Here is a 54,188-nt window from a genome sequence, read left to right on the forward strand (position 1 = left end):
ATGATCAACCGTCGCAACAGCAACCGGCTCCGTCGCGTTCCCCGTTCGGCATCGAGCTTCTGTTCATCATCCGCGTCCGCGGAGGGCCGGGCTCGCCCTGTTGACAGAGTTAAGCCATATCAACGTTTAATAGGTAACCCGCAGCGTATCCGAGCACGCGGCCCAAATCCATCCCCTCCTCAGAGGGAAACCGCCTCCAGCCTTGCTTGCAGCCCTGCTCCCTCATTCGCCCGGCTGCGTTAGGCCACCTAAACTTTCCGGAACGGCCATCCCTGTTTTGCCCCGGCAGCGACCGGACACGCGGGGCTGCCGCGCCCTTTACCGTCTTGGGCTGGAAGCACTACATTGCGGTCTCCCCCGCTCCCTACCCTGGAGGCCCTATGCTTCGAATCGCCCGTCGGCTGGTCGCCGGCGCTGTCTGCCTCGCCGCGTTTGCGCTCACTTCTACCGCCTGGGCTCAGGCGCCGTCGATCCGCATCCTGGTCGGGTTTCCGGCCGGCGGCGGGTCGGACGCGATCGCGCGCACGCTGGCCGACAAGCTGAAAGACGAGCTGGGCCGGCCGGTCATCGTCGAGAACAAGCCAGGTGCCGGCGGGCAACTGGCCGCGCACGAACTGAAGGCGGCCGCGCCGGACGGGCGCACGTTTTTCATCTCGCACGACCACACCATCTCGATCCTGCCGCTGGTGTCGAAGAACCCGGGCTTCGACCCGGCCAAGGACTTCACGCCGGTGGCCGGCTTCGCGAGCTTCGTCAATGCGTTCGCCGTCTCGGGCGGCACGCCGGCCAAAAGCCTGAACGAATACGTCGACTGGGTGCGCACGCAGAAAGCCGGCAAGGGCACGGTCGGCGTGCCGGCCCCGGCGTCGACGCCCGAGTTCCTGGTCGGTGTGCTGGCGCAAACCTTCAAGCTCGATCTGGTGCCCGTACCCTACCGCGGCAGCGCGCCGATGATGGGCGACATGCTGGGCAACCAGATCGCCGCCGGTGTCGGCTCGGTGCCCGACTTCATCGACAACCACAAGAACGGGCGCATCCGCGTGGTGGCTGTGCTGGGCGGCAAGCGCCAGCCGACGCTGCCCGACGTCCCCACGCTCGCGGAGCTGGGCATCGGCGGGCTTGAAGACCTGCCCTACTACGGCTTCTTCGCACCGGCCGGCACGCCCAAGGCCGCGATCGACGAGTTTTCGCAGGCGCTGGCCAAGACGATCGCCGTGCCCGAGGTGCGCGAACGCCTCATGGCGCTGGGCCTCGCGGTGGAATTCATGAACTCGCAGCAGCTCGCTACGCGCGAGCGCGCCTATGCGAAGACCTGGGCCGAGATCATTCGCAAGAGCGGCTTCCAGCCGCAGTGACCGGTGATACACGACGCACGACAGCCCTCTTTCAGAAAATCGAGCGCCCCGTCAGCGTCGTGAGCATCTCCAGCGCAAGCGACCCCGCATGCGAGTTGCCCGACTCGTCCAGCCCGGGCGACCAGACGCAGATGCCGCAGGTGTCCGGGATGACCGCGACGATGCCGCCGCCGACCCCGCTCTTCGCGGGCAGGCCCACGCGGAAGGCGAAGTCCCCGGCTGCGTCGTAGGTGCCGCAGGTCAGCATCAGCGCACTCAGGCGCTTGGACAGGCTGGCGCTCAGCACGCGCTCGCCGTTGCGGGGGTTGACGCCGCGATTGGCCAGGAACAGCACCGCGCGCGCCAGGTCCTCGCAGTTCATCGTGATGGCGCAGTGGCGGCAGTAGGCGTCGAGCACCGCGTCGACCGGGTTGCGCAGGTTGCCGAAACTCTTGGCGAAATGCGCCATCGCGGCGTTGCGGTCGGAGTGCGCCCGCTCGGAGCGGGCCACCCGCGCGTCGTAGTGGAGCGTCGGGTTCCCCGACAGCTTCTGCAATGACTCGGAGACCACGTTTTCCGGCACCGCATAGCGCGAGCACAGGATGTCGGTGACCACCAAGGCCCCCGCGTTGATGAACGGGTTGCGCGGCTTGCCGGCCTCGCTCTCCAGCTGCACCAGCGAGTTGAACGGCGTGCCCGACGGCTCGCGACCGACCCGCTGCCACAGCGCGTCGCCCTCGGCCTGCAGCGCCAGCACCAGGGCGAACAGCTTGGAGATGCTCTGGATCGAGAACGCGACCTGGGCGTCGCCGACCGAATGAACCCGGCCGTCGAGTGTGACGATGGCCATGCCGAACTGCCGCAGCGGCACGGCGGCGAGTTCGGGGATGTAGCTGGCGACCCGCCCCTGGTCGAGGAGCGGCTGTACGGTGGCGTGGATCTGTTCGAGGACCGGTCGGTAGTCCATGGGTGGCTGGCATCGTTGAAACCTGGGTGCGGGCGATTGTGCGTCGATCACGACCGACAAATCCGCGCGCTGGCCAACGATATCCAGCAGAACCCGCGCCGGGGCGGGTGGCAACGCGAGCCGGCGTCACCGGCTTCGCGCTTGCGGCTCAGCCGCGCTGCGGCCGTTCCCCGCTGCGGGTCGGCTCACCGGGCAGCGGCTCGTTGCCCACCTGGGGCGAGGGCTGGGAACGGCTGGACAAGTTGCCGGTGCGCTTGACCCGCCCGTCGGACGTGCCGAGCGTCTCGTCGATCTGTTCGCCGTGCTTCGCGGCGTCGCGGCCTTCGAGGCGCGGCCTGCCCGGGCCGGCCGGGCTTCCTGCATGGGGCATGAGGGACTCCTTCCTACTTCGGCAAGGGCGGCTCACCACGAACCGCCCTGCCCCAGGTGCGGCAAGCCGCGTGCCCTGCTCAGGCGCCCTGCACCACCTCGGCCCAGCGGAGGCAGCGCACCTCGTGCTGAGGGGCCGCGGGTGCCGCCGGCGGCACCCGCGTGTCGCATGCTGCGACGTGCCAGCCGCAGCGCCCGGCGAACGGGCAGCCCGCCGGCAGGTCGGCCAGCTCGGGCACGCGGCCGGCGATGGTCTGCAGCCGCTCGGCACGCGGTGCCCCGAGCCGGGGGCGTGCCGCCAGCAGCCCGCGCGTGTAAGGGTGCGCCGGGCGACGCAGCACGTCGTGCACCGGCCCGGCCTCGGCGGCCACGCCACCGTACATCACCATCACGCGCTGCACGTTCTGCGCGATCACGGCCAGGTCGTGCGAGATCAGCATCAGCGCCATGCCGCGCGAGCGCACCAGCTCGGCCATCAGCTGCAGGATCTCGCGCTGCAGCGTCACGTCGAGCGCGGTGGTGGGCTCGTCGGCGATCAGCAGCGCCGGGTCGCAGGCCAGCGCCATCGCGATCACGACACGCTGGCGCTGGCCGCCGCTGAGCTCGTGCGGGTAGGCGTCGAGCCGGCGGCTGGCCTGCGGCAGACGCACCTGCTCCAGCAGGCGCCCCGCCTCGGCCCGCGCGCTGGCGGCCCCCAGCCCACGGTGCAGCCGCAGCGGCTCGGCGATCTGCCGCCCGATGGTGTGCAGCGGGTTGAGCGCGGTCATGGGTTCCTGGAACACCATGGCGAGGCGGTCGCCGCGCACGCGGCACATGGCGGCTTCGTCGAGGCCCGTCAACACCTGTCCGTCGAGCACGACCCTGCCGTCGAGGCGGGCGCCTTCGGGCAGCAGGCCCATCAGCGCGAGTGCCAGCATCGATTTGCCGCAGCCGGATTCACCGACCACGCCGAGCGTGTCGCCGCGCTCCAACGTGAAGGAGATGCCGCGCAAGGCCTCGGCCGGCCCGCGCGCGGTGGGCAGCGTCACGCGCAAGTCGTGCACGTCGAGCAGCGGCGCGCTCGTCACCGGGACCTCGACAGCCTGGGGTCGAGCAGGTCGCGCAGCCCGTCGCCCATCAGGTTCAGGCCGAGCACCGACAGCGCGATGGCCACCCCGGGAAAGATCGCCAGCCGCGGCGCCTGGAACAACTGGGTCTGTGCTTCGTTCAGCATGCGGCCCCACGATGGCTGCGGCGGTTGGGTGCCGAGCCCCAGGTACGACAGCGCCGCCTCGGCCAGGATCGCGGTGGCGAACTGGATGGTCGCCTGCACGATCAGCACCGCCGCGATGTTGGGCAGCACATGCTCGACCGTGATGCGCCAGGCACCCTTGCCGCAGGCGCGCGCAGCGAGGATGAAGTCGCGCGTCCACACGGCATTGGCCGAGGCGCGCGTGACACGTGCGAACACCGGGATGTTGAAGATGCCGATCGCGACGATGGAGGTCAGCAGCCCCGGCCCGTAGATGGCCGACAGCATCAGCGCCGTCAGCAGCGCCGGGAAGGCGAAGGTGAAGTCCGACAGACGCATCACCATCTCCTCGACCCAGCCGCGCCGCGCCGCCGCCAGCGCGCCCAGCGACACGCCGAACAGCAGCCCGATGCCGACCGCGACGATGCCGACGAGGATGGAGTTCTGCGCGCCCACCAGCAGCAGCGTGCCGACGTCGCGCCCGAGGCTATCGGTGCCCAGCCAGTGCTGCCCCGATGGCAGTTGCAGCTTGTTCGGGATGTCGATCTCGTGCGGCGGATAGGGCGTCCACACGAGCGAGAGCGCCGCCGCACCCAGCAGCAGCACCACCAGCACCGCCCCGGTGATGAAGGCTGGATGCCGGCGTGCACGCACGGCAAGCCCGGTCGCGCCTGTCGCGGTGGTGGTGCTCATGCGGCCCGCCTGCGCAGTCGCGGGTCGATCAGTGCGTAGAGCACATCGACGGCGAAGTTGATCAGCACGACCGCGGCCGCGAGCAGCATGATGACGTCGCGCACGACAACGACGTCGCGGTTGGCGATGGCCTGGAACACCAGCCGCCCGAGGCCCGGCAGGTAGAACACGTTCTCGACGACGATGGTGCCGGTGAGCAGGTTGCCGAACTGCAGCCCCATGATCGTGACGACCGGGATCATCGCGTTGCGCAGCACATGCTTCCACAGCACGGCGCGACGGCTCAGGCCCTTGGCGCGGGCCGTGCGCACGAAGTCCTCGCGCATCACGTCCAGCACCGCCGAGCGCGTGACGCGCGCGAGGATGGCCGCCTGCACCACCGCCAGCGCGACGGCCGGCAGCAGCAGCGCCTTCAGCCCCGGCCACGGGCCGCCGCCGTCCTCTTCGCTCCACCCCGGGAAGCCGCCGGCCGAGAACCATTGCAGCTGCACCGAGAACAGCAGGATCAGCAGGATCGCAAACCAGAAGTTCGGAATCGCGATGCCCACCTGGCTGGCGGCCATCACGCCGACGTCGCCGAGCCGGTTGTGGTGCGACGCGGCATACAGGCCGAGCGCGAGCGCCAGCACGGTGGTGAGCGCCATCGCGAGCACCGCCAGCGGCAGCGTGACGACCAGGCGTTCGGCGATGAGCTGCGCAATCGGCGTGTCGTAGGCGTAGCTGGTGCCGAGGTCGCCGGTGGCGAGTGCGGCGACCCACTCGAGATAGCGCGGGACGGGTGGCTGGTCGAGGCCGAGCTTTTGGGCGAGCGCGTCCACCGCTTCGGGAGTGGCCGTGGCGCCCAGCATCACCTGCGCGGCGTTGCCGGGGAGGATTTCCATCACCGCGAAGATCGCGATGGACGCGAACAGCAGGGTGGCGAGCAGGCTGGCCGTGCGGTGAAGCAGGAAGAGAGGCATTGGGGGTGAGGCTACCCGGGCCGGATGGGGATTGGCAAGGGGGGTTCGAGGTGGTCCCTCTGCACGCGCTGAGGAGATCGCTCCGGCCTGTCATTGCGCTGCTGCGTCTTGCTTGGCTTGCTTGGCTTGCTTGGCTTGCTCCCCGTGGCGCTGTGCTCCATTGCACTGCCGTGCCGGGAGTCCGCCCCGGCGGGCGGGTAACTTTCATTTGTTGGCCCAAATGAAAGTCACCAAAGCAAAGGGCCTGAAGAAGAACACCATGCACTCTGCCCGTTGTGCTTCTTGCACTCGGTCCGGCGGGCGGCCTGTGAATGCCGTGCTGGCTAGAGAAGCCGCACACCTGTTGTTTCGGTCCGAAGCGGACCGAAGACCAGGACCGAAGACCAGTCTGCGTGCTCAGGTGACCTGAGCGTCCGCTTTCAGCATTGCGGGCTCGCTACGCATCGCCATGGCTGTTCCTGATTTTTTCCAGGGTCTCGCGCAGCGGACCCGTAATGTTGGACGAGCAGGTGGTTCTAGCCCATACGGCAGGGATCGACCGCCCGCTGGGCCGAGCGGAGGAAGCACAACGGTCAGAGTGCATGGTGTTGCATTCAGGCTCTCTTCTTTGGTGACTTTCTTCTGAGCCAGCAGATGTTCCGAAGGGGGGGCCACTTACTTTGCGCAGCAAAGTTAGTGGGCACCAAAGTTACCCGCCCGCCGGGGCGGACTCCCGGCGCGGCAGCGCAATGGAGCACAGCGCCACAGGCAGCAAAAACAACAGCCAGCAAGCAACAAACCAGGCAAGCTCGGCCGCGTCATGAGCCCCAGCCACACCCGGCAAGCAGGCGGTGCCTCCCGCCCGGCGCGGCTAGGCCAGCACCGCCGCCATCGCCACCGCCACGGCCTCCACGTTGCCCGCGTTGAGCCCCGCCACGCACATGCGCCCGGAGCGCACCAGATACACCCCATGCTCCTCACGCAGCCGGTCCACCTGCTCGGGCGACAGCCCGGTATAGCTGAACATGCCCCGCTGCGTCAGGAAGTAGTCGAAGTTCCGCCCCGGCAGCTTCGCCGTCAACACGGCATGCAGCTTGGAGCGCATTGCCTTGATGCGCTCACGCATGCCGCCCAGCTCGGCCGCCCAGCGCTCGTACAGCGCCGGCGTCGTCAGCACCTTGGCCACCACCTGCCCGCCGTGTGTCGGGGGGCTGGAATAGTTGCGCCGTACCGCGGCCTTCAGCTGGCCCAGCACCAGCGCCGCCTGCGCGGCATCGGGGCAGACGACGCTCAGGCCGCCGCAGCGCTCGCCATAGATCGAGAAACTCTTCGAGAACGAGCTGGCGACGAAGAAGCTGACGCCGGCATCGGCCAGCGCACGGATGGCGAATGCGTCTTCCTCGATGCCGTCGCCGAAGCCCTGGTAGGCGATGTCGACGTACGGCAGCAGCTCGCGCTCGCGGATCACGGGGATCAGCTCGGCCCACTGCTGCTGCGACAGGTCGACGCCGGTCGGGTTGTGGCAGCACGCGTGCAGCAGCACGATGCTCTTGGCGGGCAGCCCCTTCAGTGCCGCGAGCATCTCGTCGAACTTCACGCCGCCGGTCTCGGGGTCGTAGTACGGGTAGGTGTGCACCTGGAAACCGGCGCCCTCGAACATCGCCCGGTGGTTGTCCCAGGTCGGGTCGCTGACCCAGACTTGCGAGTCGCCGAAGTAACGGTGCAGGAAGTCGCCGCCGACCTTCAGGCCGCCGGATCCGCCGATCGTCTGCAGCGTGGCGATGCGGCCGCTCTCGACGGCCTCGTGCCCGGCGCCGAACAACAGGTGCTGCACGGCCAGACGGTAGTTGGCGGCGCCCTCCATCGGCTGGTAGGGGCGCGGGCCGATGTGCTCCAGCAGCGAGGCTTCCGCCTCGCGCACCGCGTTCATCACCGGCAGGCGACCGGCATCGTCGAAGTAGATCCCGATGCTCAGATTGATCTTGTTCGGGCGCGGGTCCTTCTGGAAGTTCTCGTTCAGGGTCAGGATCGGGTCGCCGGCGTACGGATCGACGTGCTGGAACATGGGATCTCCTCGGGTGTGAACCCGCGATTATCCGGCGCAGGCGCTGACGATGCTGCCGTTCGCGCACGGCGCCACGGATAGAGCCACCAGCCCTTGAGGTCGCCGAGCGACGGATACTCGGCCGGCTGCGACAGGCCCACCAGCCGCGGCTCACCGGTGCGTCGAAACCGGAAGGTGCCGAACAACTGGTCCCACAGCGGCACCGCGGTGCCGAAGTTGAGCGCCTCGGCCACCACCGCGCTGTGATGGCGCCGGTGCAGCTCCGCGGTGCCGATCACATAGTTGAGCCAGCCCATCGTCCCCGGCGTGTTGGCGTGCGTCGCGAACGACTGGGCCTGCGCATACACGCCCGCATAGACGACCGCCTCCGCGGAGAATCCGAGCAGCAGCAAAGGCAGCACGCGCACCACGTCGACGATCAGCACGTTGACCGGGTGGATGGTCACGTTGTTGGTGAGGTTCACGGCCGCCGGTGCATGGTGCAGGGCATGCACCCGCCACAACCAGCCACCGGCATGCTCCCCGCGGTGCAGCCAGTACGCCCCGAACTCGCCCACCACCAGCGCCAGCGGCACGGCCAGCCACAACGGCCAGTCCTGCACGAAGACAGGCGCCGCCAGCCAGGGGCCGAGCCACAACGCGGCGCCGCGCACAAGCCACTTGGCGCCACTGTCGGCCACGGCCGCCGCCAGGAACCATGCGCCGTCACGGCGCAGGTCGGCTCGGGAAGGCACCCACTCGTCGCGGTGAGGCCACAGCCACTCGGCCCCTGCCAGCCAGGCCAGCGTGCCGGCGGTGGCGATGAGCGCGGCGAGGCCGAGCGGCCAGCCGGCCAGATGTGCCGTGACCAGCCAGGCCGACAGACCCGCCAGCAGGCCGAGATGCGCCCCGTTCCAGCGAGGGCGCGTATGCTGCGCGTTCATTGATCCTCCTCCATGCGATGCATCAAGCGATGCCGCGTATGGTGAGCAGGGCCGCCCCTTGGCGCATTAACCCCGGTTAACTCCATGGCCCGATCGGACCGCAACCGCAGCTGCCTGGCCTGCCAGCCGGAATTCGACGCCCTGATCGCGGCATCGCCCGAAGCCGCGCGCCGCTGGGCGCTGCTGCCGCGGCGCCGGCTGGCGGCCGGCGCCGCACTGCTGCGCCAGGGCGAGACCGCCGAACACGTCTGGATGGTGCGGCAAGGGCTGTTGCGCTGCTATTACCTCGGCGACGACGGCACCGAGCGCAACCGCTCCTTTCAGGCCGAAGGCGCCTGGGTGGGCTGCGGCGCACCGCCCCGCCCCAGCACGAGCCCGTTCACCATCGAGGCGCTGGAAGCCACCGAGGTGGTGGAGATGCCTTATGCCGACCTGAGCGCCTGCCTCGCCGACCTGCCGGACGCGCGCGCCGTGCTGGACGACGGCCTCGGCAGCCTGCTGTCGCGCCAGGCGACGCGCGAGGCGGAATTGCTGCTGCTCGACGCCACGCAGCGCTACCAGGCCTTTCTGCAGGAATACGGCGACCTGGTGCCGCGCATCGCACTGCACCACGTGGCGAGCTATCTGGGCATCACTAACGTGGCGCTGTCGCGCATACGCGCGCGGCTGGGCATGGTGGCGATGAAATGACCCAGACCGCTCAGGACGCGAGCGCCCGCTCGATGTCCGCCTGCATCGACTCCGGCTTGTCGGTCGGCGCATAGCGCTTCAGCACGCGCCCGTCGCGACCGACCAGAAACTTCGTGAAGTTCCACTTGATGGCCTTGGTGCCGAGCAGGCCGGGCGCTTCCTCGGTCAGCCAGCGGTACAGCGGGTGCGCCTGCGGGCCGTTGACCTCGATCTTGCTCATCATCGGGAAGCTGACGCCGTAGTTCAGCGAGCAGAACGACGAGATCTCGGCCTCGCTGCCAGGGTCCTGGTGGCCGAACTGGTTGCACGGGAAGCCGAGCACGACCAGGCCGCGCTCGCGATACCCCTCCCACAGCTGCTCGAGCCCGGTGAACTGCGGGGTGAAGCCACATTGGCTGGCCGTGTTGACGATCAGCAGCACCTTGCCGCGATGGTCGGCCAGGGCCACCGGCTTGCCGTCGATGCCGGTGGCTTCGAAATCGTAGACGCTGGGCATGGATAGCTCCTCCGTGGGTCTCGGTGCCGGCGATGTTAAGGCGCTTCCCGAGTCCCCGGACACGCCCGCGTCGAGTGCCGAGAGCCGCTCACCGCACGCCACCCCCGAGGTGTGGGCTTGACGTTGCCCTCGCCATGCCCTGAACATGCTGTTACGTTTTTCCCGACGCGGCGCGCCTCGTCTCTCGCCGCAGGAGCAAGCTTCATGAGCATCCGTTACCGGGTGGCCGTCCAGGGTTTCAGCGCTTTCGAGAAGGCGACCTTCGAGTCGTTCTTCCGGCTGGCCGCACGTCGTGCGCCCGCGTACGAATACGTCACCGAGCTGCAGCAGGCCGACTTCGTGGTGACCGACTCCGACCAGCTCGAAGCGCTCGAAGCGGTGCAAGGTGTCGGCCGGCTGCAACAGTCGGTCTGCATCGGCTCGCGCCCGGCGCAGGGGGCCGCAGCGCAAATGCCACGGCCGATCAACCTGATGCTGCTGCTGCGCCAGCTCGACCAGCTGGCCGGCCAAGGCGGCGGCGAGCAGATCCGCGTGCCGGCGCCGGAAGTGCCGGTGACCGCAGCGTCGCCCGTCGTGCGCGCGCCGGCGCCCCGCCCGTCGGGCGTGACCGACTTCCGCGACAGCAGCACCTTCAGCAATTCGGTGCTGATCGAAGGCGACCAGAAGTTCGACCACATCCTGGTCGTCGACGACAGCGACGTCGCGCTGCGCTTCATGCAGACGCGCCTGCGCCGCTTCGGCTTCAAGGTCCACCTCGCGCGCAGCGGCGAAGAAGCCCTGGAACGGCTGCTCGAGCGGCAATTCGAGTTCGTGTTCCTCGACGTGATGATGCAGGGCATGGACGGCTACCAGGCCTGCAAGAGCATCAAGCGCGCGCCTTGTCCGCCCGGGCGGCGCACGCCGGTCGTCGTGATGCTGACCAGCCGCGCCAGCGCGGTCGACAAGATCCGCGGCACGCTGGCCGGCTGCGACGCCTACCTGACCAAGCCGCTGGTCGAGGACGAACTGGTGCGCGTGATCGGCGAGCACGACGCGGTGTTCCAGCGCGGCTTCGAAAGCACGGTCGCCGGCGTCGCGACGACCACGCAGCACAGCGCCGACCGCTGAACGCGGCACCGGCGCACGGCGGGAGCGCATTGCAAGGCGGTTGACCCTACACTGCGTACCACCCAAAACGCCGGACCGACGCAGTGGACCCCGCCGCCCAGCCGACCGCCCCTTCCAGCCTTTCCGCCGACGAGCGATCGGCCGACTCCGGCCCGCTGGCCCAGGCCGTGCAATGCGGCCCCTGGGCGCTGGCCTTTCCGTTCAGCTGGGCGCGCAGCATCGTCGAGGAATTCGAACTGTCCGAGGTGCCGCACGCACCGCCGTGGCTGCTCGGCGCCGCCAACGTCGACGGCAAGGTGGTGCCGGTGCTCGATCTGGCGCTGTACCTCGACCCGGCGGCCCAGGCCGTCCCCGGCGCCGCCCGCTTGCTGCTGGTGGGCGGCGAAGGTGAGGACGCGGCGGGCATCGTCTTCAGCGGGCTGCCGGCGATGGCCCGCCCCCAGGCCGACCTGCCGGCGCCGGCCACGCCGCCGGCCCTGGCCGAGTTCATCACCGGCGCGGCCTCCGACGGCGGCAGCCGGCGCTGGGCGCTGGTCGATGCCCCGGCGCTGCTGGAGGCGCTGTCGGCCGAGCTTGCACTGGCCTGACCCCAGAACAACAACGAGGGAATCACCGATGAACATGCGCCAGAAACTGCTGCTGGCCGGCGGGGGGCTGGGCCTGCTGGGGGCGGTGGTCGCGGCCGTCGTGCTGGGGCTTGGCGCTCGCGACGTGGCCGGCGCCCGCGCCGACGAGCGCCTGCTGCAACAGCTCGTCGCACAGCGTGACCTGCAGGCCCAGGCCGTGCGGCAGGAAGTCGCCTACCGGCTCGCCGCGCTGCGCACGCTGGCCGCGCAGCCGGGCACGGTCGAGGCCTTGAAGCAGTTCAAGGCCGCGACCACGGCGATGCGCGACAGCGCACCGCCGGGCGCCGGCACGCCGGCCCTGCGCGAGGAAATGCTGGGCTGGCTGCCTCAGCAGTTCGAGCCCGAATGGGCCCGGCACAACGTCGACAAGCTGCCCGACCTGACCAAGCTGATCAACGCCCGCTCGCTGCTCAGTGCGCAATTGCAGCAGGCCTTCATCGTGCGCAACCCGCAACCGCCCGGACGCAAGCAGCAGATGCTGGTCGCCGAAACGCCGTCGCCCTACTCCCAGGCGCACTTGCAGCACCACCGGGCCTTCGACCTCGCGCAGGACCAGTTCGACCTGCAGGACCTGCTGCTCGTCGACGGCGAGACCGACCTGATTGTCTACAGCGTCGCGAAGGACCTCGACTTCGCCACCAGCCTCAGCGAAGGCATCGCGGTCGGCACCCCGCTGGCCGAGGCCTATGCGCGGGTGCGCCGCGCCAAGACGGCAGGCGATGTGGCGCTGTCGGACGCCGCGCCCTACCTGCCGGCCGCCAATCGCGTGGTGGTGTTTGCGGCAGCGCCGGTGTTCGACGGCGAGATGCAGATCGGCGTGATCGCGTGGCGCGCCGGCATCGAACGGCTGACGGCTCCGTTGCTGGCGCCGGTCGCCCCCTCCGCCGGCCCTCCCGCGCCGGCGCCCGACATCTATCTCGTCGGCGCCGACAAGCGCCTGCGCAGCGACCCGCGCACCCTGCGGGCGAACCCGGCCGCCTACCTCGACGCCCACCCTGGCCTGGCGACCGAAACCAAAGCCCTGGCGCAGCACCGCAGCAGCGGCGTCACGCTGCTGTCGGCCGACTCGCCGGCCGTCGACGCGGCACTCGCCGGGCAGACCGGCGCTGCGCTCTACCAGGGCGGCGACGAGCAGGCCGTGCTGGCCGCCTATGCACCGTTGGGCATCGACGGCTTGCGTTGGGTCGTGGTGTCGACGCAGGCGCGTCAGCAGGACGCCGTGCAGGCGCTGATGCAGGGGCTGGCCGGACGGGCGCTGCTGGCGGCGGTGGCCGCGATGCTGCTCGGCGCCGCACTGATGGCCGTGCTCGCGCGCCGCTGGCTGCAGCCGCTGGGGCTGCTGCAAACCACGCTGGCACGGCTGGCGCGCGGCGACATGCAGGCCCGCACGCAGTTGCCCCCACGTGACGAACTGGGCGAGGCGGGCCATGCGCTCGACCAGCTGCTCGACGGCCGCCTGGCACAACTGCACCACGTGGCGCGCGAGAACGAGTCGCTGAACCAGTCGGTCGTCAACCTGTTGCAGACGGTGTTCCAGATGTCCAACAAGGACCTCGCCGCACGCGCCGAGGTGACCGAGGACATCATCGGCACGCTGTCGTCGTCGATCAACCAGCTCGGCGACGAGATGAGCACCACGCTGGCCGAAGTGCAGCAGATCGCCGAGCAGGTGCGCGTGGCCTGCGAGTTCGTCGGCGAGCAGGCGGTGCGCGTCGACGACACGGCCCAACAGGAACGCGCCGCGCTGGAGGCCATGGCCTCGAACCTGAACCAGGCGACCTACCAGCTGGCGCAGGTGGCCGCGCTGTCGCAGAACAGCAGCGAGGCCGCCGAACACGCGTCGGGCGCCACCGAGGCCGCGCTCGGCGCGGTGCAGGACACGGTGCACGGCATGGACCTGCTGCGCGAGTCGATCGCCGAGATGGAAAAGCGCTTCAAGCGGCTGGGCGAGCGCAGCCAGGAGATCTCCACCGTCGTCAACCTGATCACCGCGATTTCCGAGCGCACCCATGTGCTCGCGCTCAACGCGTCGATGCAGGCCGCCGCCGCGGGCGAGGCCGGGCGCGGCTTCGCGATGGTGGCGGAAGAAGTACAGCGGCTGTCGGAGTCGGCGCGTCAGGCCACGGCACAGATCGCGCAGCTGGTGCAAAGCATCCAGGTCGAAACCGGCGACACGCTGCTGACGGTGAACCGGCTGATTTCGCAGGTGGTGCGGCAGTCCGAGCAGGCCCGGCACGCTGGCGCGCAGATGGCCGCGACGCGCGAGGCCACGGTGCAGCTGATCAACCTGGTACGCCAGATCGCCGCATTCTCGGAACAGCAGGCCACGCTGGCGCGCGACCTGCGCCTGGGCGTCGAGCAGCTCAACCGCGGCTCGACGCAGACCATCCTCGCGATCGAGCAGCAGACCGAGTCGACGGCCACGTTGGTGGAGTTCGCGCAGCGGCTGTCGGAATCGGTCGGCCAGTTCAAGCTGCCGCAGCCCACTCACGAAACGGCGCACGCGCCAAAGGACGAGACCCCGTGATGCCCCGCCCCCGACACGGCAACGCTGCAGGGAGCGGCCAATGACCCAGCTCGACCAGTTGCTGCAGGTGCTGCAAGAGGAATTCAGCCTCGCCGCCCCCGAGATCGATGCGGCGCTGATGCAATGGCTCAGCGAGCCGGGCAGCGGGCCGCGCCAGGCCGAGACCGCCGGCACGCTGTTCGGCCGGCTGGCGCAGGCAAGCCGGCTGGTCGGGCTGGAAGGTGCAGCGATCGTGTTCGATCTGCTGCGCGACACCGCGCAGCTCGGTGCCGAGCTCGAGGGCGACGAGTCGAGCATCGTGCTCGGCTGGCTTGCCGGCTGGCAGCCGCCGATGGGTGGCTACCTCGACCGCCCGGCCGAAGACGGCGCCGTGAAGGACCTGGCGCTCTACCTCGGGGCCAGCCCCGCCGCGCTGACCGGCGAACAGCTCGACCAGCTGCTCGAACTGCTGCGCCAGCCGCCGGTGCTACCGCCCGAACTGCAGACCACGACCGCGCCGGCGACCAGCCTGGTGCCCTTGTCGGACGAGGACATCTCGCTGGACGTGCCCGACGACGTCGACCCGGCCTTGTTCGACGCCTTCCTGAACGACGCGCCCGGCCAGCTCGAAACCTTGGGCAACGCGGTGCGGGCGCTGGCCGAAGGCCGTGCCGAACTCGCCGCGCTGCAGGAAGCGCGGCGCGCGGCACACACCTTCAAGGGCAGCGGCAACATCGTCGGCATCCGCGGCATCGGCCGGCTGGCACACCGCATCGAGGACGTACTGGACCACGCCGTGGCCCGGCGCGGCGAGATTCCGCTGGCGCTCGCCCGCGACCTCGAACAGGCGGTCGCCTGCCTCGACCAGATGGTCTATGCGCTGCGCGGCGAAGAGGTCGCGCCGGAAGACGGCCTCGCGTGGCTGGAACGCCTGGGCGACTGGGTGCGCGCGATCGAGCAGGGCACGGTCGACACGCTGACCTTGCAGACCCTGCCGGCCGCACTGGGCGCGCCCGAGACGCCGGCCGAACGGCCTGCAACGCCCGAACCCCGGCCCGCGTCCGACCGCGCCACCGCCCCGGCGAACGCCGCCATGCCGACCCTGCGCATCGGCGTCGACCGTCTCGACCGGCTGGTGCGCCGGGCCAACCAGGGCTTGGTGCACCACGGCCGGCTCGAAGAGCACATGCGTCGCATCGAGGAACGGCTGGGCCAGCTCGAATCGAGCAACCGCCAGTTGCGCGACCGCCTGCGCGACCTGGAGATCGCGATCGACCGCCAGGGCGTCACGCTGCAGGCCCAGGCGCAGACGCAGGGCTCGCGCTTCGATCCGCTCGAGATGGACCGCTACAGCGAACTGCAATCGCTGTCGCGGTTTGCCAGCGAAACCGTCGCCGACGAGATCGAGCACGCCAGGGCCGCGCGCACTGAAGCGCAGCTCGCCGCGCAAGCCCTGCGCAAGCAGGGGCAGGAACTGGTCGAGCAGCACCGCGAGCTGCTCGGTGCGCGGCTGGTGTCGGTGCGGCAGGTGGTGGCCCGGCTGCGTCGCAACGTGACCCAGACCGCCGCCGCAACGGCCAAGGACGTGCGCCTGGAAATCGAAGGCGAGCACGTGCAGATCGACACCGACGTGCTGGACCGCCTGACCGAGCCGCTGCTGCACCTGCTGCGCAACGCGGTCGACCACGGCATCGAGCCGCCGGAAGAACGTGCCGCCTTCGGCAAGCCGCGCACCGGCGTCGTGCAACTGCGCTTCACGCGCGAGAGCCAGTTGATCCGCGTCGAGTGCCGCGACGATGGCCGCGGCCTCGACCTGAGCGCGATCCACGAGCGCGCGGTCGAGCTGGGGCTGCTGGAACGCAGCACCGAGATCGGCGCTGCCGAGCTGGCGCGGCTGATCCTGCTGCCCGGGTTCTCGACCAAGCCCGAAGTGACCGAAATCTCCGGTCGCGGCGTCGGCATGGACGTGGTCGCCGACCGTCTTCGCGGCATGAAAGGCCGCATCGACATCGCCACCGAAGCCCTCGCCGGCACCACCTTCACGCTGCAGGTGCCCGCGACCACCGGGCTGCAGCACGCGCTGCTGGTGCAGGTCGAGGAACAGCTCTACGCGCTGCCGAGCGATGCGGTCGTGCTGGCGCTGGCGGCGGGCCAGGGCACCGTGGCCGTCACGCCGGGCGGCACCGTGTTCCGCTACGCCGGGCGCGAGCTGCCCTACCAGAAGCTGGCGGCGTGGCTGGGCCTGCCGTCGGGCGACACCGGCGGCAGCGTGCGTCCCGTCGTGATCGCCCGCGGCGCGCATGGCGAAGTGGCGCTGGAAGTGGACCGCATCGTCGATTCGCGCGACCTGATCCTGCAAGACATCGGCCGGCTGCTGCGTCGCGTGCGCGGTGTCGCCGGGGGCGCCTTCCGGCCCGACGGCCGGCTGCTGCTGCTGCTCGACATCGAAGCGCTGGAGCACGCCTCCAGCTCGCCGATGCGGCGTGAGGCGTCCGCCCAGCTGCGCCGCCGCATGAAAATCGAGCGCAAGCACGCGCTGGTGGTCGACGACGCCATCTCGGTGCGCCAGACGCTGTCGCAGTTGCTGCAGGACGCCGGCTACGAGGTCAGCACCGCCCGCGACGGCTTCGACGCGCTCGACGCGCTGATCCGCCGCAAGGCCGACGTCGTGCTGACCGACCTGGAGATGCCCAACCTCAACGGCCTGGAGCTGACCCGCCGGCTGCGCGAGTCGCGCCTGTGGAAGGACATGCCGGTGGTGATGATCACCTCGCGCGCGACGAACAAGCACCTCAAGAGCGCCGAGGAAGCCGGCGTCGACGTGTTCCTGACCAAACCCTATGCCGACGACGAGTTGCTGGCCGAGGTGCGGCGGCTGGTCTCGGCTTGACCCCAGCGCGCCGGGCCGAGCGCGGCTAGCAACGCGGCGGCCACGATCAGCCCGCCGCCGGCCAGCGTCTGCGCCGTCAGCATCTCACCCCCCCAGGCCACCGACGACACCGACGCGAACACCACCTCGGTCAGCATCACGACAGCCGTGACGTTCGCCGGCAGCCGTGCCGCCCCGAACTGGTAGGCCATGTTCGAACACATGAACGCCAGCGCCAGCCCGATGGCCAAGGCCACCCAGGCCGCCTGCGGCGCCGGCGGCCACGCGATGCCGCGCTCGGGGCCGAGCCCCACCGCCAGGCTGCCGGCAATCACCACGCAGCCGAACAGCATCGCCACCGCCCGCCCTTCCTCGCGGGTGCGGGACCCGAGCCGCCGCAGCATCACGCTGTTGAGCGCGAACGCAAAGCCGCCGAGCAGCGCCAGCCAGTCGGCCCGGCCGCTGGGCAGCGGGAACGGCACGCCCTCGGGCTTGAGCACCACCGCCGCGCCGGCCAGCGCCAGACCGATGCGGAACACCCCGCTCGCCGTGAAGCGCTCGTGCAGCAGCACGCGCGCCAGCAGCACCGACCACAGGGGCATCAGGTAGAACAGCAGCACCACGCGCACCACCTCGCCGATGCTGACGGCCCAGTTGAAGGCGGCGTTGGTGGTCCCCGAGGCGACGGCCAGGATCCACAGCTGCGGTTGCGCGAGCAACTGCCGCAAACCCTGCGGCCGCCAGGCCAGCAACGCCAGCACGGCAAGCAGGTAGACGATCACCGTGGTCCACAGCGGGTGCAGCCCGTGACCCTGCAAAGCCCGCAATGGCCACCACGACAGCCCCCAGACGAAGGCGTTGAGCAGCAGCGCGGGAACGGGCCAGGGCGAGCGTGCGAAGGACATCGCGCGATTGTGCGCGAGCCGGGCGTTCAGTGATGGTCGCTGCGCGCGAGCACGAGCAGTTGCTCGACCTCGTCGGCATGCCGACGCAGGTTGTTCTCGTGCCAGCGCTTGATCAGCCACATGGTGGCGGCGACCACCAGTCCGAAGATCGTGATGGCGCCGAAGGCCGACATGCCGAACTTCGTCATCGCGGTATAGAACGCGCCGAGTCCCAGGATGCAGGCCTGCTCGTTGAAGTTCTGCACGGCGATCGAGCGGCCGGCGCCCATCAGGTTGTGCCCGCGGTGCTGCAGCAGCGCATTCATCGGCACCACCAGGTAGCCGCCCAGCCCGCCGAGCAGGATCAGGAAAGGTGCGGCCACCCAGGCGTTCGAGATGAAGTTGAGCGCAATGACCAGCACGCCCATCGCGATGCCGAGCGGGATCACCCGTGTGGCGACGTCCAGCCGCATGTGCACCGACGCCACCACCGCACCGACCGCCGTGCCCACGGCCACCACCCCGACCAGTGCCGAGGCCTGCGTGGTGCCGTAGCCGAGCGCCGCGGCCGCCCAGGCCAGCACGATGTAGCGCAGGTTGCCGGACACGCCCCAGAACAGCGTGGTGGTCGCCAGCGAGATCTGGCCCAGCTTGTCGCGCCAGAGCCGGCGGTTGCAGGTGCGGAAGTCCCGCACCATCTCGATCAGCGTGCCGGGCAGCGGCTGCAGCGGCGCTTCGGTGCGCGGAATGTAGAGGTTGAAGACGGCCGCCGCGATGTACAGCAGGATGATGGATGCGATGGCGGCTTCGGGGGCCGAGGCGATGCCGAGATCGACGCCCGGCAGGTCGATCGCCAGCAGGTGCGGCGCGATCATCGGCCCGACCAGTTGCCCGCCGAGCAGCACGCCGAGAATGATCGAAGCGATCGTCAGCCCTTCGATCCAGCCATTGGCCTTGACCAGTTGCGACGGCGGCAACAGCTCGGTCAGGATGCCGTATTTCGCCGGCGAATAGGCCGCCGCGCCGAGCCCGACGATCGCGTAGGACATCAGCGGGTGGGTGCCGAACAGCATCATCAGGCAGCCGACCACCTTGATCGTGTTCGAGATGAACATGACCTTGCCCTTGGGGATGAAGTCGGCGAACGCCCCGACGAAGGGGGCCAGCACCACGTAGAACAGCGCGAACATCGGCACCAGCGCGGCACGCTGCCATTCAGCCGTGCCGGAGGTCCGAAGCAACTCCACCGCCGCGACGAACAGCGCGTTGTCAGCCAGCGAGCTGAAGAACTGCGCCGACATGATGGTGTAGAAGCCTTTTTTCATTCAGTCACTGCAGCAAGCGGCTTCTCTCGGCGTTCGTGGGGCCCTGGACGTCTCTCGGGTGCGCCGGTGGCGGCACGTGGCCCGTGCGGCGCGCCCGGGTTTATAGCACGCTGACCCCACCGTTCCGGGCCGCGCCGGCCCCCGCGTGCACCCGGGAGCCGGCTGGCAGAATCGCTCCATGCCCCGCCCGATCCAAGCCGTCGTCCACACCGAAGCCCTGGCGCACAACCTGCGCCGCGCACGTGCTGCCGCGCCCGATGCCAAGGTCTGGGCGGTGGTCAAGGCCAATGCCTACGGCCACGGCATAGAGCGTGCCTACCCCGGGCTGCAGGGGGCCGACGGCTTTGCGCTGCTGGACCTGGCCGAGGCCGAACGGGTGCGCTCGCTCGGCTGGCGCGGCCCCGTCCTGTTGCTCGAAGGCTGCTTCGAGGCACGCGACCTCGAGCTCTGTTCGCGGCTCAACCTCTGGCACGTGGTGCATTGCGACGAGCAGATCGACTGGCTTGCCACCCACAAGACGACCTGGCCGCACCGCGTGTTCCTGAAGCTCAATTCGGGCATGAACCGGCTCGGCTTCACGCCGGCCGCCTTTCGCGCGGCGTGGATGCGCCTGTCGGGACTGACGCAGGTCGACGAGATCTCGCTGATGACGCACTTCTCCGACGCCGACGGCGACCGCGGCATCGAGCAGCAAGTGGCCGTCTTCGAGGCCGCGTGCGAAGGGCTGCCCGGCGAACGCTCGCTGGCCAACAGCGCCGCGACGCTGCGTTTCGCGCCCACCCGCCCCGAGGTCCGCGGCGATTGGGTGCGCCCCGGCATCCTGAGCTACGGCTCGGCGCCGGACTTCCCCGCCCGCAGCATCGCCGACTGGGACCTGCAGCCGACGCTGACCTTGCGCTCCCGGCTGATCGGCGTGCAGTTGCTGCAGCCGGGCGACACGGTGGGCTACGGCAGCACCTTCCGGGCCGACGCGCCGCTGCGCATCGGCATCGTCGCCTGCGGTTATGCCGACGGCTACCCGCGCCACTGCAGCACCGGCACGCCGGTGCTGGTCGACGGCGTGCGCACGCGCATGGTCGGGCGGGTCTCGATGGACATGATCACCGTCGACCTGACGCCGCTGCCTCACGCCGGCATCGGCACCGAGGTGACGTTGTGGGGCCACGGCCCGCACGGCAGCGTGCTGCCGATCGACGAGATCGCCCAGTCGGCGGGCACGGTCGGCTACGAACTGATGTGTGCGCTGGCGCCGCGGGTGCCGGTGGCACACGACCATTGAGCCGGCCGGCTGCGGCCGCCCCCCACCCGGCATGAACCACCACCTGCTGACGCTGCTGCTGCTGTCGCCCGCGATCGCGGGCTTCATCTACCTGCCCTGGCGCGAACAGCGCGAGTACGGCGTGTCGATCGGCCGCAGCGGTTGGGTCGCCATGGCGGCGGTCGTGGTGCTGTACGGGATGATGTGGCGGCTGGACTGGGCCGACCCGCTGGTCGCCTGGCTGGACACGCCGGCCAGCCCGGCCCGCCATCGCATGCTGCCGGCCGCCTGGGCGGTGTACTCGCTGCCGCTGTGGGCGGCTTGCATCATCGTATGCGCCCGGACCGCCCGGGACCTGGGCAGCGTATCGTCTGCCATTGCGTCACTGCCGCTGCGCGGCGTGCGGGCGTTCGGCTGGATGCTGCTGGGCGTTTGCTGGTCGGTGTTCCTGGTGCTTGCCGCTCTGCGCTGAGCAGCGCTGCATCCGCTCGAACACCAGCGTCTCGCCGTCCGCCGGAACGCTCACCCGTGCGGCCAAGCCCCGCCGTTGCGCTTCAGCCAGCAACTCGGCACGCGACGTGGGGCAATGGTCGAGTGCTTCCAGATGGTTCGCGACGAAGTGCCCCGACCCCAGAGCGGCGAGTTGCAGCGCCTGGTCGGCATCCATGATCAGCTCGCTGCCCAGGTCCATGGCCGCGCCGCCGGCCGGCACGATGGACACGTCGGGCCGGCGCTCGGTGACGCAGCGGGCCACCTCGTCGGTCAGCACGGTGTCGCCGGCGATGTAGAGGCTGGGTTCGCCCGCCTGTTCGATGAAGTAGCCGTGGCCGTGCGCCATGAAGCGGCCGATCCAGCCTTCGCCGTGCAGGCACTCGACGGGGGTGATGCTGCCGCGGGCAAACGGGGTGGGACCGTCCGGCCGCAGGGGTTGCACGAGCAGGCCGCGCTGCGCCAGGTAGTCGGCGTCGCCCGGCATGCACAGCACCGGGATCTGCCGCTCGCGCAGCCAGCGCTTGCCGGCCCGGTCGAGATGGTCGAAGTGCCCGCGCTGGCAATGCGTGATCAAGGCATGAGTGACGGTTTCGAGCACCGGCGAGGCCTGGACGGGCAGGTCGACCAGCGGATTGCGGCGCCGCTGCCCGGTGAGCCACTTCAGCGACGGCAGTGCGCCTTGCGGGGCCAGCATCGGGTCGACCAGGACGCGGTGTTCTCCGTAGGAGATGACAACGGTGGCATTGCGCAGTTGGGTGATCTTCATCGTGACCTTGTTGAAGCGAGCGATGGGTGCTCGCCTGCAGGCATTGTTCAACTCGCCGGGCCCGACGAGAATGGCACGATCTGACTTGTTTGGTGCAATACATGCCAATCCTTCGTGTCGGCCTGCTCCTGTACCCGGGCTGCATGCCGGCGGGCCTTTTCAGTGCGGCCGACCTGCTGCAAGCCGCCAACCTGCGCAGCGGCAAGCGCGCCTTCGAAACGCAGTGGGTCGGGCTGCAGGAAGGCCGCGTGGAATGTGCCCATGGTGTGTGGCTGGAAGCGCGCCAGTCCATCGCGGACACGCCCTGCTCGGCGCTGCTGGTGCCCGGCTTCTGGGCCGCCTCCATCGACCATCTGCGGGTGCAGCTGAAGCAGCAGCGCGCACTGATCGACGCCCTGGCGTCGCTGGACCGCTCGGTCGCGCTATGGAGCTACTGCACCGGTGTGGCGCTGACGGCGCAGGCCGGTCGCCTGAAGGACCAGCCCGCCACGGCCACGTGGTGGATGGCCCGCTGGCTGGAAGAGGCGCACCCGAACGTCGACTGGCAATGGCAGCACGCCTGCGTGGCGCAGCGACGCAACGTCACGGCCTCGGGCGTGCACGGCTACCTGCCCATCGTTTGCGACCGCGTCGAGCACCGCGTCAACGCCGAGGTGTGGCGAGACCTGAACCGCTTGCTGGTGCTGCCGCGGCCGCAGCGCGGCGCGCCGGTCTTCCAGCCGCTGGCATCGATGACCACCACCGACCCGCTGTTGCAACGGCTGCGCCTGCTGGTGGAGCAGTTGCCCGCCTCGCAACTGACCATCGAGCATCTCGCCGCGGCGTTGGCGCTGTCGCCCCGCACGCTGGCGCGCAAGGTGCAACAGGGCAGTGGCGGCCATTCGGTCGGTACCCACGTGCGGTTGATCAAGCTGCACCAGGCCGGCGAGCGGCTGCTGCACACCCCGCAGTCGGTCGGCCAGGTCTGTTCGGCGCTCGGTTTCGCCGACGAGTCCAGCTTCCGTCGGATGTTCAAGCGGGTGACCGGCAACACGCCGGCCGAGTATCGGCAGATGTACCGGTCCTGACACGACGCTCGTCCGCCCCCGGGAGTCGCGCGGCGCTCACGTTCATTCCCGTCAAGCCGAGGGTCACACGCGGAGCGAGCCGCGAAAGCCCCTCGCCGCGTAGTACGACTGCGCCCCGTTGTGATACACGAAAACCTGGTCATACCGCCGGTCGCAGAAGAGGGCCCCGCCGAGCGAGCGCACGTCCGGCGGCGTCTTGACCCAGCTCGACGTCTTCGTATCGAACTCACCCAGCTTCTGCAGCGCCCGGTACTGTTCTTCCGTCAGCAGATCGATGCCCATGGTCGCGGCCATCTCGACAGCGCTGCCCTGCGGCTTGTGCTCCTTGCGCGAGTCCAGCGCCTCACGGTCATAGCAAACGCTTCGGCGGCCAGCCGGGCTCTCCGCCGAGCAATCGCAGAACGTGAACCGCCCGGCCTCCGGACCCTGAGCGATGACGTCCGGCTCGCCGCCGGTGGCCTCCATCGCCTGAAGCGCCTTCAATGCGGCCGGGCTGCTTTCCAGCCTGGCTTGAACGTCGGCCCATGCGATGCCCTGGTGGCGATGCATGTTCTGCTCGAAGCGAGCCTTCAAGGCTTGAAGCAGTCTGTCGCGTTCTTGTGCCTTCATGGTTCTTCTCAAGTGCTGGTCATGGAGGGCTCGTCGCTGATCTTGCCGGCGCAGCCGCTTGCTCTCTCTGCGCCCTGTCAGGCACGCTCGTACATCCCGCCGTGGTGTTGACAGGCCCTAGGTCGCCGCTTCACTTCGTGGCTCTATGCCCTCGGCCCTGAGGGCAGCCAGAATGGCTCGACCGAGTTTCACGCCGATTTCTGGCCGGGCCGCGCCCTTGAGGCGCTGCTTCAACGAGAGCTGCGGTTTGACGAAGATGTGCCACGCGATGGGCTTGCCCTCGTAGCCTTCCCCTTCCTCGGCCTGCGAGCCGCAGCCGATCATGAACTCGGCGTCACCTTCGATGTACTCGATGAACCATCCCCAGTCCTCGCCGAGTGGATAGCTGGTTACAACGCCCTGCCGCATGAGGGTTTGAGACAGCCAAAGGGACAACTCGAACCCATAGGCCCCAGGATTGACCTGGCAGTCCTCAGGCAGATACGGAAGGAACTTTGCGGACTCGAACTCGATGCGTTGCATGAGCGGCCTAGCGATCAAGCCCAGCGGCCGCCACGGATGGCTTGGTGGGGCGACGGGCTAGAGTGTGTCTGGGATGGCATGGCTCAACCTCGGTTTGTCCACTCATCGCCGGCATAGCAGGCTGTCGGCAGCTCGGCGATGGCCTCTGCCGGCGCTTCGACTTCCCAGATGTCCACGCAGCAGCCACAGCCGTGGTTCTCGGAGTGGTGCGTGAGCTTGTCCGCCCAACGAGCGAACCATGACTCCATGGACCGAACCTCGGCGGCATCGTCGACCGACACGATGATGGTTGCGCGTGGCATTCTTGTAGCGAGTCGACCGTGATCATGAGCGGCCGCCAGCTCGCCGAATATACGGCCTCCCGGACGCGGGCGCCGCACACTAGGCGCGCACCACTTCCAACGCCGCTGGCTGGCGAATCTCCGGGTCGACCTCGGCCAGCTTCGCGACGATCTGCCCCAGCTTGCGGATCGACTCCTCGATGCGTGCCGACCACGGCTCGCCGTACTGGATGCGGATGAAATGGTCGAAGCGCCGCGTCACGCTGAAGGCCGCCCCGGGCGCCACGCCGATGTGTTCAAGCCGCGCCAGCGCGAACACCTCGCGCGAATCGACGTGCCGCGGCAATTCGATCCACAGCATCAACCCGCCCTGCGGCAGGCTGAGCCGGCAGCCGGGCGGGAAATACCTTGCCACCGCGTCGACCATCTGGTGCGCCTGGGTCTTCAGCGCGGCGCGCAGCCGGCGCAAATGGTGGTCGTAGCCGCCGTCGCGGATGAACTGTGCGATGACTTCCTGCTGCAGCATCGGGCAGGCCACCGAGGTGCGGAACTTCAACGCCTGCGTCTTGAGGAAGTGACGCCCGGGGGCCACCCAGCCGACACGATAGCCTGGCGCCACGGTCTTGGTGAACGCCGAGCACAGGATCACGTCGCCGGTGGCGTCGAAGCTCTTGAGCACCGGCGGGCGCTGGTCGCCGAAATAGATGTCGCCGTAGATGTCGCTTTCGATCAGCGTGATCTTGCGCTCGCCCATCATCTGCACCAGCCGGCGCTTGTTCTCGACCGGCATCAGGCTGCCCATCGGGTTGGGGAAGTTGGGCAGCAGCACGCAGGCCTTGACGGCGCCGGGCACCTGCGTCGCGAAGTCGAGCGCCTCGAGCGAGAGGCCGTCACGCGGGTGGCTGGGAATCTCGATCACCTTCATGCCGAGGCTCTCGATGGTCTGCAGCACATGGAAGTAGGTGGGCGACTCCAGCACGATGGTGTCGCCGGCCTGCGCGACCGAGCGCAGCGCGAGGTAGATGGCTTCCATGCCGCCGTTGGTGACGACGATCTCGTCCGGGCGCAGGTGCACGCCCGAGCTGACGGCGCGGCGCGCGATCTCCTGCCGCAGCGCCATGCTGCCGGACATGTGATAGCGCGACGCATATTCGGGATGGCGGCGGTTCACGCTGGCCAGCAGATGCTGCAGCTTGGCCTCCGGCAGCAGCGACGGCGCCGGCGCGGCATGGAAGGACGGCGCCGCGAGCGGGTCGTCGACGATCAGCAGGAACTCGTGCAGCACCTGGTCGACGCTGACGAAGGACGCGCCTTCCATGCGCAGGTCGAACTGCGGCTCCGGCAGCGCTGGCCCGCGGGGCGCGACGAAATAGCCCGACTTGGGCCGCGCCTGGACGATGCCGCGGTTTTCCAGGCTGCGGTAGGCCTGCATCGCGGTCGTCATGCTGACGCCGTGCTGCTGGCTGAGCTGGCGCACCGACGGCAGCCGGTCGCCCGGGCGCAACGCACCGCTCTCGATGGCCAGTTCGACCTGGCAGGCGACTCGGTGGTACAGCGTGGAGGCTTCGTCGGCGGGCGCGTCCATGGCGGCCATTGTGCGGCCATGAGCGGCGCAGGGGATAGGTACAGATGTCCGCATCTGCCGGCAATACAGATGCACGCCCGGCCATCTGTGCTGCAGCACTTTGGCGCGTGCTGCGTCTGGCGGGCGCAGCCGGCGGTGGGAATACTGACTTCCCAGTTCCTGCCGGAGAAACGCCATGCTCAAATTCAAACCTCCCGTCGTGCTGCAACTGCAGAAGGGGCAGCTGATCCGCTGCGACCAGGCCGCCCGTGCAACGCTGATCCGGGTCGTCTGCGGCAGGGTGTGGGTGACACAGGCCGGCGACCGGCAAGACCATTTCCTGTCGCCCGGCGCCTCGCTGCGGGTGCCCGCGCGCACGCTGGCGCTGCTGGGCGCCGAAACCGATGCCCAGGTGGCATTCTCCGCGCCGGCAAGCCGCGTCGCGGCCCTGCTGGGCCGCCTGACGACGCCGATGACTCGCCTGTGGCACCGCGTCGGCCGGCGGCCGGCGACAGCCGGTGGTGCGACACATCCGGCCACCGGCTGACGCGCGGCGTGAAGTCACAATCGGCCGCATGAGCCGATACCCGCCCACCGACCCTGCCCGACCCACATCGCTCGGTCTACGAAACTTCGGAAACGGCTGGCGCGGCCAGGGGGGGCAGGCATGAATCTGCTGCTGTTCCTGCTTGGCCTCGCAGCCCTGGTGGCCGGGGCCGAACTGCTGGTGCGCGGCGCGGCCCGGCTGGCGCTGTCGTTCGGCGTCTCGCCGCTGGTGGTCGGGCTGACCATCGTCGCCTTCGGCACCAGTGCACCGGAGGTGGCGGTGTCGATCGGCGCGGTGGCCAGCGGCACCACCGACCTGGCGGTCGGCAACGTGGTTGGCAGCAACATCTTCAATGTGCTGCTGATCCTCGGGCTCGCGGCCTTGATCTCGCCGCTGTGCGTGCACGTGCAGATCATCCGGCAGGAGGTGCCGATGATGACCGCCGCCACCCTGGTGCTGGCGGTGCTGGTGCTCGACGGCCAGCTGTCGCGCGCAGAAGCGGGGTTGCTGCTGGCGGTGCTGATCGCCTACTCGGTGTTCCTCGTGCGGCAGTCTCGCGCGGCGCCGCCCGAGGAGCAGGCGGAGTACGAGAAGAGCGCGTCTCACAGCCGCTGGGACCGCCACTGGGCGGTGCAATGGCTGCTCGTGGCCGGCGGGCTGGTCTTGCTGGTGCTCGGCTCCGACTGGCTGGTCGAAGCGGCGGTCGCGTTCGCACAGGCACTGGGCGTCAGCGACGTCGTGATCGGCCTGACCGTCGTCGCGGCCGGCACCTCGATGCCGGAAGTCGCCACCTCGGTGATGGCCACGCTGCGCGGCGAGCGCGACATCGCGGTCGGCAACGTGATCGGCAGCAACCTGTTCAACATCCTCGGCTGCCTGGGCGTGTCGGGCCTGGTGGCCTCGGGCGGGCTGGCAGTGCCCCCCGCCGTGCTGCACTTCGATCTGTGGGTGATGACCGCGGCCATGCTCGCCTGCCTGCCGGTGTTCATGACGGGGCGCGAGATCGCACGCTGGGAAGGGGCCGTCTTCCTCGGCTACTACCTGGCCTACACCGCCTACCTGATTCTGGCAGCTCAGCAGCACGCCGCGCTCGGGGCCTATTCGCAGGTGATGATGAGCTTCGTGATCCCGCTGACGATCGTGACGCTTGTCGCGGTGATGATCCGGCCGCGCCCGGGCTGAAAGCCGTTTGCCGGGCAGCACTGGCATCATCGGGGCTCGTTTCGACAGCCCACGCCCCATGGACCTGCCTTCGCACCAGCTTTCGATGACCGTTCTGATGACGCCCGACATGGCCAACTTCTCCGGCAATGTCCACGGCGGCACCATCCTCAAGCTGCTCGACCAGGCGGCCTACGCCTGCGCCAGCCGCTATGCCGGCCGCTACGTGGTGACGCTGTCGGTCGACCAGGTCATGTTCCGCCAGCCCATCCACGTCGGCGAGCTGGTGACCTTCCTGGCCAGCGTCAACCACACCGGCACCTCGTCGATGGAGATCGGCATCAAGGTGGTGGCAGAGAACATCCGCACGCAGGTGGTGCGCCATGCCAACAGCTGCTTCTTCACGATGGTGGCGGTCGACGACGACGGCAAGCCGGCCCCGGTGCCGGCGTTGCGCCCTTTCAGCGCCGACGAGAAGCGCCGCTTCGAAGCCGCCAAGGTGCGCAAGCAGCTGCGGCAGGAACTGGAGCAGCGCTTTCGCGACATCCGCCGGCCCGAGGGCGAGCCAACGGCGGCCTGAACTTTAAGCCGCCTCGTCGACGTAGCGCGCGAAGATGTTGCTGCAGGCGGTGAGCACACCGGTATAGCGCACCGGCTGCGTGCGCCGCTCGGCGTCGGGGAAGAAGTCGCTCGACACCAGGAAGGCGCCGAACACGCGGCGCTCCATGTCCTCGGCCAGCTTGCGGGCGCCGTCGAAACGCCAGGCCTCGGACGGCATCGCATGGAAGGACGCGATCAGCTTCTGGCGGTGCTTGGTGCCGATCAGCTCGCGGTCGAGCGACACGTCATGCGCGAAGCGCTCCAGCCCCTGTTCGTCGATCGGCACGCCGGGCAGGTGGCGGCGCACGACATCAGCCGCCCAGTGGCGCACCGTCAGCGGCAGGGCGCCGTAGTAAAGGCCGGCGCCGGCTGCAGCAGCGGTGGCCGCGGCGGCGCCACCGGCGATGAGCAGCCGCCGGCGGGTGAAGGCGAGTGTCGGTTTGCGGGTCATGCGGGAATCTCCCTGGCTCGTCGATCGGTGGTCACAGCACGCGTTCGGCACTGCGCAGCGACAGCGCGGCCACCGTCAAGCTGGGGTTCGCGCTCGGCCCGGTCGGAAACACCGCCGAGCCCACCACCACCAGGTTGCGTGCATCGTGATGCAGCTGCTGCGCGTCGATCACCGAGTCGCTGCGGTCGCGGCCCATGCGCAGGCTGCCCTGCAGGTGCGATTCGGTCGGCCGCATGCCGCGGAACTCGATACGCTCGACCGGCAGCGGCGCCAGCACGCGCTCCAGTTGCGCCATCGAGCGCTTGACGCCGAGCGTGGCGTAGTCGGAATGGTGGGCGTGGTGCACCACCGGCGGTCCGTCGGCGTCTTCGCCGAGCGCGACCCGGTTGTCGTCCTGCGGCAGGTCCTCGACCACCACGGTCAACGGCGCGATCTGCCGCCAGCGCCCGAAGTCGGTGCGCAGGCCGTGCGGCCAGCGGTTCTCGAAGTAGATCAGCGCATTCGCATGCTCGCGCCTGAAGTCGCCGTCGTACAGCGAGTAGTTCAGCGACGTCGTGATCGTGCTGCCGTCGAAGTTGTCGACGCCGTCGAGGAAGGCCTCGACGGTGTAGCCGAGCTGCTCGTGGATGCCGCGCCCGGTGAGCGGGTGGTCGATGCCTGAACGCAGCAGGATGGCCGGGCTGTGGATGGCGTTGGCGCCCAGCACGAACAGCTCGCCGCGCGCCCGGTGCTCCTTGCCGCCGGAACGGTAGACCGCCGCCTGTACCGTGCCGCCGCTGTGCTCGAGTCGCAGCACCTCGGCGTCGGTGCGCCACTCGATGCGCGGGTCGTCAAGCAGCGCGGCAAAACCGTTGTCGAAGTTGAATTTCGCGTTCACCGGGCACAGCCGGCAGCGCGCCGTGGCGCAGCACCGGCCGCGCTGCTCGGTGGCAATGCTGGCGCGCGCGGTGGCGATGGGCAGGTGGTGCTGGGGCTGCGCACGGCGCATGATCTCGTCGACGCTGGACATCCGGTGCCCCGGCAGCGGAAACGGCGCCGACCGAGGCAGCAGCTGCGCCATCGCCGGGTCGCCCGCCACCGCCATCTTGCGCTCGGCGGCCAGGTAGTAGGGTTCGAGCTCGTCGTAGTCGACCGGCCAGTCGCGGCCGACGCCGTACAGCGTGTGCAGCCGGAAATCGCTCGGATGGAAGCGCGGTGTCTGCGCGTACCAGCAGTTGGTGCCGCCGCCGACCGCCACCGTGAAGTTCCACTCCTCCTTGTGCCCGGCCGGCGTGCGATACGTCGAGCGCGGGTCGATGTCGGAATTGCGGCCCTGCTCCACCTGCCACGAGGCCGGCCGGTGCTGGCCGCGTTCGAGCACCAGGATGCGCAGTTGCGGACGCTTCCTGAGCGCCCCCTCGATGAAGAAGAGCGAGCCGAAGCCCGAGCCGATCACGACCAGGTCGTGGCCGGCGTCTGAAGTATTTCCCTGAGTGGTCATGGTGTGGCCGTGCCCGTTTATGGTGTGGGAGCAGCGGCGTGGAGTCGCGTCTCGCGCCAGTCTGCGCGATGCCCCGGCACGCCAGGTGCAACAAGTGCTATGGGCTGTTTCAAGCTCGGTGAGGTGCACACCCGCCCTTACAAGGTGTACCGTACGGCGCTGGAAACCAGGAGGTGCAGGCGTGCCGATCAGCTGGATCACCGCTTTCAAAGTCATACCGTGGGCCGACGTCATCGAGGCCACGCCCGCGATCGTGCGCGGCGCCAAACAACTGTGGGGCAAGGTGCAACGCAACGAGCCGCCGCCCGCCAGCGGTGGCGCCATCGACTCCGCCAGCACGCCCGAGCAGCGGCTGGCTGCGTTGGAAGCGCGGGTGCAACAGCTCGGCGACGAAGCGCGGGCGTCATCCGAGCTGATCGATCAACTGGCGCAACACAACGCGCGCCTCGTCGAAGCGGTGCAGACGCTGCGCGTTCGCACGCGCGTGCTGATGGTCGTGGTGGTCGTGCTCGGCGGGGTGCTGGCGACCGCGCTGCTCGGCCCGGGCCTGCGGTGACAATGCCGCATGGCCAAAGAGAAGACCGTCTATACCTGCACCGAATGCGGCGGCACCAGCCCCAAGTGGCTGGGCAAGTGCCCGCATTGCAATGCCTGGAACACGCTGGAGGAAACCGTTGCCGAAAGCGCGGGCAGGCACCGCTTCCAGGCGCTCGCGAAATCCGCCCCGGTGACCACGCTGGCGGAAATCGACGCGGTCGACATCGCCCGCACGCCGACCGGCATCGATGAACTCGACCGCGTGCTCGGCGGCGGCCTGGTGCCCGGCGGCGTGGTGCTGATCGGCGGCGACCCCGGCATCGGCAAGTCAACGCTGCTGCTGCAGGCGCTCGACGCACTGAGCCAGCAGATGAAGGCACTGTACGTGACCGGCGAGGAATCCGGCGCGCAGGTCGCGCTGCGCGCACGGCGCCTCGGACTGGACGGCTCCAGGGTGCGGGTGCAGGCCGAGATCCAGCTGGAGAAGATCCTGGCGACCGTCGAGGCCGAGCAGCCCGCCATCGCGGTGATCGACTCGATCCAGACCGTCTACTCCGAACAGCTCACTTCCGCGCCGGGCTCGGTGGCGCAGGTGCGCGAATGCTCCGCCCAGCTGACGCGCACGGCCAAGGCCACCGGCACGTCGATGGTGCTGGTCGGGCACGTGACGAAGGAAGGTGCGCTGGCCGGCCCGCGCGTGCTGGAGCACATCGTCGACACGGTGCTGTATTTCGAGGGCGACACCCACAGCGCCTTCCGGCTGGTGCGCGCGTTCAAGAACCGCTTCGGCGCGGTCAACGAGATCGGCGTGTTCGCGATGACGGAGCGCGGCCTCAAGGGGGTGGCCAACCCGAGCGCGATCTTCCTGTCGACGCACGGCGAGCCGGTGCCGGGCTCTTGCGTGCTGGTCACGCTCGAAGGCACGCGGCCGATGCTGGTGGAGGTGCAGGCGCTGGTCGACAGCTCGCCGATCCCCAGCCCCCGGCGACTGTCGGTCGGGCTGGAGCAGAACCGCCTGGCGATGCTGCTGGCAGTGATGCACCGCCACGCAGGCATCGCCTGCTACGACCAGGACGTGTTCGTCAACGCGGTCGGTGGCGTGCGCATCAGCGAACCGGCGGCCGACCTGGCCGTGATGCTGGCCATCCAGAGCAGCCTGCGCGGCAGGCCGCTGCCGCGCGGCTTCCTGACCTTCGGCGAAGTCGGCCTGGCCGGTGAGATCCGGCCTGCGCCGCGCGGGCAGGAACGGCTGAAGGAAGCGGCCAAGCTGGGCTTCAGCGTCGCCGTGGTGCCGAAGGCGAACGCACCGAAAAAGCCCGTCGAAGGACTGACGATCCACGCGGTCGAGCGCGTCGAGCAGGCCATCGACCTGGTGCGTGGACTCTGATGCGACTGCTGTTCATCTGCGGCCGCAACCGCATGCGCAGCCCGACGGCAGAAGCGCTGTTCGACGGGCACGAACAGGTCCAGACGCTGTCGGCCGGCGTCAATCCGGATGCCGACGTGCCGGTCAGCGTCGAGCTGATCGACTGGGCCGACCGCATCTACGTGATGGAGCGCACGCATCGCGACGCGCTCAACGCGCGCTTCGGCAAAGCGTTGAGCGGCAAGCGGGTCACCTGCCTGGGCATCCCGGACCGCTACGAGTACATGCAGCCGCAGCTCATCGAGGTGCTGCGGCACAAGCTGGCCCACCTGCTCGGGTGAAGCGGCTCAAGCGCCGGCCCATTTGCGCAGGCCGTCCGGCATCGAACGCGTGATGCCGGGTTCGGGCACCGGCGGCAACGCGTGAACCGCCAGCGGCAACACGCCGGCCCACACGTCGAGCGAGAGGTCTGCCTCATCGTCCTGCGGCCCGCCGGTCCGCAGTTTGGCGGAGGCCTCGTCCAGCGCGATGCGCAGCACGGTGGTGCTGCGCAACTCGTTCGCATCACCGGGCCTCGCCTCGTGCTTGCGGCCCGGTGCCAGATGGTCCATCAGGCGGTCGAGCGACGCCGCCTTCCGGTCGTCCGGCACGGCCTCGAAAGCGCCGAGTACCACCACCGAACGGTAGTTCATCGAATGGTTGAACGCGGCCCGCGCCAGCACCAACCCGTCCAGGTGCGTGACCGTCACGCAGGCCTGCTGCCCGCCGAGCAGCGCCCGCAGCATGCGGCTGCCGTTGGAGCCATGGATGTAGAGGTGGCCGTCCTCTCGCCAGCAGACGGTGGGAATGCAGAACACGCTGTCGCCATCGCGGAACGCCACGTGGCACAGCAGCGCGGCATCGATGATGCCGTGCACGGTCTCGCGGTCATAGCGGCCGCGGGCCGGTTCGCGGCGGACGCGGGTGCGGTCGGTGACGGGGACGTCGGTCTGCATGGTGGGCTCCTGGACTGAATCGGGGTCGGATGCTAGGCTTGGTTGGCCCCATCCTTGGTGCCACGATTGGCAGGAATGATGGAGCCACGATCCTCACGACCTCGCCATGACCGACCTCACCCTGCTGTTGCGCCACGCGTTGAAGCCCGGCAAGGCTGCCCGCAGCCCGATGCAGCGGCGGCTTTCCGAAGCGCTGCGCAACGCCGTGCTCGAAGGCAGGCTGCCGGCGGGCAGCCGGCTGCCCGGTTCGCGCGGGTTGGCACAGGACCTCGGCATCGCTCGCAACACGGTGCTCCACGCCTACGAGCAGTTGAGCGTCGAGGGCTACGTGCGCGCGGACCGCCAAGGCACGGTCGTGTGCCGCCTGCCTTCCGGCCATGCCGCCGGGCGCAGCGCCTCCCGCCTGCCACCCGGGCCCGACACGCTCGGGCCCGCCACGCTCTCGCATCGGGGGGCGGCCATCGTGCCGCCCGCCGCCTGGGACCTCGACCAGCGCGCGCTCGCGCCGGGCGTTCCGGCGCTGGACCGCTTTCCTCTCGCCGCCTGGCAGCGACGCGTGTCCCAAGTGTCGAAGTCGCTTCGCCACACCGCACTGGGCTACCGCGATCCGTTGGGCGAGCCGGTCTTGCGAGCGGCCATCGCCACCTACGTGGCCGCTGCCCGCGGCGTTCGATGCGGGCCGGCGCAGGTGGTGGTCACGAGCGGCACACAGGAGAGCCTGGCTCTGTGTGCGCATCTGTTTGCCGACGCAGGCGACACCGCCTGGATCGAGCACCCCGGCTACGCCGGGGCTCGATCAGCACTGGAACGCGGCGGCCTGTCGCTGGCGGGTGTGCCGGTCGACAGCGACGGCATGGCCTGCGACGCAACGCTGTGGCAACGCCGCCCGCCGCGCATCGTCTACACGACGCCGTCGCACCAGTACCCGCTCGGCGTGGTGCTGTCGCTGTCGCGCCGGCTCGCGCTGATCGAGCACGCCCGGCGGGCCGGCGCATGGATCATCGAAGACGACTACGACGGCGAGTTCCGCTTGCGCGGCGATCCGCTGCCGGCCATGCAGGGCCTGGTGCCCGATGCTCCGGTGATCTACCTGGGCACCTTCAGCAAGACGCTCTACCCGAGTCTGCGGCTGGGTTTCATGGTGCTGCCTGCCTCCATTGCGCAGGCCGCTCGCCATGCGCTGGGCGCCCTGCTGTGCCAGGGCCAGGTGGCCGAGCAAGAGGTGCTCGCGGCCTTCCTGCAGGAAGGCGATTTCACGATGCACGTGCGGCGGATGCGACGGCTCTACGCGGAACGGCAGCAGGCGCTGCGCGACGCGATCGGGCGGCATTGGCCGCTGCCGCATGCGCTGTCCGGCGGAGACTGCGGGCTGCACCTCGCGCTGTCCCTGCCCGGCGAGGCCGACGATCGCACGGTCGAGCGGCACGCCCACGCAGCCGGGCTGGGCGTGCGCGCGCTGTCCGGGTATTCGATGCCCGCCGCCCCGTCGCGCAACGGTCTCGTGATTGGCTACGGCAACACCTCGCCGCGCCAGATCGGCCTCGCGATCGTGAAGCTGGCGGCCTGCGTGAAAGCGGTTCCTCGGTGATACTGCGTTGCCTCTCACGACCCCTTGAGCATGAGCCCCGCTTCTCCCGCCCAGACCCCCGAGCCGCCGTACTACGCGGTGATCTTCACCAGCCTGCGCACCCCCGGCGACAACGGCTACGGCGACATGGCCGACCGCATGGTGGCGCTCGCGGCCGGGCAACCCGGCTTCCTCGGCGTGGAAAGCGCTCGCGGTGCCGACGGTCTCGGCATCACCGTGTCGTACTGGCGCTCGCCCGAGGACATCGCGGCCTGGAAGGCGCATGCCGAGCACCGCGAGGCGCAGCGCCTGGGCCACCAGCAGTGGTACACGCAGTTCGAGTTGCGCGTGGCCAAGGTCGAAAGCGCCCGCAGCAAGCCCCCGCGTTGATCCGGGTCGGGTGCCGGGCGTAAAGTGGTTGCCTCGCCATTTCCCTGCTGGCTCCGATGCGCCTGGCACTGATCTCCGACATTCACGGCAACCTGCCGGCGCTGGAAGCGGTGCTGCACGACATTGCCGGGGCCCGCGTCGACGCGACGATCAACCTCGGCGACATCCTGTCGGGCCCGCTGTGGCCGGTCGAGACCGCCGAACGGCTGATGGCGCTCGGCCTGCCGACGATCCGGGGCAACCATGAGCGCCAGGTGCTGCGCCCGCTGGACGGCATGGGCGCGTCCGATCGCTACGCCGCCGAACGCATCGGGCCGGCGCACCGCGACTGGCTGGCGTCGCTGCCCGCCACCTTGCGCTGGGCCGACGACGATCTGCTGTGCTGCCACGGCACACCGATCAGCGATTTGCAGTACTTCCTCGAGACCGTCACCTCGGACTACGGCACGCACGGATCGCGCGGCGTGCGCGCGGCCTTGCATGCCGAGGTCGGCGAGCGCTCGGGCGGCGTCGCCGCCGCCGTGATCGCCTGCGGGCACACGCACCAGCCGCGCACGATGCAGCTCGATGACGGCCGCCTGGTCGTCAACCCCGGCAGCGTCGGCCTGCCGGCCTACGACGACTCCCACCCCCACTTTCACGTCGCCGAGACCGGCACGCCGCACGCACGCTATGCGGTGATCGAAAAAGCGCCGCAGGGCTGGTCGGTGCAGTTGCGCGCCGTGGCTTACGACTGGGAGGCCGCTGCGCGTCAGGCCGAGGCCAACGGCCGCGGCGACTGGGCCGATGCGCTGCGCACCGGGCGGGTCGGCCGCACCGAACGCGAGCGGTAAGCGCTACTTGCGCGCGATGTGAAAGTTGAATTCGTGCGTGCCCAGCGCGCTCCACAGCCGCATCCACGCCAGCATCATCGACTCGGTCCCGCGCGCGCTGCTCAAGTCCCCCAGGTCGATCGGCGCCTTCCAGCCGAAGCTGCGCAGCAGCTCGATCACGTGTGCCTTGGCCGCCGCGTCGTTGCCGCTGACGAAGACGTCGTGATCCCCTGGCACCGCTGACGGGTCGGTCATCAGGGCCGCGCTCATCGTGTTGAGTGTCTTGACGACCTTCGTACGAGGTGCCAGGGCCTGTACGGCTTCAGCCAGCGAACTGTCGTTGCTGACGAAAAGCGTGGGCGGCATGCCCTTCGAGAAATCGAACGGGTTGGCGACGTCGATCAGGACCTTGTCGGCCAGGGGCTGAATCACCGCCTCCACGACGGACAAGGTCGCAGCGCCCTGGACCGCGTTGATGACGATGTCCCCGAAAGCCGCTGCGTCGGCAAAGCTGCCTTGCGACGCACGCGAGCTGTCGGTCTTGTCGACCCAGGCCCGTGCCTTTTCGTTGCCTGCGCTGCGCGCGCCCATCTTCACCTCGTGTCCCAGCGCGACCAGCTTGCTGGCCAGCGCCTCACCGACCATGCCGGTGCCCAGAATGCCGAATTTCATGTTCATCTCCATCAGTTGCGGGTTGCGATGGAGTGAAGTCTCGGCGCCGTCGAATTATTCGTCCAATCGAATGTTCAGATTCACAATATCTGCATGGCAGATATCAGAACCCTCGACGTGCCGCTGCTGCGAGCCTTCGATGCCTTGATGCGCGAGCGCAGCGTGTCGCGTGCCGCGACGCGGCTGCACCTCAGCCAGCCGGCCGCCAGCGCGCTGCTGGCCCGCCTGCGCGAGGCCTTCGGCGACCCGCTGTTCCTGCGCGCCGCCGGCGGGGTGGTGCCGACGCCGCGCGCCGAAGCGCTGGCCGAGCCGGTGCGGCGGGTGCTGGCCGAGCTGCACGCGCTGCTCGAACCGATGGACGTCTTCGATCCCGCCAGCAGCGAGCGGACCTTCCATCTCGCCGCCAACGACTACGTCACGGCCACGCTGCTCGGCCCCCTGGCCACCAGGCTCGCGGCGCAGGCGCCGCGGGTGCGTCTGGCGCTGGTGCTGCCGGATCTCGACCAGCTGGCGCCGCGTCTGGCCGCAGGCGAGCTGGACGCGGCCGTGCTGCGGCGCGGCGGCGCGGCTCGCGGCCTGCGGCGCGAACTCCTGTGCGACGAGGACTTCGTGCTGGTGATCGGGCGCGCGCACCCGCTCGCGCGCAAGCGCCGGCTGACGGCACGCGACATCGCCGGCATGCCGCACGTCTTCGTGAGCCCCCGGGACACCAGCTTTTCCGGGGCGGCCGACACGGCGCTGCAGGAGCTGGGCGTTGAACGTTTCGTGCAGCTTTCGGTGGCGCAGTTCGGCGCCGCCGTGGACGTCATCGAACGCAGCGGCTTTGCCGCCGTGCTGCCGCGCAGGGTGGCCCATGCCCACGCCCACCGCGTGGTCGCACGCGCGCTGCCGTTCGAGATGCCGGGCTTCTCGATGGAATGGATCACCCACCCGCGCAGCGCACAGGACGCCGGTTTGCGCTGGCTGCACCAGCAGGTGACGGAGGTTGCCGAGCTGCTGCGGGCCCCGGTACCCCGCTGAACTTGCGGTCACCCACATCCCGTCCGGTCCCGACCGGCCCTACCATCACGGCATGAATCCATGGACGGGCTGGGCGCTGGCCATCGCAGCGCTGGGAGTGGGGTGGTTCGGCTACGGCTGGCAGGGCCTGGTGTTCTCGATCACGCTGGTCGTGTTCTGGCTGCTGCTGCAGTTCAACAAGGCGGTGCGCGTGATGCGCAACGCCGGCAGCGCACCGATCGGCCACATCGACAGTGCCGTGATGCTGAACGCCAAGCTCAAGCCCGGCATGGCGATGATGGAGATCGTCATGCTGACCCGCAGCCTGGGCCAGAAGGTCAGCGACGCGCCCGAGCAGTACCGCTGGACCGACACGGGCGGCTCGCGGGTGACGGTCGAGATGCGCGGCGGCAAGCTGGTGGAGTGGACGCTGTGGCGGCCGCAGGCGGAAACGGCGTAGTCGCTACACCGCCCACCCCCCTGACAAGGCTGCCACGGCGAGCGCCAGTGCCCCCAGGCCGATCAGCTCGACAACCAGGGCCACGCCGCCGGGGGCCTCGTCCTGCTGCGACCAGCGCTGCCGCGGCCAGCGGCCCGCACTGAGCAGGCGGCACAGCAGCCAGCCGACGGTCCAGCCAATGGTCTCGAACATCAGCTCCCAGCCGAGCCACAGCAGCCCTCGCAACAGCGCGAGCAGCAGCTTCGCGATCGGCCGGAGCAACATTTCCAGCACGTCGTCCATCATGTCCCCCTCAGGGCTGTGCCGCTTTCTCAGGCGAACCTGGCTCCCCGGTCCGCCAGCAGCGCCCGCAGAATCGAGCGGTGGCAGTGCGATTCGTCTTCGCAATAGCAGCCGACCGAGAAGTTCGCGTGATGCGACAGTGCCGCCAGCAGGTCGAGCGTGCGACTGTGGTCGGGCTCGGCCATCTCGGCGCGGAAGCGCTTCTCGAAGGCCTGCCACGCCTTCGGCGTGGTCGCCTGCTGCGCCGCCTTCATGGTCTCGACGCTGGGCGCCAGGTTGGGATACCAGACGTCGTACCAGTTCTGCGAGGCGAACTCGGTCTTCGGCACGCCCCGCGGCGGGCGACGTACCGTGCCGAGCCTCAGTCCTTCATCCGGCGCCCGCGCTGTGCCGAGCCGAACCACCCTCACTGCCATCGACCTCTCCTCGGCTGTCGTGGAGACGCGAGCATACGGCAGCTGCCGCGCCGGCGGGCACCATCGTCACGCCAGCGCAGGCACCGGGCCCTGGAGCACCGGCAACGCCGCGAAGGCGCCGACGAAACGCTCGATGAGCTGGCGCACGCGCAGCGGCTGGCTGCGCCGGGAGCAATACGCGAGATGCACGCCCGTCGGCGTGGGTCCCCATGAGCTGAGCACGTGCTGCAACTCGCCCTGCCTCAGTGCGTGCTCGGCCAGGGCCGCCGGCAGCAACGCCAGCCCCGCGCCATGCCGTGCGGCGGCGAGCAAGGCATGGGTGTCGCTCGCATGCAATGCCGCGGGCACGTTCATCTCGATCGTCTGCTGTGTCACTGGATGGCGGAAACACCACGCCCGCCCGCGTCCGCGAACGCCATGCGCCAGGCAGGCGTGCTGCAGAAGCTCCGACGGGTGCTTGGGGGTGCCGCGGCTGCGCAGGTAGGTCGGCGCCGCATACACGCCGAGCCGTATCTCGCCGACCCGGCGGGCAATCAACCCTCCGGGCATCTCGTCGGCCACACGCACCGCCAGATCGACCGACTGGGCCACCAGGTCGAGTGGCTCGTCGGTCAACAGCAGCTCGACCCGGACCCTGGGGTGCGTGGCCATGAAGTCCGAGAGCACCGGCGCCAGCGGCAGCACGCCGAAGTAGCTCGGCGCGGTGAGCCGGATCTCGCCTGACATGTCCGAGGCGCTCATGCTGCTGGTGGCCGCGAGTTCGGCATAGGCGTCGAGCAGGAGGCGCGCGCGATCGAGCACGTCCTGGCCCTCGACGGTGAGCGCGACGCGGCGTGTCGTGCGCTGCATCAGCCTCACACCGAGCATCGTTTCCAGGTCACGCACCGAGCGCGACACGGCAGGGTTGGAAAGGTTCAGGGCTTCGGCCGCCTTGGCGAAGCTGCGATGGTCGGCAACGGTCTTGAAGATTTCGAGCGCTTTGAGTCGGTCCATGGAAAGCAGTGTCGCGCGCGACGCGTGCGCAGCGGTAGCGCATTCCTGCGCGCTTCATGCGCGATCCTGCAAGCTTCGCGCTCAGGCGCGAGCGTGAGGGTTCGGCTGGCGCAGGCCGCGGATATCGCGAGCCGGCGGCAGCCCGAACAGGCGTGCATATTCGCGACTGAACTGCGACGGGCTTTCGTAGCCCACGCGATGCCCCGCCGTCGCTGCGTCGACGCCCTCGGCCAGCATCAGCCGGCGTGCCTCCTGCAGGCGCAACTGCTTCTGGTATTGCAACGGGCTCATTGCCGTGACGGCCTTGAACTGATGGTGCAAGGACGACACGCTCATGTGCACGCTGCGGGCCATGTCCTCGACACGCAGCGGTTCCCGGTAGTGCTGCTGCAGCCATGCGATGGCGCGCGAGATCCGCTGGCCGCGACTGTCCGGCGTCGCCACCTGCGCGAGGCGCCAGCCGTGCTCGGACGTGAGCAACCGATAGAGGATCTCTCGTATCACCAGCGGCGCCAGCGCAGGGATGTCGGCCGGGGTTTCGAGCAGCCGGACGAGACGCAGCACGGCATCGAGCATGGCGGAACTCGTCATGCCGGTGAACAGCCCCCGCGGGCAACCGTTGCGGGGCTCGGCAGGCCGGCCGATGTCGAGCATCAGCGCCGCCAGTTCGCGCGTGTCGATGTCCAGCCGGAAGCTGAGGTAGGGTTGCTCGGGCAAGGCCCCGATCACTTCGCCCGAGACGGGCAGGTCGTGCGCCACGCACAGATAGTGCAAGGCATCGTACTCGGTGATCTCGTCGGCCAGCAGCACACGCTTGCGCCCCTGAGCGATCAGGCACAGCGCAGGCTGGCACACGCCGTGGACCGGCTTGACGTCCTGCGACGATCGCATCAGGTGCATGCCCGGGATGGCCGTCGCGTGCACGCCGTCCTGCAACACCTGGCGCTCGATGCGAGCGGCCAGCTCTGCCCGGCGCAGCACACGCTGCAGGGCGTCATCGTCGGCTCTTTCGATGGCCGGAGCGGCGGAGGTCGGCATGTGCGCAGCATAGAGCCTGCCGGCACAGACGGGGTGACCCACGGGCCGGCTTTGCAGGATCAGGCAAGAACGCCGCACTGCACGGCAAGCCGGCGAGATGCGGCGCACCCGGACCCGGCGCTCGGCGCTCGGCGCCCGGGGGGTCCGTCCCGGCCGGTATCCTGCTCGCTGATCGACTTCGCAGCCCGCCATGCGCATCCAACTGCTGTCCGACCTGCATCTGGAAAGCCAGCCCGGTTTCGCCGCCGAGGCCGTCCCCGGTGCCGACCTGCTGGTGCTGGCCGGCGACATCGGCTCCTACCAGCGCGGCTCGCGGCTGGCCGAGCGGGATTTCGGGCTGGCCCGGTTCTCGCCGCGGCGCGGCGCCCCCTGGCCGCGCGTGCTGTACGTGCCCGGCAACCACGAATACGACGCGCTGGACTTCGACGAGACGCACGCGCGTTTGCGCTCGCTGTGCGACGAACTGGACATCGTCTGGCTCGAGCGCGAAGTGCTCATGCTGGGCCGCATCCGCTTCGTCGGCACCACCCTGTGGAGCGATTTCGACGCGCTGGCATCGGGCGACACGGCAGCGACGCTGAAGCAGCGCGGCAAGGCCTTGCGCTCCGCCGACTACTACCTGAGCCGCAACACCACGCTGCGTGAGGGCCAGCCGATGCTGGCGGCGGCCCTGCGGGAACTGGGGCTGGAATGCCAGGCCTGGCTGGAACAGGCGCTGCAAACGCCGTTCGACGGCACCACGGTGGCCGTCACGCACTTTGCGCCCAGCCTGCGCAGCGCCGATCCGCGCTACGGCGTGACGCCATCGACAGCCGGCTTCTGCAACGCGCTCGACCATCTGCTGCCGCACGCCGATCTGTGGCTGCACGGCCACCTGCACTGCCTGAATGATTACGTGGTGGAGGGCGAACGGGGCGACGGACAGCGGTGGCGCTGTCGTGTCGTCGCCAACCCGCTGGGCTACGAAAGCAAGGGCGAGCAGGAAGGGTTCCGGGAGGGCTTTTTCATCGACCTGCCTGAGCCGCCTCCCGCCGCTACAGCGGGAACTTGAGCGACGGCAGCACCGGACGCGTGGCGCGGCGACGCAGCGCGATCAACGCCACCAGGGCGAGGCCGGCGAGCATCATCCCGAAGCGGTGCGGCTCGGGCACCGGCGAAACGCCGGCCGGCCCGGTCGGGGCGGCCGCGAACGAGCCCGGCGCAACCGGGGTCGGGTCGGTGCCGGTGCCCTCCCACACGGCGGGCGCCGCCGCGCAGGCCGTCACCGCCACGCAGGTCTCCACGCTCGGTGGCGGCCGGTCGTGCAGACCGTCGGAAAAGCTCTGGGCGCCCGCCCCTGTCGGAACGGCTGCCAGCGCCACGGCCCCCACAAGCACCCATGCCTCCCATCCCCTGCGAAACTCCACCGTCCGGACTCCTGCGTGCCGCCGGCCCGCGCGGGCCCCGTTCGCGGCAACGCCTGCAGCGTAGCCGACGTAACCTAATGTTTCAATGCCTCGCGGCCGAGGCCCTGTGAAATCTGCGGCGCGGCCGGCGCCGGACCGGAGCCGGTGCCCCGGGGCGAAACCGTAAAATCCCCGGCTTCTCGACCCCCAATGACTGAGGAGCCCATCATGTCGATGGCTGACCGCGACGGAAAGATCTGGATCGACGGCGAGCTGGTGGACTGGCGCGACGCCAAGATCCACGTGCTGACCCACACGCTGCATTACGGCTGTGGCGCCTTCGAGGGCGTGCGCGCCTACAACACGGCCCAGGGCACCGCGATCTTCCGTCTGCGCGAGCACACCGAGCGGCTGTTCAACAGCGCCAAGATCCTGCGCATGAAGCTTCCGTACACCGTGGAACAGGTGATGGACGCCCAGAAGGAAGTCGTGCGCGTCAACAAGCTCGAAAGCTGCTACATCCGCCCGCTGACCTGGATCGGCTCGGAAAAGCTGGGGGTCAGCCCGAAGGGCAACACCATCCACCTGATGATCGCCGCCTGGTCCTGGGGCGCCTATCTCGGCGAGGAAGGCCTGAAGCGCGGCATCCGCGTGAAGACTTCCAGCTATACCCGCCACCACGTCAACATCACGATGACGCAGGCCAAGACGGTGTCGAACTACACCAACTCCATCCTGGCCAACATGGAAGCCACCGACGACGGCTACGACGAAGCCATGCTGCTGGACGCGTCCGGCTTCGTCTCCGAGGGCGCCGGCGAGAACCTGTTCATCATCAAGAACGGCGTGGTCTACACGCCGGACCTGTCCGCCGGCGCCCTGAACGGCATCACGCGCAACACGATCTTCGCGATCTGCGCCGACCTGGGACTGAAGATCGTCGAGAAGCGCATCACGCGTGACGAGGTCTACATCGCCGACGAGGCCTTCTTCACCGGCACCGCCGCCGAAGTGACGCCGATCCGCGAGCTCGACCGCATCGAGATCGGCGCCGGCCAGCGCGGGCCGGTGACCGAGAAGATCCAGAGCGCGTTCTTCGACATCGTCAACGGCCGCAACGGCAAGTACGCCGAGTGGCTCAGCAAGGTTTGAACGAGGCACCCGCCATGAGCACCCCCCCGAAGAGTTTCGTCAAGTCGGTGGTCGAGGTCACTGCCAAAGACCTGCAAGGCCACGGCGCGGTGTTCTGCCCCAACCCGAAGATGCCGCTGTGGAGCAACCACCCGCGGGTGTTCCTGCAGGTGACGGCCGAGGGCGAGGCGCGCTGCCCGTATTGCGGCACCGTCTACCGGCTGAAGGCGGGCGAAAAGGTGCACGGCCATTGAACGCACGGCGCTGGGGCGGGTTCGCATGAGCTTCTCCCGCCTCAGGCTGCTGGTGCTGTCGCTGCGCGACCTGATCCCGGCCACCACGCCGGTGATCGTGATCGCGCTGCTGCTGATCGTCGGCGCCTTCTGGCTGCTCGACCCGACGCCGCCCAAGCGGCTGGTGATGGCCACCGGCGCCGAGCAGAGCGCCTACGAGGTGCTGGGCCGGCGCTACCGCGACGCGCTGGCGCCGTTCGGCATCGAGGTCGAGTTGCGCGCGTCGGCCGGCTCGGCCGAGAACCTCGCGTCGCTGCAGAGCGCCGGCTCGGGTGTCGACGTCGCCTTCGTGCAGGGCGGCACCTACCGCCCGCCGCCTGGAGAACACGACCCGCACGACCTGGATCTGGCCTCCCTCGGCAGCCTGTTCTACGAACCGGTGTGGCTGTTCTACCGCGAAGACAGCGCCAAGCGGCTGCTGAAGAAGCCGCGCCTGGAGTCGATCACCGAGCTGAAGGGCTGGCGCATGAATGCCGGCGCGCCGGGCAGCGGGGTCAAGGTGCTGGCCGAGGAACTGCTCGAGCTGAACGCGCTGCCGCCCCAGGAGCTGCAGCTCAGCCACCTGGCCAACACGCCGGCCGTGGTCGAGCTGCTGGAGGCGCGCTCCGATGCCATGCTGTTCGTCTCGGCGCCCCACTCGCCGCTGATCCAGATGCTGCTGCAGACGCCCGGCATCCGGCTGTTCAGCTTCTCGCAGGCGCAGGCCTATGCGCGCAAGCTGCCGTACCTGTCGGCGGTGACACTGCCGCGCGGCGTCGTCGACCTGAGCCGCGACCTGCCGGGCGAAGACGTGCAGTTGATCGCACCGACCGCCACCCTGGTCGCCCGCGAGGGGCTGCACCCGGCCCTGGTGCAGTTGTTGATGCAGGCCGCCGGCCGCATCCACGGCGAGCCGGGCTGGTTTGCCCACAGCGGCGAGTTCCCGAACGCCACCGCGACCGACCTGCCTTTGTCGGGTGAAGCGGCCCGCTATCTGAAGAATGGCGCGCCCTGGCTGCAGCGCTACCTGCCGTTCTGGGTCTCCAACCTGGTCGACCGGATGTGGGTGGCGCTGCTGTCCATCGTCGCGGTGCTGATTCCGCTGTCGCGCCTGGTGCCGCCGCTGTACGAATTCCGAGTGCGCTCGCGGGTGTTCCGCTGGTATGCCCGGTTGCGCGAGGTGGAAGACGCGCTGGAACGCGGCGACGTCGACCGCGAGGAATTGCTGCAGCAGCTCAACGACGTCGAGGCCCGCGCCGCTCACATCACCTTGCCGCTGTCGTATGCCGACGAGCTGTATGCGTTGCGACAGCATATCGATCTGGTGCGCAGCAAGCTGCGCAACGCGGCGCCGGCCACCACGGCCGCCTGACCGGCAAGAAAAAAGGCGCTTCGCCCACGGTGGGGCGCGTTCGGCTGGGAGCGCTCGGGTGCAGCCCGGAGCGGGCACGGGCGTTCGGCGAAGAACCAGAAAAAAGCCGCCCGCAGGCGGCTTTCGGTCGGGACGCGGGGCCGTCAGCGCTGCGAGCGGCGGCGCACTGCGTAGCCGACGCCGAGCAGGCCGAGCGCCATCATCGCGTAGGTGCCGGGTTCGGGGGCGTGCGACACGTATTCCACGCCGACATTGCCGTCGTAGTAGCCGCTGCCGGAAGCGCCGAAGATGGCGCCGTAGATCGCCAGCGTGTAGTCGCCGGCCAGCAGGTCGGTGGCGAAGAAGCTGGCGCGCTCGGCCCCACCGATGCCGAAGCCGGTGCCGACGAAGGTTTCGACGCCGTCGAAGATCAGCGAGATCGCCTGCACGCTGATGCCGGACAGGAACTGGCCGAAGGTCGGGCTGCCGGGAGTGAAGTCTCGCTGCAGGTGCAGGTCGAACTGCCCGACCATCGAACTCGCCGGGTCGGTGAGCGTGAAGCTGTAGTACTCGGTGAAGCTGCGGCTCGGATCCCCGTTAGGACCGCTGCCACCGGTGCAGCTGCTGGACAGGCCCGCACTCGGCATGCCGCCCGGCAGCGCCCCGAGGCTGAAGGTGGACGGTGTGCACGTGGCCGCTGAAGCGGCGCCGGCGAACAGCAGGGCCGCCGAAACGAGCAGAGATCTGATGAGCATGTGTTTCCCCTGTAATTTCTCGTGATGTGGCTCGCATGGTCGAAGTGCGCCCTTACCCCGTCAAGCCCCCTGCGCCCCCCTGCTTGAGGGTGCTGTCGCATCGGCCGCACAGTGCGGGTGCCGAAAATTACCTCCACGGACGGCCCGTGCGCGGCACTTTGGCCAGTTTATGGTCGAAGATCAGTCTTGAACCACCAAAGTCGGCTGCCTAGCATCCACTTCGTCCACAAGCGGCACAGACCGTCCGGGCACAGGAGACAACGTGATCGATTGGAACGACCTCGCGCCGGCCGAACTCACCTTGCTGGAAACCGTGTTCTGGGCCAGCGGCGCCTCGCGTCATGAACTGGCCTCGCGGGCCGATTTTTCCAAGAGCAAGGCCAACGCCGCTGTGGCCGGCCTGGTCGAGCGCGGGCTGATCGAAGAAACCGGCCTGCGCGATTCCAGCGGCGGCCGCCGGCCCGAGACCCTGCGGCTGGCCCGCAGCGTCGGCGTGCTGGTCGGCATCGACCTCGGCGCCACCAGCCTGGACGTCGCGGTGATGGCGCCGGACCTCACCGTGCTGGCCCACCATGCCGAAGCAGCCGACGTGCGAGCCGGGCCGGGTGTGATCGTCTCGCGTGTGCGCTCGCTGCTGCGCGAGCTGCTGCGCCGCTGCGACGCGAGCGCGTCCCAGGTGATCGGCATCGGCATGGGGGTGCCGGGCCCGGTGGAATTCGAAAGCGGCCTGCTCGTGAACCCGCCGTTGATGCCCGGCTGGGAAGGCTTCTCGATCCGCGACTACCTGCGCGAGGACTACCGCGCCCCGGCCTTCATCGACAACGACGTGAACCTGATGGCGCTGGCCGAGCTGTGGCGCCTGGGGCGGCAACTGCCCAACTTCCTGGTCATCAAGGTCGGCACCGGCGTCGGCTGCGGCATCGTCTGCCATGGCGAGGTCTACCGCGGCACCGAGGGCTCCGCCGGCGACGTGGGCCACATCTGCGTGGACTACGAGGGCCCGCGCTGCCACTGCGGCAACCTGGGCTGCGTGGAGGTGATGGCCGCGGCGCCGGCGGTCTCGCGCCTGGCGGCCGAGGCGGCCCGCTCGGGCGAGAGCCCGCTGCTGGCGCAGTGGCTGCAAGAACGCGGCGCGCTGCAACCCGAAGACGTCGGCCAGGCCAGCCGCTCGGGCGATGTGGCGGCCAACGCGATCATCCAGCGCAGCGGGCAGCTGATCGGCCGCATGCTGGCGTCGCTGGTCAATTTCTTCAACCCGTCGCACGTGTTCATCGGCGGTGGGCTGTCGCGCATCGGGCCGCTGTACCTGGCGTCGATCCGGCAGAGCGTCTACCACCGCTCGCTGGCGTTGTCGACGCGGCACCTGCACATCGAGTACGCACCGCTGGGCGAACGCGCCGGGGTGATCGGCGCCGGGGTGCTGGCGCTGCAGGAAACGCTGCGCCGCAGGGGGCAGGTGCAGCCATGAGCTTGCGCATCGGCTTCGACGGCATCGTCAAGGCGTTCGGCCCGGTGCAGGTGCTGCACGGCGTCAGCTTCGAGCTGGAGCCCGGGCGCGTCTACGGGCTGCTGGGCGAGAACGGTGCCGGCAAGTCGACGCTGATGAAGATCCTGGCCGGCTACGAAGCGCCGACCGCGGGCCAGGTGCGGCTCGACGGCCAGCCGGTGCACTTCGGCGGCCCGCGCGACGCCGAAGCTCGCGGCATCGTGCTGATCCACCAGGAATTCAACCTGGCCGAGCACCTGACGATCGCGCAGAACGTGTTCCTGGGCCACGAACTTCGCCGCGGCCTGCTGCTCGACGACCGCGCCATGCGCCGCGAAACGGCGCAGGTGATGCAGGAGGTGGGTCTGTCGGCCGACCCCGACACGCCGGTGCGCCAGCTCATCGTGGCCGAGAAGCAGCTGGTCGAGATCGCCAAGGCCTTGTCGCGCCGCGCCCGCGTGCTGATCATGGACGAGCCGACCGCGACGCTGACGCCCAGCGAGACCGCGCGGCTGTTCGAGCTGATCGCGCGGCTGCGCCGCCAGGGCGTCACGCTGCTGTACATCTCGCACAAGCTCGACGAAGTGGAGCGCATCACCGACGAGATCGTCGTGATGCGCGACGGCCGCTTCGTCACGCGCGCACCCACTTCCAGCGTGACGCGCCACGAGATGGCCAACCTGATGGTCGGGCGCGAGCTGTCCGACATGTTCCCGCCGCGCGAGCCGGCGCCGGCCGGCTCGCAGCCGCCGTTGCTGCGCGTGCAGGGCCTGAGCGTGCCGGGCTGGGCCGAGGAGGTCGGGTTCGAGGTGCGCGGCGGCGAGATCCTCGGCTTCGCCGGGCTGGTCGGCGCCGGGCGCACCGAATTGTTCGAGGGGCTGGTCGGCCTGCGCCCCCGCAGCGCGGGGCGCGTCGAACTGTCCGGCCACGAGGTGCGGTTGCGCCATCCGCGCGATGCTGCCGAGCATGGGCTGACCTACCTGAGCGAAGACCGCAAAGGGCGCGGCCTGCACGTCGACCTGGGGCTGCGGCAGAACCTGACGCTGATGGCGCTGAAGCGCTACACGACGCCGCTGCTCTACCCGGCGGCCGAGCGCCGCGCGCTGCAGCAGGCCGTGCAGGACTTCGGCATCCGCACCGGCAACACCGAGGTGCGGGCCGCGTCGCTGTCGGGCGGCAACCAGCAGAAGCTGGCGCTGGCCAAAGTGCTGCACCCCGACCCGCGTGTGATCGTGCTCGACGAGCCCACGCGCGGCGTCGACGTCGGCGCCAAGCGCGACATCTATTTCCTGATCCAGCGGCTGGCCCGCGAAGGCCGCGCGGTGGTGGTGATCTCGTCCGAACTGATGGAGCTGATCGGCCTGTGCCACCGGGTTGCCGTGATGCGCGCCGGGCGGCTGCAGGCCACGCTCGACGCCCATCAACTCACCGAAGAGGAGCTGATCGCCCATGCCACCGGCACCCGCTGAACCCATCCCTCGCTGGCGCGCAGCGCTGCAACTGCTGGCACGCCTGCATGCGCTGGGCCCCTTCGTCGGGCTGGTGCTGCTGTGCATCGCCGGCGCGATGCTCAACGAAAACTTCGCCACCGCCGACAACGCGATGAACGTGCTCACGCGCACCGCCTTCATCGGCATCATCGCAGTCGGCATGTGCTTCGTGATCATCTCGGGCGGCATCGACCTGTCGGTCGGCTCGATGGCCGCGCTGATCGCCGGCAGCATGATCCTGCTGATGAACCGGCTGGCGCCGCAGCTCGGCTCGCCGGTGCTCGTGGTGGCGCTCGGCATGGTTTTCGCGGTGGTGCTGGGCGCGCTGTTCGGGCTGGGGCACGGGCTGCTGATCACCAAGGGGCGCATCGAGCCCTTCATCGTCACGCTCGGCACGCTGGGCATCTTCCGCGCCTACCTCACCTACTTCTCGGACGGCGGCGCGATCACGCTCGACATGGAGCTGTCGGACGCCTACAGCCCGGTCTACTACGGCAGCGTGCTCGGCATTGCCATCCCGATATGGATCTTCATCGCGGTCGCGCTGCTCGGCGGCCTGATCCTGAACCGCACCGCCTACGGCCGCTACGTGCAGGCCATCGGCTCCAACGAGCAGGTGGCGCGCTACGCCGCGGTCGACGTCGACCGTGTCAAGGTGCTGACCTACATGCTGCTCGGCGTGTGCGTCGGGGTGGCGACGGTGCTGTATGTGCCGCGGCTCGGCTCGGCCTCGCCGACCACCGGGCTGCTGTGGGAACTCGAGGCCATCGCCGCCGTGATCGTCGGCGGCACCGCGCTGAAGGGCGGCGCCGGCAGCGTGACCGGCACCGTGGTCGGCGCGGTGCTGCTGTCGGTCATCAGCAACATCCTCAACCTCACCAGCCTCATCAGCGTGTACCTGAATGCCGCGGTGCAAGGCTTTGCCATCGTTCTCGTCGCTTTCCTGCAGCGCGGGCGGCGTTGAACACGACTCACGTGCTGCAGGCATTTCCCGCAAGACCACAGGAGACAAGTCCATGAAACTGATCAAGCGCATGCTGGCTCTGGGAGCCGTCTCGATGGCCGCGCTCGCCGCCGCGCCCGCCACGGCGCAGAAGAACGACAAGCTCACGCTCGGCGTGGCGATTCCTGCCGCGACCCACAGCTTCACGGCCGGCATCGTCTGGTGGGCCAACCAGGCCAAGAAGGAACTGGAAAAGCAGCACCCCAACCTGGAGATCATCGTCAAGACCGCCGGCGGTGCGCCGCAGCAGGCCAACCAGCTGCAGGATCTGGTCACCGTCAACAAGATCAACGCGCTGGTGATCTTTCCGTTCGAGTCGGCTGCGCTGACGCAGCCCGTCGCACAGGTGAAGAACAAGGGCGTGTACGTGACCGTGGTCGACCGTGGCCTCACCGACACCAGCGCGCAGGACGCCTATGTGGCCGGCGACAACACGGCCTTCGGCAAGCTGCCGGCCGAATACCTGGTCAAGCGCCTGAACGGCAAGGGCAACATCGTCGCGCTGCGCGGCATCCCGACCACGCTCGACAACGAGCGCATGGACGCCTTCCAGTCGGTGATCAAGCAGCATCCCGGCATCAAGCTGCTCGACGCGAAGTACGGCAACTGGAACCGCGACGACGCGTTCAAGGTGATGCAGGACTACCTGACGCGCTTCAAGCACATCGACGCGGTGTGGGCGGCCGACGACGACATGGCCGTGGGCGTGCTGCGCGCGATCGAGCAGGCCAAGCGCAACGACATCCAGATCGTCTTCGGCGGTGCGGGTGCCAAGGGCATGGTCAAGACGCTGATCGACGGCAAGAACAAGCTGATCGAGGCCAACGTCTCCTACTCGCCGAAATTCATGTACGACGCCATCAAGCTGACCGCCGAAGCACGCCTGAAAGGCGAGAAGCTCCCGGCCACGACCATCATCCCGTCGGTGCTGATCACGAAGGAGAACGCCCGGCAGTTCTACTTCCCCGACTCGCCGTTCTGACGCCGCGGGAGCACGCCATGGCCAGACCCGTCACCCTCTTCACCGGCCAGTGGGCCGACCTGCCCCTGCGCGAGCTGGCGCCGCTGGCCCGGCGCATGGGCTACGACGGCCTCGAGCTCGCCTGCTGGGGCGACCACTTCAACGTGCAGGAGGCGCTGGCTTCCGAGGCCTACGTGAAGGACCGGCGCGCGCTGCTCGAATCGCACGGCCTGCAATGCTTCGCGATCGGCAACCACCTGGTCGGCCAGGCCGTGTGCGACCTGGTCGATGCACGCCACCAGGCCATCGTGCCGGCGCACGTCTGGGGCGACGGCGACCCCGAAGGCGTGCGCCGGCGCGCCGCACAGGAGATGCAGGACACCGCGCGTGCCGCTGCGGCCTTCGGCGTCAAGACGGTGACCGGCTTCACCGGCTCGTCGATCTGGCACGCCACCTACGCCTTCCCGCCCACCACCCAGGCCTACTGGGACGCCGGTTTCGCCGACTTCGCACGGCGCTGGACACCCATCCTCGACGTGTTCGAGCAGTGCGGCATCAATTTCGCGCTCGAGGTGCATCCCACCGAGATCGCGTTCGACATCGCCAGCGCCCAGCGCGCCATCGAGGCGGTGGCCGGCCACCGCCGCTTCGGCTTCAACTTCGACCCCAGCCACCTGGCCTACCAGGGGGTCGACTACGTGAAGTTCATCCGGACCTTCAGCGAGCGCATCTACAACGCCCACATGAAGGACGTCTGGTGGGGCAAGGGTGACGGCACGGTCGGCGTGTTCGGCGGCCACACCAGCTTCGGCGACGCGCGTCGCTACTGGGACTTCCGCAGCGTGGGCCGCGGCATGGTGGACTTCGAATCCATCATCGTCGCGCTCAACGACATCGGCTACGCCGGGCCCTTGAGCGTGGAGTGGGAAGACAGCCGCATGGACCGCGTGCACGGCGCCACCGAAAGCGCCGCGTTCTGCAAGCGGCTCGACTTCGAGCCGGCGGCACAGGCGTTCGACGCCGCCTTCGAGAAGAAATGATGAGACCCCTACGCTACGCGATGGTCGGCGGTGGCCGTGACGCCTTCATCGGCGGCGTGCACCGGCAGGCGATGGCGCTGGACGGCCGGATGCAGCTGGTCGCGGGCGCCTTGTCGTCGGACCCGGACAAGGCGCGCGCCTCGGGGCGCGACCTGCACCTGCCCGACGACCGCAACCACGGCCGCTGGCAGGACCTGCTCGACGACGAGCTGCGCCGCCCGCCGGACCAACGCATCGACTTCGTCTGCATCGTCACGCCCAACCACGTGCACTACCCGGTGGCGCTGGCGTTTGCCGAGGCCGGCATCCACGTCGTGTGCGACAAGCCGCTGACGCACACCAGCGTAGAGGCCCAGGCGCTGGTGCGCGCCAGTGGTGCCGCCGGCACCGTGTTCGGCGTCACCTACAACTACACCGGCTACCCGATGGTGCGCCAGGCCCGCGAGATGGTTCGTTCGGGCGCGATCGGCGAGGTGCGCAAAGTGGTGGTCGAGTACCACCAGGGCTGGCTGGCCACCCAGGTCGAACGCGGCGGCAACAAGCAGGCCGACTGGCGCACCGACCCGGCCCGCAGCGGCCTGGCTGGGGCCATCGGCGACATCGGCTCGCATGCCGAGAACCTGGTCGCCACGGTGACCGGACTGGAGATCGAGGCCCTGTGCGCCGACCTGACGGCCTTCGTGCCGGGGCGACGGCTCGATGACGACGGCAACCTGCTGCTGCGCTACCGCAACGGCGCGCGCGGTGTGCTGATGACCTCGCAGGTGGCGGCCGGCTGCGAGAACGACCTGAGCCTGCGCGTGCACGGCACGCTAGGCTCGCTCGCCTGGCGCCAGGAAGAACCCAACCTGCTGCTGCACGCCCCGATCGACGGCCCCCGTCGTGTGCTGACCCGAGGCTCGCCGTGGCTGTGCGATGCGGCGCGACGCGCCACCCGGCTGCCGGCCGGGCACCCCGAGGCTTTCCTCGAGGCGTTCGCGAACGTCTATCTGGGCGTGGCAGAAGGGATACGCGCCGCGCAAGCCGGCCGGGCACCTTTGCCCGGCGAGGCCGACTACCCGACGGTGCATGACGGCGCGCGCGGCGTTCGCTTCATCGAGAAGACCGTGGAGTCCGCGGCATCGGCGGCGAAGTGGACCGACTGGGATTGAGCAGGACCCTTCAGCCGCCCACCGCGGCCTTGCCGACCAGCACGTCGCCGTCGACGTCGCGCACTTCCAGCACCCGCCAGTCGCCGCGCGGCACCGTCAGCAGCAGGCACGGGCGCGACAAGGCCATCGCCTGCATGCTGCCGGGCGCCGGGCGCACCAGGCGCACCGGCAGTCGCAGCACCTCGCCGCGCTGCGCCACCGCCGACGCCTGCAGCTCGATGCCGTAGCCCAGCGTCGGCTGCGTGTCCATCGTGTAGGCGACGACACGCTGGCGCGACCAGTCGACCGGCGCCTCGAACACCGCCGCCGGGTCGCGGCCGCCGAGCGCCTGCCGCCAGGCGGCCTCGGTGTCGAACACAGCCGCGCCTTCGCCGCGCCAGGGGCACTGGCTGGCTTGGCGCTGCTGCAACACCTGGACGGGGCGGTCGGTCATGGCGTTTCCGGAAGGGCCGGCACACGCGGTGCCGAGCGCCAGCACGGCCGGAGCGACGGCGCGGCGCAAATGAAGAAAAAACGAGGTCGTCATCAGACCAGTTTCTAGCGCATTCACGCGCCGTCGCGCCGCCAGGGTGTTTCGGCGTGTGCCGGCGCTCAGGCACCGAACGACAGCGCCGTGGCGGGCAGCGCGCGGCCGAGCGCGTTGTTCAGCAGCGTCCAGTGATAGGCCTCGTCGGCCGCAAGCCGGCCGGACACCTTGGCCAATTGCGCATCCTTGAACGACGGGATCACGCTCAGGTAGGCATGGGTCGCACCCAGCTCCAGCCGCGCGGCCAGGTCCAGCACGTCGGCCTGGGACTTCAGCGTCTCGGCCTTCAACGAGCGCGCATAGTCTTCCGGCTTGAGTTCGGCGACCGGCGTGCCGCCGAGCTTGCGGATCGTGGCGACCAAGGCGTCGCGATGGGCCTTGTGGTCGGCCTGGAAGCGCACCGCGATGTCGAGCACCGGCTTTTGCAGCAGGCCGCTGCCGGCGCCGAGCTGGTAGGCGTTGATCGCCTCGTGTTCCAGCGTCAGCGCTATGTTGAGGATGCCGGTGTCGGCGGCCGCGTCGGTGCCGGCCGCCTTCGCCAGCGCGTCGCGTCCGGCCAGCAGCATGACAGCACCGGCCGAGAGCACGCTGCCCGCCAACAGGCGGCGGCGCGCAGGCAGCAGGGGCGAAGAGGGGAGGTGCAGGTCGTTCATCGCGGTTCTCCTGAGTTGCGGGCGCCCGAGCACGACATGCGCCGGGTCGCCACAAGCCAGTTACGCAGCGATGGGCCGAACGGATGCAGTCCGTTCAGAGCTGCAGCTTGCCGCTGAACAGGATGGGACCGGTCGGCGCCCCCGTCGTCGAGCCGCCTCGGGACTCCAGGCTGACCGCAAAGGCCGCCGTGCCATCAAGGGCGCGGGCTCGCTGCACCACGGTGGCCCGGTCGGCCGCCACGAGGCCGAGCGAGCGCGGCGCACCGTCGGCCGGCACGGCCCAGAGCTCCAGGTCGCGCCCTGGCTCGATCGGCACCGGCGCCAGCGGTCGCACCAGCAGGCTGCCGCCGTCGGCACTCACGCCGGCAACGAAGGCGCTGCTGCCGTCCGGTGCGGCCAGTACGACGACGGTCGGCGGCAGCGCAGGCCCCGGCTGGGTCAGCAGCACCGCAAACCACACCGCTGCGGCAGTGGCGAACGCCGCCCAGCCGCGCCACCAGGCCAGCGAACGCCAGCGCCCTGCCGGCGCGGCCGGCTCGGCGCGTCCGTCGAGCTGCTGCTGCAGCCGCTGCCACACGGCCGGCGACGGCTCCACCGGAACCACCACGGTTGCAAGGGGAGACAAGCGCGCCTGCC

Annotated in this window: 57 protein-coding genes (1 of these 57 running past the window's edge); 30 read left to right on the forward strand and 27 right to left on the reverse strand. The window is 69.5% G+C overall.

Translation table 11 applies throughout. From position 1 onward, the window contains the following. Window positions 1–380: 380 nt before the first annotated feature. Window positions 381–1,355 (forward strand): Bug family tripartite tricarboxylate transporter substrate binding protein, encoded by a 975-nt coding sequence (locus tag M8A51_RS22430; protein ID WP_251780772.1) that lies wholly within the window; start codon window positions 381–383, stop codon window positions 1,353–1,355. 31 nt (window positions 1,356–1,386) lie between these two features. On the opposite strand, the gene M8A51_RS22435 is transcribed toward M8A51_RS22430, so the two are convergent. The 7 genes from M8A51_RS22435 to M8A51_RS22465 form a co-directional block, all read right to left on the reverse strand. Then, on the reverse strand, window positions 1,387–2,301 hold the full coding sequence (locus tag M8A51_RS22435) for a glutaminase (RefSeq protein WP_251780773.1): 915 nt from the start codon (window positions 2,299–2,301) through the stop codon (window positions 1,387–1,389). Between the two features lie 148 nt (window positions 2,302–2,449). After that, window positions 2,450–2,671: a hypothetical protein gene (locus tag M8A51_RS22440; protein ID WP_251780774.1), complete on the reverse strand. Its 222-nt coding sequence runs from the start codon at window positions 2,669–2,671 to the stop codon at window positions 2,450–2,452. Between the two features lie 79 nt (window positions 2,672–2,750). After that, complete coding sequence (locus M8A51_RS22445) at window positions 2,751–3,737, reverse strand: ABC transporter ATP-binding protein (protein ID WP_251780775.1); 987 nt, start codon at window positions 3,735–3,737, stop codon at window positions 2,751–2,753. Next, complete coding sequence (locus tag M8A51_RS22450) at window positions 3,734–4,594, reverse strand: ABC transporter permease (RefSeq protein ID WP_251780776.1); 861 nt, start codon at window positions 4,592–4,594, stop codon at window positions 3,734–3,736. The genes M8A51_RS22445 and M8A51_RS22450 overlap by 4 nt, the downstream gene beginning before the upstream one ends. Further along, window positions 4,591–5,553: an ABC transporter permease gene (locus M8A51_RS22455; RefSeq protein WP_251780777.1), complete on the reverse strand. Its 963-nt coding sequence runs from the start codon at window positions 5,551–5,553 to the stop codon at window positions 4,591–4,593. The genes M8A51_RS22450 and M8A51_RS22455 overlap by 4 nt, the downstream gene beginning before the upstream one ends. 850 nt (window positions 5,554–6,403) lie before the next feature. Next, a complete protein-coding gene (locus M8A51_RS22460) occupies window positions 6,404–7,597 on the reverse strand; it encodes an amino acid aminotransferase (RefSeq protein ID WP_251780778.1) in 1,194 nt (397 codons plus the stop codon). After that, window positions 7,555–8,520, reverse strand: a complete 966-nt coding sequence (locus M8A51_RS22465) for a sterol desaturase family protein (protein WP_251780779.1) — start codon at window positions 8,518–8,520, stop codon at window positions 7,555–7,557. The genes M8A51_RS22460 and M8A51_RS22465 overlap by 43 nt, the downstream gene beginning before the upstream one ends. An 84-nt stretch (window positions 8,521–8,604) precedes the next feature. Here M8A51_RS22465 and M8A51_RS22470 point away from each other — a divergent pair, with 84 nt between their 5' ends. Next, window positions 8,605–9,210, forward strand: coding sequence for a Crp/Fnr family transcriptional regulator (locus tag M8A51_RS22470; RefSeq protein ID WP_251780780.1), 606 nt, complete (start codon window positions 8,605–8,607; stop codon window positions 9,208–9,210). A gap of 10 nt (window positions 9,211–9,220) precedes the next feature. On the opposite strand, the gene M8A51_RS22475 is transcribed toward M8A51_RS22470, so the two are convergent. Then, window positions 9,221–9,706, reverse strand: a complete 486-nt coding sequence (locus M8A51_RS22475) for a glutathione peroxidase (RefSeq protein ID WP_251780781.1) — start codon at window positions 9,704–9,706, stop codon at window positions 9,221–9,223. 204 nt (window positions 9,707–9,910) lie between these two features. Here M8A51_RS22475 and M8A51_RS22480 point away from each other — a divergent pair, with 204 nt between their 5' ends. The 4 genes from M8A51_RS22480 to M8A51_RS22495 all read left to right on the forward strand — a co-directional run bounded on the left by M8A51_RS22480 (window position 9,911) and on the right by M8A51_RS22495 (window position 16,835). After that, window positions 9,911–10,813, forward strand: coding sequence for a response regulator (locus M8A51_RS22480; protein WP_251780782.1), 903 nt, complete (start codon window positions 9,911–9,913; stop codon window positions 10,811–10,813). 83 nt (window positions 10,814–10,896) lie between these two features. Continuing rightward, window positions 10,897–11,400, forward strand: a complete 504-nt coding sequence (locus M8A51_RS22485; protein WP_251780783.1) for a chemotaxis protein CheW — start codon at window positions 10,897–10,899, stop codon at window positions 11,398–11,400. Window positions 11,401–11,428: 28 nt separating this feature from the next. Further along, complete coding sequence (locus tag M8A51_RS22490; RefSeq protein ID WP_251780784.1) at window positions 11,429–13,966, forward strand: methyl-accepting chemotaxis protein; 2,538 nt, start codon at window positions 11,429–11,431, stop codon at window positions 13,964–13,966. Window positions 13,967–14,006: 40 nt separating this feature from the next. Next, on the forward strand, window positions 14,007–16,835 hold the full coding sequence (locus tag M8A51_RS22495; protein WP_251780785.1) for a hybrid sensor histidine kinase/response regulator: 2,829 nt from the start codon (window positions 14,007–14,009) through the stop codon (window positions 16,833–16,835). On the opposite strand, the gene M8A51_RS22500 is transcribed toward M8A51_RS22495, so the two are convergent. Further along, entirely contained in the window at window positions 16,784–17,719 is a 936-nt protein-coding gene (locus tag M8A51_RS22500) for a DMT family transporter (RefSeq protein ID WP_251780786.1), read from the reverse strand. The genes M8A51_RS22495 and M8A51_RS22500 overlap by 52 nt on opposite strands. Window positions 17,720–17,745: 26 nt before the next feature. Next, a complete protein-coding gene (gene lplT, locus M8A51_RS22505) occupies window positions 17,746–19,023 on the reverse strand; it encodes a lysophospholipid transporter LplT (protein WP_251780787.1) in 1,278 nt (425 codons plus the stop codon). Between the two features lie 178 nt (window positions 19,024–19,201). Here lplT and alr point away from each other — a divergent pair, with 178 nt between their 5' ends. Together alr and M8A51_RS22515 are read left to right on the forward strand one after the other, a co-directional pair. Then, window positions 19,202–20,302 (forward strand): alanine racemase, encoded by a 1,101-nt coding sequence (gene alr / locus M8A51_RS22510; RefSeq protein WP_251780788.1) that lies wholly within the window; start codon window positions 19,202–19,204, stop codon window positions 20,300–20,302. A 31-nt stretch (window positions 20,303–20,333) separates the two neighbouring features. Next, window positions 20,334–20,753, forward strand: coding sequence for a hypothetical protein (locus M8A51_RS22515; protein WP_251780789.1), 420 nt, complete (start codon window positions 20,334–20,336; stop codon window positions 20,751–20,753). Here M8A51_RS22515 and M8A51_RS22520 read toward each other — a convergent pair. Beyond that, window positions 20,664–21,539: an MBL fold metallo-hydrolase gene (locus M8A51_RS22520; RefSeq protein ID WP_251780790.1), complete on the reverse strand. Its 876-nt coding sequence runs from the start codon at window positions 21,537–21,539 to the stop codon at window positions 20,664–20,666. The two genes, M8A51_RS22515 and M8A51_RS22520, sit on opposite strands and share 90 nt — an antisense overlap. Before the next feature lie 101 nt (window positions 21,540–21,640). Here M8A51_RS22520 and M8A51_RS22525 point away from each other — a divergent pair, with 101 nt between their 5' ends. Beyond that, entirely contained in the window at window positions 21,641–22,606 is a 966-nt protein-coding gene (locus M8A51_RS22525; protein WP_251780791.1) for a GlxA family transcriptional regulator, read from the forward strand. Between the two features lie 63 nt (window positions 22,607–22,669). Here M8A51_RS22525 and M8A51_RS22530 read toward each other — a convergent pair whose 3' ends face one another. From M8A51_RS22530 to M8A51_RS22540, 3 genes are all read right to left on the reverse strand, one after another. After that, complete coding sequence (locus M8A51_RS22530) at window positions 22,670–23,179, reverse strand: DUF4256 domain-containing protein (RefSeq protein ID WP_251780792.1); 510 nt, start codon at window positions 23,177–23,179, stop codon at window positions 22,670–22,672. Between the two features lie 153 nt (window positions 23,180–23,332). Further along, the gene (locus tag M8A51_RS22535) at window positions 23,333–23,737 is read right to left on the reverse strand and encodes a hypothetical protein (RefSeq protein WP_251780793.1); all 405 of its coding nucleotides are present in this window, start codon (window positions 23,735–23,737) and stop codon (window positions 23,333–23,335) included. 381 nt (window positions 23,738–24,118) lie between these two features. Then, window positions 24,119–25,603, reverse strand: coding sequence for an aminotransferase-like domain-containing protein (locus M8A51_RS22540; protein ID WP_251780794.1), 1,485 nt, complete (start codon window positions 25,601–25,603; stop codon window positions 24,119–24,121). Between the two features lie 175 nt (window positions 25,604–25,778). Here M8A51_RS22540 and M8A51_RS22545 point away from each other — a divergent pair, with 175 nt between their 5' ends. The 3 genes from M8A51_RS22545 to M8A51_RS22555 all read left to right on the forward strand — a co-directional run bounded on the left by M8A51_RS22545 (window position 25,779) and on the right by M8A51_RS22555 (window position 27,870). Next, window positions 25,779–26,129 (forward strand): DUF2917 domain-containing protein, encoded by a 351-nt coding sequence (locus M8A51_RS22545; protein ID WP_251780795.1) that lies wholly within the window; start codon window positions 25,779–25,781, stop codon window positions 26,127–26,129. A 120-nt stretch (window positions 26,130–26,249) separates the two neighbouring features. Beyond that, the gene (locus M8A51_RS22550; protein ID WP_251780796.1) at window positions 26,250–27,311 is read left to right on the forward strand and encodes a calcium/sodium antiporter; all 1,062 of its coding nucleotides are present in this window, start codon (window positions 26,250–26,252) and stop codon (window positions 27,309–27,311) included. 58 nt (window positions 27,312–27,369) lie between these two features. Beyond that, window positions 27,370–27,870 carry an acyl-CoA thioesterase gene (locus tag M8A51_RS22555; protein ID WP_251780797.1) on the forward strand — a complete coding sequence of 167 codons (501 nt, stop codon included), beginning with the start codon at window positions 27,370–27,372 and terminating at the stop codon, window positions 27,868–27,870. A gap of 3 nt (window positions 27,871–27,873) precedes the next feature. Here the strand turns inward: M8A51_RS22555 and M8A51_RS22560 are convergent, their stop codons facing one another. Both M8A51_RS22560 and M8A51_RS22565 read right to left on the reverse strand, forming a co-directional pair. Then, window positions 27,874–28,341, reverse strand: coding sequence for a hypothetical protein (locus M8A51_RS22560; protein WP_251780798.1), 468 nt, complete (start codon window positions 28,339–28,341; stop codon window positions 27,874–27,876). A gap of 31 nt (window positions 28,342–28,372) precedes the next feature. Then, a complete protein-coding gene (locus M8A51_RS22565) occupies window positions 28,373–29,821 on the reverse strand; it encodes a GMC oxidoreductase (RefSeq protein WP_251780799.1) in 1,449 nt (482 codons plus the stop codon). 181 nt (window positions 29,822–30,002) lie between these two features. Between M8A51_RS22565 and M8A51_RS22570 the strand changes: the two genes are divergently transcribed. From M8A51_RS22570 to M8A51_RS22580, 3 genes are read left to right on the forward strand one after another with little or no spacing between them, the layout of a single operon-like run. Further along, a complete protein-coding gene (locus M8A51_RS22570) occupies window positions 30,003–30,377 on the forward strand; it encodes a hypothetical protein (RefSeq protein WP_251780800.1) in 375 nt (124 codons plus the stop codon). Window positions 30,378–30,386: 9 nt separating this feature from the next. Next, a complete protein-coding gene (radA, locus tag M8A51_RS22575; RefSeq protein ID WP_251780801.1) occupies window positions 30,387–31,745 on the forward strand; it encodes a DNA repair protein RadA in 1,359 nt (452 codons plus the stop codon). Beyond that, entirely contained in the window at window positions 31,745–32,065 is a 321-nt protein-coding gene (locus tag M8A51_RS22580; protein ID WP_251780802.1) for a low molecular weight protein tyrosine phosphatase family protein, read from the forward strand. Before radA ends, M8A51_RS22580 begins: the two co-directional genes overlap by 1 nt. Before the next feature lie 6 nt (window positions 32,066–32,071). On the opposite strand, the gene M8A51_RS22585 is transcribed toward M8A51_RS22580, so the two are convergent. Beyond that, window positions 32,072–32,719, reverse strand: a complete 648-nt coding sequence (locus M8A51_RS22585; RefSeq protein WP_251780803.1) for a pyridoxamine 5'-phosphate oxidase family protein — start codon at window positions 32,717–32,719, stop codon at window positions 32,072–32,074. A gap of 106 nt (window positions 32,720–32,825) precedes the next feature. Between M8A51_RS22585 and pdxR the strand changes: the two genes are divergently transcribed. Genes pdxR through M8A51_RS22600 form a run of 3 tightly spaced genes read left to right on the forward strand, consistent with a single transcriptional unit; the run spans window position 32,826 to window position 35,509 of the window. Beyond that, window positions 32,826–34,307 carry a MocR-like pyridoxine biosynthesis transcription factor PdxR gene (pdxR, locus tag M8A51_RS22590; protein ID WP_251780804.1) on the forward strand — a complete coding sequence of 494 codons (1,482 nt, stop codon included), beginning with the start codon at window positions 32,826–32,828 and terminating at the stop codon, window positions 34,305–34,307. Between the two features lie 30 nt (window positions 34,308–34,337). Then, complete coding sequence (locus M8A51_RS22595; protein ID WP_251780805.1) at window positions 34,338–34,676, forward strand: antibiotic biosynthesis monooxygenase family protein; 339 nt, start codon at window positions 34,338–34,340, stop codon at window positions 34,674–34,676. 56 nt (window positions 34,677–34,732) lie between these two features. After that, window positions 34,733–35,509, forward strand: a complete 777-nt coding sequence (locus M8A51_RS22600; protein WP_251780806.1) for a metallophosphoesterase family protein — start codon at window positions 34,733–34,735, stop codon at window positions 35,507–35,509. Between the two features lie 3 nt (window positions 35,510–35,512). Here the strand turns inward: M8A51_RS22600 and M8A51_RS22605 are convergent, their stop codons facing one another. Continuing rightward, on the reverse strand, window positions 35,513–36,160 hold the full coding sequence (locus M8A51_RS22605; protein ID WP_251780807.1) for an NADPH-dependent F420 reductase: 648 nt from the start codon (window positions 36,158–36,160) through the stop codon (window positions 35,513–35,515). A gap of 93 nt (window positions 36,161–36,253) precedes the next feature. On the opposite strand from M8A51_RS22605, the gene M8A51_RS22610 reads away from it, so the two are divergent. Both M8A51_RS22610 and M8A51_RS22615 read left to right on the forward strand, forming a co-directional pair. Further along, the gene (locus tag M8A51_RS22610) at window positions 36,254–37,180 is read left to right on the forward strand and encodes a LysR family transcriptional regulator (protein WP_251780808.1); all 927 of its coding nucleotides are present in this window, start codon (window positions 36,254–36,256) and stop codon (window positions 37,178–37,180) included. A gap of 52 nt (window positions 37,181–37,232) precedes the next feature. Next, complete coding sequence (locus M8A51_RS22615) at window positions 37,233–37,619, forward strand: hypothetical protein (RefSeq protein WP_251780809.1); 387 nt, start codon at window positions 37,233–37,235, stop codon at window positions 37,617–37,619. Window positions 37,620–37,622: 3 nt separating this feature from the next. On the opposite strand, the gene M8A51_RS22620 is transcribed toward M8A51_RS22615, so the two are convergent. From M8A51_RS22620 to M8A51_RS22635, 4 genes are all read right to left on the reverse strand, one after another. Further along, window positions 37,623–37,904, reverse strand: a complete 282-nt coding sequence (locus tag M8A51_RS22620) for a hypothetical protein (RefSeq protein ID WP_251780810.1) — start codon at window positions 37,902–37,904, stop codon at window positions 37,623–37,625. 26 nt (window positions 37,905–37,930) lie between these two features. Beyond that, window positions 37,931–38,317, reverse strand: a complete 387-nt coding sequence (locus M8A51_RS22625) for a DUF488 domain-containing protein (protein ID WP_251780811.1) — start codon at window positions 38,315–38,317, stop codon at window positions 37,931–37,933. A 66-nt stretch (window positions 38,318–38,383) separates the two neighbouring features. Beyond that, window positions 38,384–39,310, reverse strand: coding sequence for a LysR family transcriptional regulator (locus M8A51_RS22630; RefSeq protein ID WP_251780812.1), 927 nt, complete (start codon window positions 39,308–39,310; stop codon window positions 38,384–38,386). Window positions 39,311–39,391: 81 nt separating this feature from the next. Continuing rightward, entirely contained in the window at window positions 39,392–40,348 is a 957-nt protein-coding gene (locus M8A51_RS22635) for an AraC family transcriptional regulator (protein WP_251780813.1), read from the reverse strand. Between the two features lie 190 nt (window positions 40,349–40,538). On the opposite strand from M8A51_RS22635, the gene M8A51_RS22640 reads away from it, so the two are divergent. Then, window positions 40,539–41,399, forward strand: coding sequence for a metallophosphoesterase (locus M8A51_RS22640; RefSeq protein WP_251780814.1), 861 nt, complete (start codon window positions 40,539–40,541; stop codon window positions 41,397–41,399). Here the strand turns inward: M8A51_RS22640 and M8A51_RS22645 are convergent. Then, window positions 41,383–41,754, reverse strand: coding sequence for a PEP-CTERM sorting domain-containing protein (locus tag M8A51_RS22645; RefSeq protein ID WP_251780815.1), 372 nt, complete (start codon window positions 41,752–41,754; stop codon window positions 41,383–41,385). The genes M8A51_RS22640 and M8A51_RS22645 overlap by 17 nt on opposite strands. A gap of 207 nt (window positions 41,755–41,961) precedes the next feature. Between M8A51_RS22645 and M8A51_RS22650 the strand changes: the two genes are divergently transcribed. From M8A51_RS22650 to M8A51_RS22660, 3 genes are read left to right on the forward strand one after another with little or no spacing between them, the layout of a single operon-like run. Continuing rightward, window positions 41,962–42,885, forward strand: coding sequence for a branched-chain amino acid transaminase (locus tag M8A51_RS22650; RefSeq protein ID WP_251780816.1), 924 nt, complete (start codon window positions 41,962–41,964; stop codon window positions 42,883–42,885). A 14-nt stretch (window positions 42,886–42,899) separates the two neighbouring features. Further along, window positions 42,900–43,118, forward strand: coding sequence for a zinc-finger domain-containing protein (locus M8A51_RS22655; RefSeq protein ID WP_251780817.1), 219 nt, complete (start codon window positions 42,900–42,902; stop codon window positions 43,116–43,118). Window positions 43,119–43,143: 25 nt separating this feature from the next. Then, a complete protein-coding gene (locus M8A51_RS22660) occupies window positions 43,144–44,508 on the forward strand; it encodes a TAXI family TRAP transporter solute-binding subunit (RefSeq protein ID WP_251780818.1) in 1,365 nt (454 codons plus the stop codon). A gap of 143 nt (window positions 44,509–44,651) precedes the next feature. Here the strand turns inward: M8A51_RS22660 and M8A51_RS22665 are convergent, their stop codons facing one another. Further along, window positions 44,652–45,242, reverse strand: a complete 591-nt coding sequence (locus M8A51_RS22665) for an FxDxF family PEP-CTERM protein (RefSeq protein WP_251780819.1) — start codon at window positions 45,240–45,242, stop codon at window positions 44,652–44,654. A gap of 262 nt (window positions 45,243–45,504) precedes the next feature. Here M8A51_RS22665 and M8A51_RS22670 point away from each other — a divergent pair, with 262 nt between their 5' ends. Genes M8A51_RS22670 through M8A51_RS22695 form a run of 6 tightly spaced genes read left to right on the forward strand, consistent with a single transcriptional unit; the run spans window position 45,505 to window position 52,373 of the window. Next, window positions 45,505–46,710, forward strand: coding sequence for an ROK family transcriptional regulator (locus M8A51_RS22670; RefSeq protein ID WP_251780820.1), 1,206 nt, complete (start codon window positions 45,505–45,507; stop codon window positions 46,708–46,710). Continuing rightward, window positions 46,707–48,197: a sugar ABC transporter ATP-binding protein gene (locus tag M8A51_RS22675; RefSeq protein ID WP_251780821.1), complete on the forward strand. Its 1,491-nt coding sequence runs from the start codon at window positions 46,707–46,709 to the stop codon at window positions 48,195–48,197. Before M8A51_RS22670 ends, M8A51_RS22675 begins: the two co-directional genes overlap by 4 nt. Further along, the gene (locus tag M8A51_RS22680; protein ID WP_251780822.1) at window positions 48,178–49,182 is read left to right on the forward strand and encodes an ABC transporter permease; all 1,005 of its coding nucleotides are present in this window, start codon (window positions 48,178–48,180) and stop codon (window positions 49,180–49,182) included. Before M8A51_RS22675 ends, M8A51_RS22680 begins: the two co-directional genes overlap by 20 nt. Window positions 49,183–49,234: 52 nt before the next feature. Further along, window positions 49,235–50,203, forward strand: a complete 969-nt coding sequence (locus M8A51_RS22685; RefSeq protein WP_251780823.1) for a substrate-binding domain-containing protein — start codon at window positions 49,235–49,237, stop codon at window positions 50,201–50,203. Between the two features lie 17 nt (window positions 50,204–50,220). Then, window positions 50,221–51,222 carry a sugar phosphate isomerase/epimerase family protein gene (locus M8A51_RS22690; protein WP_251780824.1) on the forward strand — a complete coding sequence of 334 codons (1,002 nt, stop codon included), beginning with the start codon at window positions 50,221–50,223 and terminating at the stop codon, window positions 51,220–51,222. After that, window positions 51,219–52,373 carry a Gfo/Idh/MocA family protein gene (locus M8A51_RS22695; protein WP_251780825.1) on the forward strand — a complete coding sequence of 385 codons (1,155 nt, stop codon included), beginning with the start codon at window positions 51,219–51,221 and terminating at the stop codon, window positions 52,371–52,373. Before M8A51_RS22690 ends, M8A51_RS22695 begins: the two co-directional genes overlap by 4 nt. Window positions 52,374–52,383: 10 nt before the next feature. On the opposite strand, the gene M8A51_RS22700 is transcribed toward M8A51_RS22695, so the two are convergent. From M8A51_RS22700 to M8A51_RS22710, 3 genes are all read right to left on the reverse strand, one after another. Continuing rightward, entirely contained in the window at window positions 52,384–52,806 is a 423-nt protein-coding gene (locus M8A51_RS22700) for a protease complex subunit PrcB family protein (RefSeq protein WP_251780826.1), read from the reverse strand. A gap of 158 nt (window positions 52,807–52,964) precedes the next feature. Beyond that, window positions 52,965–53,552, reverse strand: coding sequence for a ferritin-like domain-containing protein (locus M8A51_RS22705; protein WP_251780827.1), 588 nt, complete (start codon window positions 53,550–53,552; stop codon window positions 52,965–52,967). Window positions 53,553–53,646: 94 nt separating this feature from the next. Next, window positions 53,647–54,188: the 3' portion of an anti-sigma factor gene (locus M8A51_RS22710; protein WP_251780828.1), read on the reverse strand. Its footprint extends 136 nt past the window's final position; the window shows 542 of its 678 coding nt (coding positions 137–678); its start codon lies beyond the right edge, outside the window; its stop codon occupies window positions 53,647–53,649.

Source organism: Caldimonas mangrovi (assembly GCF_023721835.1).
Lineage (GTDB): Bacteria > Pseudomonadota > Gammaproteobacteria > Burkholderiales > Burkholderiaceae_C > Caldimonas > Caldimonas mangrovi.

Excerpts from the sequence above, each read along its gene's own strand:
- M8A51_RS22430 (WP_251780772.1), top strand. The coding sequence starts at position 381 with ATGCTTCGAATCGCCCGTCGGCTGGTCGCCGGCGCTGTCTGCCTCGCC.
- M8A51_RS22435 (WP_251780773.1), bottom strand. The coding sequence starts at position 2,301 with ATGGACTACCGACCGGTCCTCGAACAGATCCACGCCACCGTACAGCCG.
- M8A51_RS22440 (WP_251780774.1), bottom strand. The coding sequence starts at position 2,671 with ATGCCCCATGCAGGAAGCCCGGCCGGCCCGGGCAGGCCGCGCCTCGAA.
- M8A51_RS22450 (WP_251780776.1), bottom strand. The coding sequence starts at position 4,594 with ATGAGCACCACCACCGCGACAGGCGCGACCGGGCTTGCCGTGCGTGCA.
- M8A51_RS22455 (WP_251780777.1), bottom strand. The coding sequence starts at position 5,553 with ATGCCTCTCTTCCTGCTTCACCGCACGGCCAGCCTGCTCGCCACCCTG.
- M8A51_RS22460 (WP_251780778.1), bottom strand. The coding sequence starts at position 7,597 with ATGTTCCAGCACGTCGATCCGTACGCCGGCGACCCGATCCTGACCCTG.
- M8A51_RS22465 (WP_251780779.1), bottom strand. The coding sequence starts at position 8,520 with ATGAACGCGCAGCATACGCGCCCTCGCTGGAACGGGGCGCATCTCGGC.
- M8A51_RS22470 (WP_251780780.1), top strand. The coding sequence starts at position 8,605 with ATGGCCCGATCGGACCGCAACCGCAGCTGCCTGGCCTGCCAGCCGGAA.
- M8A51_RS22475 (WP_251780781.1), bottom strand. The coding sequence starts at position 9,706 with ATGCCCAGCGTCTACGATTTCGAAGCCACCGGCATCGACGGCAAGCCG.
- M8A51_RS22480 (WP_251780782.1), top strand. The coding sequence starts at position 9,911 with ATGAGCATCCGTTACCGGGTGGCCGTCCAGGGTTTCAGCGCTTTCGAG.
- M8A51_RS22490 (WP_251780784.1), top strand. The coding sequence starts at position 11,429 with ATGAACATGCGCCAGAAACTGCTGCTGGCCGGCGGGGGGCTGGGCCTG.
- M8A51_RS22495 (WP_251780785.1), top strand. The coding sequence starts at position 14,007 with ATGACCCAGCTCGACCAGTTGCTGCAGGTGCTGCAAGAGGAATTCAGC.
- M8A51_RS22500 (WP_251780786.1), bottom strand. The coding sequence starts at position 17,719 with ATGTCCTTCGCACGCTCGCCCTGGCCCGTTCCCGCGCTGCTGCTCAAC.
- lplT (WP_251780787.1), bottom strand. The coding sequence starts at position 19,023 with ATGAAAAAAGGCTTCTACACCATCATGTCGGCGCAGTTCTTCAGCTCG.
- alr (WP_251780788.1), top strand. The coding sequence starts at position 19,202 with ATGCCCCGCCCGATCCAAGCCGTCGTCCACACCGAAGCCCTGGCGCAC.
- M8A51_RS22515 (WP_251780789.1), top strand. The coding sequence starts at position 20,334 with ATGAACCACCACCTGCTGACGCTGCTGCTGCTGTCGCCCGCGATCGCG.
- M8A51_RS22520 (WP_251780790.1), bottom strand. The coding sequence starts at position 21,539 with ATGAAGATCACCCAACTGCGCAATGCCACCGTTGTCATCTCCTACGGA.
- M8A51_RS22525 (WP_251780791.1), top strand. The coding sequence starts at position 21,641 with ATGCCAATCCTTCGTGTCGGCCTGCTCCTGTACCCGGGCTGCATGCCG.
- M8A51_RS22535 (WP_251780793.1), bottom strand. The coding sequence starts at position 23,737 with ATGCAACGCATCGAGTTCGAGTCCGCAAAGTTCCTTCCGTATCTGCCT.
- M8A51_RS22540 (WP_251780794.1), bottom strand. The coding sequence starts at position 25,603 with ATGGACGCGCCCGCCGACGAAGCCTCCACGCTGTACCACCGAGTCGCC.
- M8A51_RS22545 (WP_251780795.1), top strand. The coding sequence starts at position 25,779 with ATGCTCAAATTCAAACCTCCCGTCGTGCTGCAACTGCAGAAGGGGCAG.
- M8A51_RS22550 (WP_251780796.1), top strand. The coding sequence starts at position 26,250 with ATGAATCTGCTGCTGTTCCTGCTTGGCCTCGCAGCCCTGGTGGCCGGG.
- M8A51_RS22555 (WP_251780797.1), top strand. The coding sequence starts at position 27,370 with ATGGACCTGCCTTCGCACCAGCTTTCGATGACCGTTCTGATGACGCCC.
- M8A51_RS22560 (WP_251780798.1), bottom strand. The coding sequence starts at position 28,341 with ATGACCCGCAAACCGACACTCGCCTTCACCCGCCGGCGGCTGCTCATC.
- M8A51_RS22565 (WP_251780799.1), bottom strand. The coding sequence starts at position 29,821 with ATGACCACTCAGGGAAATACTTCAGACGCCGGCCACGACCTGGTCGTG.
- radA (WP_251780801.1), top strand. The coding sequence starts at position 30,387 with ATGGCCAAAGAGAAGACCGTCTATACCTGCACCGAATGCGGCGGCACC.
- M8A51_RS22580 (WP_251780802.1), top strand. The coding sequence starts at position 31,745 with ATGCGACTGCTGTTCATCTGCGGCCGCAACCGCATGCGCAGCCCGACG.
- M8A51_RS22585 (WP_251780803.1), bottom strand. The coding sequence starts at position 32,719 with ATGCAGACCGACGTCCCCGTCACCGACCGCACCCGCGTCCGCCGCGAA.
- pdxR (WP_251780804.1), top strand. The coding sequence starts at position 32,826 with ATGACCGACCTCACCCTGCTGTTGCGCCACGCGTTGAAGCCCGGCAAG.
- M8A51_RS22595 (WP_251780805.1), top strand. The coding sequence starts at position 34,338 with ATGAGCCCCGCTTCTCCCGCCCAGACCCCCGAGCCGCCGTACTACGCG.
- M8A51_RS22600 (WP_251780806.1), top strand. The coding sequence starts at position 34,733 with ATGCGCCTGGCACTGATCTCCGACATTCACGGCAACCTGCCGGCGCTG.
- M8A51_RS22605 (WP_251780807.1), bottom strand. The coding sequence starts at position 36,160 with ATGAAATTCGGCATTCTGGGCACCGGCATGGTCGGTGAGGCGCTGGCC.
- M8A51_RS22610 (WP_251780808.1), top strand. The coding sequence starts at position 36,254 with ATGGCAGATATCAGAACCCTCGACGTGCCGCTGCTGCGAGCCTTCGAT.
- M8A51_RS22615 (WP_251780809.1), top strand. The coding sequence starts at position 37,233 with ATGAATCCATGGACGGGCTGGGCGCTGGCCATCGCAGCGCTGGGAGTG.
- M8A51_RS22620 (WP_251780810.1), bottom strand. The coding sequence starts at position 37,904 with ATGATGGACGACGTGCTGGAAATGTTGCTCCGGCCGATCGCGAAGCTG.
- M8A51_RS22625 (WP_251780811.1), bottom strand. The coding sequence starts at position 38,317 with ATGGCAGTGAGGGTGGTTCGGCTCGGCACAGCGCGGGCGCCGGATGAA.
- M8A51_RS22630 (WP_251780812.1), bottom strand. The coding sequence starts at position 39,310 with ATGGACCGACTCAAAGCGCTCGAAATCTTCAAGACCGTTGCCGACCAT.
- M8A51_RS22635 (WP_251780813.1), bottom strand. The coding sequence starts at position 40,348 with ATGCCGACCTCCGCCGCTCCGGCCATCGAAAGAGCCGACGATGACGCC.
- M8A51_RS22640 (WP_251780814.1), top strand. The coding sequence starts at position 40,539 with ATGCGCATCCAACTGCTGTCCGACCTGCATCTGGAAAGCCAGCCCGGT.
- M8A51_RS22650 (WP_251780816.1), top strand. The coding sequence starts at position 41,962 with ATGTCGATGGCTGACCGCGACGGAAAGATCTGGATCGACGGCGAGCTG.
- M8A51_RS22655 (WP_251780817.1), top strand. The coding sequence starts at position 42,900 with ATGAGCACCCCCCCGAAGAGTTTCGTCAAGTCGGTGGTCGAGGTCACT.
- M8A51_RS22660 (WP_251780818.1), top strand. The coding sequence starts at position 43,144 with ATGAGCTTCTCCCGCCTCAGGCTGCTGGTGCTGTCGCTGCGCGACCTG.
- M8A51_RS22665 (WP_251780819.1), bottom strand. The coding sequence starts at position 45,242 with ATGCTCATCAGATCTCTGCTCGTTTCGGCGGCCCTGCTGTTCGCCGGC.
- M8A51_RS22675 (WP_251780821.1), top strand. The coding sequence starts at position 46,707 with ATGAGCTTGCGCATCGGCTTCGACGGCATCGTCAAGGCGTTCGGCCCG.
- M8A51_RS22680 (WP_251780822.1), top strand. The coding sequence starts at position 48,178 with ATGCCACCGGCACCCGCTGAACCCATCCCTCGCTGGCGCGCAGCGCTG.
- M8A51_RS22685 (WP_251780823.1), top strand. The coding sequence starts at position 49,235 with ATGAAACTGATCAAGCGCATGCTGGCTCTGGGAGCCGTCTCGATGGCC.
- M8A51_RS22690 (WP_251780824.1), top strand. The coding sequence starts at position 50,221 with ATGGCCAGACCCGTCACCCTCTTCACCGGCCAGTGGGCCGACCTGCCC.
- M8A51_RS22695 (WP_251780825.1), top strand. The coding sequence starts at position 51,219 with ATGATGAGACCCCTACGCTACGCGATGGTCGGCGGTGGCCGTGACGCC.
- M8A51_RS22700 (WP_251780826.1), bottom strand. The coding sequence starts at position 52,806 with ATGACCGACCGCCCCGTCCAGGTGTTGCAGCAGCGCCAAGCCAGCCAG.
- M8A51_RS22705 (WP_251780827.1), bottom strand. The coding sequence starts at position 53,552 with ATGAACGACCTGCACCTCCCCTCTTCGCCCCTGCTGCCTGCGCGCCGC.